The organism is Variovorax atrisoli, from assembly GCF_014195185.1.
Classification (GTDB): domain Bacteria; phylum Pseudomonadota; class Gammaproteobacteria; order Burkholderiales; family Burkholderiaceae_C; genus Variovorax; species Variovorax atrisoli.
This window is the reverse complement of record NZ_JACIBG010000007.1, coordinates 1-55,884: the sequence shown is the minus strand read 5'-3', so window position 1 is coordinate 55,884 and position 55,884 is coordinate 1. Positions and strand designations below refer to the sequence as shown.

Genomic DNA, 55,884 nt, shown 5'->3' with positions numbered 1-55,884 from the left:
GACGAGGTGCCGGCCCCATTCGGCTTCGATGGCCTCGTCCGTTTCGCTGCGTGCGCCTGCGCGGTGGCCCGACTTCAGTCGATCCCCGGCCCCGTACGAAGTTCGTCGACGAGCGCGCGCGGCGTCACGCCGGCAATCGCGCGGAACTCGGCGATGAGGTGCGCCTGGTCGTAGTAACCCGCGGCAGCGGCGATGCCGGCCCAGCCCATGCGGCTGTCATGGCGGGCGTCGCGCAACGCGCGATGGAAGCGCGTGAGCCTGGCGAATGCCTTGGGGCTGATGCCCAGGGCCTCGCGAAACACACGGCGCAGGTGCCGGGCGCTCACGCCAAGGTCTGCGGCGACAACGTCCACGCTCGCGCTCTCCAGCCTCCTGGCGGCTTCGAGCGCGAAACGCGGCTGGACACCGCCTCCCTGCGCGGTGCCGAGGCGCTCGGAGATGGCGCCTTCCAGCGCCGCGGCCGCCTCGGCCATGCTGCGCGCGCCGGCGAGCCGATCGAACAGCTGCGCGCTGTCGTCCCACAGGTCCTCGAGTGCGACAGTGTGCCCGGCGATGGCGGAAGCGGGCGCGCCGAGAACCGCTTCGTGCACGCCCAGACGAAGACGCGCCACCAAGATCCGCTGGCCGCCGCGAACCAGCTTGCGATGCACCTGCTGCCGTGCCCCGAGCACATGTGCATCGAGTCCGTCCCGTGCCATCGATCCGAAGCGAACGACGATCTGGGTTTCCAGGCGGGGCACCAGGGTGCCTCGCGCATCGCGGTCGATCATGTGCAGGGAGAGGGCGGCCACGGAGGACGCAGTCGAAGTTCCCTGCGCCGGGTGACCTTGGTGAATGTGGTGCGCGCGCATGGCCCCATTATTCAACCGCTTGGCGAGCTCATGGGATTTCGCCCCTTCATGTCCGTTTCTTCCAATTCGCGTCGCGGGCGCGCCGCTACGCTGCAGGTCATGAAAATCCTGATCACTGGAGCGACCGGAAAGGTCGGAAGCCGACTCGCCAAGCGACTTGCCCTGCGGGGTGACCACGTGCGAGCCCTTGTGCGCGATCCAGCGCGCGCTGCCCCTTTGCAAGAGGCCGGTGTCGAGATCATCCAGGGCGACCTGCAGGACGCAGACTCGCTGGCCGCTGCAGTGCACGGCATCGAGGCCGTGGTCCACTGTGCCGCCTTCTTCCGCGGTGCGACGCCCGAGCAGGCGCACGCGGTCAATGATCTCGGTACGCAGCACCTGGCGCACGCCGCGCGCGACGCCTCGGTGCGGCGTTTCCTCTTCACCAGCACCGGTCTTGTCTACGGCGCCAACGGTGGACAGCTCGCTCGCGAGGACGACCCCTGCGCGCCGACGGTGGCCTATCCGGTGAGCAAGCTGGCGGCCGAGCGTTTCCTCCTGGAACTCCAGGGCCTGGACGTGCGTGTGCTTCGCCTGCCGTTCGTGTACGGTGACGGCGATCCGCACATCGAGGAGGTGGTTCCGGTGATGCGCGGCTTTCCCGCGGCGCAACGCATGTCGATCGCCCACCACGTCGACGTCGCGCAGGCCGTCACTCTGCTGCTCGATGCCCCGTCGCCTGCGCACCGCATCTACAACGTGGTCGGCGACGAAGCGCCCACGCTTGGCGCGCTCTTCGCATCGGTGGGCGCTCCGCCGCCCGATGGCTCCAACGCCGAGTTCGCACGTGCCTTCGATGCGCTCATGGACGGCCGCCGCATCCGCGAGGAACTGGGCTTCATGCCGAGATTCCCAGGCCTCGAAACGGCGAGCGCGCGCGAATGAGCGGGGGATGACTCCAGCGGGAGTGGCGCTGCAGCTGTCATTGCGAAGGTTGAATGCCGCGCGCCTCGACCACCTCGGCCCAGGTCTGCGGTCTCGGCCCTGTCGCCCTTCATCGTGGAACGTGTGCGCCTATTGCGGCACGAAGGCGAGATTCGAGGCAGGAAGCTCTCCGTCGAGCTCGCGTTCGTAGATTTCCAGCGGCTGCGGCACGCCGAAAAGGTAGCCCTGGCACAGTTCGCAGCCATGGCGCAGCAGGAACTCGCGCTGCGCAGGCGTCTCCACGCCTTCGGCCACGAGTTCCAGTTCCATGCTGCGCGCCATGCCGATGATGGCCTGGATGATCGACTCCACCTTCGGGTCCAGCCCGATGCGGTGCACGAAGAACTTGTCGATCTTCACCTGGCTCAGCGGCAACTGCGTCATGTAGGACAGCGAAGAGAAGCCGGTGCCGAAATCGTCCATGGAGAACTGGATGCCCAGCGCGGCGAGTGCCTCCATCTTGCCGATCGCGTCGGCCACCTTCTCGTGCAGCAGGCTCTCGGTGAGCTCCAGTTCGAGCTTGCCCGGATCGGCACCGGTGCGCGTCAGCACGCGGCTCACCTGATCGACGAAGTCACCCTCGCGGAACTGCCGGGCACTGACGTTGACCGACAGCTTGAGGTGTCGCCGGCGCGGGTCGCCTTGCCACGCCGTGAGCTGCCTGCAGGCCGTCTCCAGCACCCACAGGCCCATCGGGATGATGAGCCCGGTGTCCTCCGCCACATCGATGAACTGGCCCGGCAGCAGCAGCCCGCGCACCGGATGGTGCCAGCGCACCAGCACCTCCGCGCCCACCACGCGGTTTTCGCTGGTCACCTGGCTCTGGTAGTGCAGCACGAACTGCTGTGCCGCGATGGCGGCATGCAGCTCGTTCTCCAGTGCGGCACGCGCGGTGATGCGGGTCTGCATGTCCGACTCGAAGAAGCGCAGCGCGTTGCCGCCGTCCGTCTTGGCGCGGTACATGGCGATGTCGGCCTGCTTGAGGACTTCCTCGATCGAGGCGGTACGGGCATCGAACAGCGAGGCGCCGATGCTGCAGGTGCTGTGATGGTGCTGCGTGCCCAGCGTATAGGGCTGGTTCAGGTGCGCGAGGATGGCTGCGCCGACAGTCTCGGTCTGCGAGACTGCGACCGCGATCTCGTCGTCCAGGTCGTCCAGGATCACCACGAACTCGTCGCCGCCCAGGCGTGCCACGGTGTCGCCGTCGCGCAGGCAGCTCTTGAGCCGTTGCGCCACCTGCTGGAGGAGCACGTCGCCCACGTCGTGGCCGAGCGCGTCGTTCAGCGTCTTGAAGTTGTCCAGATCGAGAAAGAGCAGCGCGCACAGCCCCGGGCGCTGCGCGGCGCTGCCGAGGGTCTGGTGCAGGCGGTCGAGCAGCCGCCGCCGGTTGGGCAGGCCCGTGAGCGTGTCGTAGAAGGCGAGGTGTTCGATCTCGCGCGCGGCGCGCTTGCTCTGCGTGATGTCGCGCAGGATCACGATGAAGCGCGCGCCAGGCGCATCGGTCCTGCTGGCGTCGTCGTCGATCGGTCCATGGACCGTCTCATCGACCGCCTCGTCAACCGCCTTGCGCGACGCCGAGATCTCGAACCAGGTGCGTTCGCCCTTGTCGCGCCGCTCGAACTGGCGCCCCGCCGAGTAGCCGCTGGCGTGGGCCTCGCGCAGCGCCGCCATCACCTGGGAGGCAGCATCGGACGGCAGCAGTTCCTGCAGGGTACGCCCCACGGGGCTTTCGAATCCTGCGACGTGAAATGGCACGCGCGGCGCGTGATGGCCATGACAGCGGCCATCGAGCCCGACCTCGAGCAACAGGTCGGGCAGGGCGTCGAGCGTCGCCTGCAGCTGCGCCTTGCTCTCGATGATGGCGGCGGTGTGGCGACGCTTCTCGGTGATGTCGTGGTAGACGCAGACCAGGCCGCCGTCCGGCGTCCGGCTGCGCGTCGCGCGGATCACCTGGCCGTTCTGCAGCAGCGCCTCCTGTTCGGAGTGCGCCTGTGCGAGCTGCGGCGCATTCAGGGCCGACCAGCCGGCGGGTCCTCGCCCGTGCACCACGTGCTTTGCGGTTTCGTCCATGATGCGCTGAAAGGGCAGCTGTGGCGCGATCATCGATGCCGTCCACGGGAACATCGCGACGAAGCTGTGGTTCCAGTTGAGCACGCGGTGCTCGGCGTCCAGGAGGATGAAGCCCTCGGCCATGGATTCCAGCGCCTGGTCCAGCGTGGCCTTGGAACGCACCAGCTCCATGCGGGAGTGCCATTGACGGCGCAGCTGGACGTGCGCGAAGCGCGCCACGGCCACGCTCATCAGCGCGATGAGCGCACCGGTCCACGCGACCAGGTCGCGTTCGCGGCGCCAGTCCTGCAGCGCCGCGCTCAACGGCAAGCTCGCCACGATCAGCAGATTGCGGTGCAGCGTGGGACGGGCCACCACGATGGCCGGTTCGCCGCTCAGGCGCGCGGCCATGCGCTTCGGCTTGCCGTCGCTGGTCTGCTCGTGCATGGCCGGCTCGATGGGCCGGCCGCCGAGGTCGTCGCGTGGCGGCAGGCTCGCCAAGAGCGGACCGGCGTCATGTTCCAGCGTGACTTCCAGGCCGCGCAGGCCGGCGCCCTGCGTCATGATCGTCGCGAGCAGCGACAGCTGCACCTCCGCCACAGACAGCATGCGCGAGCCGTCCGCCAGCGTCACGGCACGGGCGAGGTACAGCACCTTCTGCGAGGTCACCATGCTCACGGCCGGCACGCTAATCGCCAGCGTGGACACGGGCTTGGCCAGCACGCTGTCCACGAAGCCTGCGGGCAGGGCGAGCGGCAGGCTGTCGCCGCGGCGGTCCGAGGACGCCACCACCGTGCCGCGCGCATCGACGAAGGCGATGTGGCGCACGAGCAGGTTTTGCCGCACCAGGTTCTCGAGCAGCTGGTGCGGTCCAGGGCTGCTCGCTTCGCTCGCGGCGCTGGCGGCTGTCGAGCCGCGCAGAATCTCGTTGGCGCCTGCGAGCAGCATGTCGACGCTCAGCAGCGCGCGATTGAGTGCCGCTTCGGAACCGGCCACGAAGCGGATCGTCTGGTTCTCGTGATCGACGATGGCCTTCTGCCTGGCCTCCCAGACGATGACGGCGGCCACCGTTCCCGCGGTGGCGAGCAAGGACAGCGCCACGCCATAGATGACGGCGGTGATGCGACGGGGAAATCGCGGCGTCACTGTGTCGTTGTCCTGGCCCGGATGCCGACCACCGGCGCGATCGTCTGGTTCCACACCGTGGCGCACACCGGCCCGCAGCGCTGCACCCAGCCGGGCAGCACGCGGTTCGCGAAGATCTCGCGCCGACGGGCCTCGTCCTGCGGGGAGGGCCGCACGGCCGTCATGTGTCCCTGGGCCGGCTTGCTGCAACCTGCCGCACCGGTGTTGCAGGCGATGCCTTCCTCGGTCTCGCGCTCCGACTGGGCCCATACCGCGGCTTCCAGCCGCGGCAGCTCCTTGCGCAGCAGCGCCTGCAGATCGGGCGGCAGTGCCTGGAAGCTCTCGCGGTTGGCGGCGAAGACCGCCACCCCCCAGTTCAAGGGCATGGCATAGAGCGCGCTGGTCACCTGGTGCAGGCCCAGTGTGTATCCGGGCATGGTGCCGGTGATGGCGCACTCGGTGTTGCCCGATTTCATGTTCGCCATGATCTGCGAGAACTCGGTGTAAACGGGCGTGCCGCCCAGCGCCGAGACGAAGTCGGCCTGCATGGAGCTGGAGACGCGGGTGCGCCGGCCCGCGAGGTCGCTGAGCTGCTGCATCGGCTTGTTGCAGAACACCACCTGCGCCGGATAGATGTAGACCGCCAGCAGTTCCACGTCATAGCGCTCGCGCAAGGTCTGCGACAGGTAGGGACGGAATGCGCCCACCACGCGTCGCAGCGTGGCAACTTCCGGGTTCAGTCCGGCCATGTCGGCCGCGCTGAACTCCGGGAACTGCGTGGAAATCTGGCTCAGCAGCGCCGTCCCGAAGGGTACGACGCCCAGCTGCATCAGGTTCAGCATCTCCTGGCCCGGCACGCCCGCGCGGTCGAAGGGCACGATGCTGGCGGTGTAGCGCCCTCCGGACAGCGCCGCGAGGTCGCGCGTCCAGAACTGCTCCTCCTGCCCCGTGAACTGCGTGACCCCGGCGAGTCCTCCGACGATGCGCAGGCGCTGCACTGGCGCCGTCTGCGCATGGCACAGCGATGCGACGAACATCAGAAGTGCGACAAGGTAGGCCAAGGTGAAGCGGTGCTAACAGAGGGCGGGGTCAGCGCCCGGGTATGGGGAGTGGATTTGTTAACTTCATCATGGCACAGGAACGCAGGATGGCGGCATGCCGGCGGTGCCGCGTGTTGCGCGTCGGGGACGCTCGTCGGCCGGGTCTGGACGGCCGTCAAATTGGCACACAGGGTCTTCAAAAGCTGTGTGTGGGTGGGCAGATCCGTTTCCCGCCCGAGCTGGAAGCTTGCTTCTTGCCCTGCAGACGCCTCCGAACTGCGCATCCGTATGGGTCGAGCGTTCACTACCGCAGCCGCGGCGGGCCCAACGCATCGCACATGCCATCTGCGAGGGATTGTTGGATACCTTCGTTCTTTGCAGCCACACCGCCGGTAGAGCGCGACGTACTGAACGCTCGATTCAGATTCCGCTGATCACTGCATCTAGCGCGGCCACGAAATCGCTGGCCTGAGATCGGAGGTTGCCCTGGACAGCCCCCAGATCCTTGACACGAAAGGGTGCGGCCAGATGCGGTAAAGCCACCAGCGTCGCTCCGTTCCAGCCGATGGTCGGACAGAGCGACCGCGGCATGGCCGCCGGCATGTTGGCACGCAGCGCCAATGGCATCACGAGACGAGTCGGGAGCTTATCGAGAATCTCGCTCTGGATGTCCACCATCCAGGGAATCTCGCCGCGCTGGGTCTTGGACGGGTTGGCGTAGACGTCGAACTGGGCCATCCTGCGATCACCAGGGACGGTAGTCCTCGCCGAAAACACCCACGCGCTCGACAAGCCCGTTCTGGGCAGCAATCCACTCTGCATAGGTCTCGTTGAATTCGCGCTTGCGCTGGCCGAGCGTCTTTGTCCGTTCGAGCGCCTCGAGTTCGGCGTAACGGGCAGCCGAGACCATCACGACCGCGACGCGGTCGTTCTTCATGACCTGCACGGGCTCGCGCTCAGCCTGACTTAGGTAGTAGCCAAAGCGGTTCTTGGCATCGGTGGCACTGACTTGCATGACTGGACTCAAGGAAGAGTGATTAGCCATTTTAGCCATTCTTCAGCAAAACGCCCTGGAGTTCTGAGAGAAAGCCCACGCCACGCCATGGTCTGAACGGTGAAAACCCCGAGCAATAGCCCAACGGGTTCTCGGACCAAAAAGACCGGGCCCCGTTGTCACGCTCCACTGATCCCCTTCTGCCGAGTGAGCGGCAGCGAATCACCGCGGTGGAGCCGCGAGTTGGCGAGCCAGCGCGTCGAATGCGGGGAGCGTGGTCGGATCGTTCGACGCGTTGCTCGCCACGGGGTGCGATGCATAGCGCGCAATCACCACGCCCGCGCCGGGATTCACATAGAGCCGCTGGCCGTGCACGCCGCGCGCCATGAACGCGCCATCGGCACCATGCGTGACCCACCACATATTGCGGTAGCTCCAGCCCTGCAGCAGCGTGTAGTCGGCACGAGCAAAGGCCTCGCGGTCGCCGCCGCGGCGGATGTCGTCCACTACCGTGCGAGGCACGATCTGCTGGCCGTTGTGGCGGCCGCCGTTGCGCAGCATCTCCCCGAAGCGAGCGAGGTCACGCAGGCCTGTGTTGAGCCCGCCGCCCGCGAACGGCGTGCCGGTAGAGTCCACCGTCATGTAGGCGTCCTGCTCTGTGCCCAGGCGGCTCCAGATGCGCTCGGACAGCAACGCGGCCACAGAGCGCCCCGTGACCCGCGCGATGATCCAGCCCAGCGCGTCTGAGTTCACGGTCTTGTAGGCGAACGCACCGCCGTGCCGGCCTTCCGGCTGCACGGTCTGCAGGTATTCGTAGTAGCTGCGCGGGCCGGCATAGTCTTGGGGTTTGGGCAGCGGACTGCCCGCTTGGGCATGGGCCCAGACCTCCGCATTGGGATCGGCGTAATCCTCGCTGAACTGCAGGCCCGTGGTCATGTCGAGCACCTGGCGCACGGTCGCGCTGCCGAAGGCCGACGCCGCAAGCTCCGGCACGTAGTCGGCCACGCGCCTGGAGGGGTCGAGCGTGCCCTCGGCCACCAGCATGGCGCCCAGGGTGCCGGTAAACGACTTGGTGATCGACATGGCGCCGTGCTGGCCCTGCTCCGTCAGGGCCCCGAAGTAGCGCTCGTACACCACGCGCCCCCGGTGCAGCACCACGATGCCGTCGGTGTAATTGGCGGCCAGCGATTCGGCCCAGGTCATCGACTCCTTGGCACCCAGCGGCGTGAAGCGCAGATCGTCAATGTCGGCGCGCAGCGCGCGCGGCAGCGGCGCGGGTGCACCCAGGCCGCGCGAGACATTGGCGGTGGGCATGAGTTCGCGGAAATGCGCAACGCTCCAGCGCAAGGCCGGAAAGCGGAAATAGCTGCCGTCGTCGAAGCGCAGACGCCGCTCGGGCGGCGGGGGCGCCCCCACCATCCAGCCGAGCCGGGCGGGGTCGCTCGCAGCCGCGTCGAGCGGCGGATCGGCCGCCATCGCGCAGGCCGAGAAACTCAGGGCCAGGGCGGCGCACACCTGCTTGGAGAAACGGGGCATGGGAAGCATGGCGATCACTCCTTTGCCCACAGTGTGCACGCTGGCGCGCTTCCGCCGCCTACAGCCGCCTCACGCTCGCGCTGCAGATGCAGGCTTGGCTCAATGGCAAGGTCGGCCGATACCCTTCGGGAGCAGGGCCAACTCGGGCCTGACGACGGCCAGCGGAAAGATCGCGTGCTCGATGCGCCGGAGCAATGCAACATGCGCAACTGCCGCGGCGTTGTCTGCCCCCGCCGCATGCCGAGCGGAAGAGGGCATCACGATCGATGATGGTTCAGTAGCTGCGGTTGCCGCCGAAGTCACCGGTGCGCGGCTCCATCGGGCGGGCGAGATTGACGGTCAGTGCCCGGCCATCGATCTCCTTGCCGTGGAGCCCCTTGATGGCGGCCTGCGCTTCCGCAGGCGAGCCCATCTCGACGAAACCGAAGCCCTTGGAGCGGCCGGAATCGCGCTCCGTCATGACCTTCGCCGAGGCGACGTGACCAAATGGCGCGAACTGTTGTTGAAGCGCGTCCTCGCGAGTCGTGTATGAGAGATTGCCGACGTAGAGCTTGTTATCCATGATTGCTTTCTTGAGTGGTCGAAAAACGGGTTGAGTCCGATGCAGGACGCATCGGGAGGCGAGCCTATCGGGCAGGGCGCCGCACGGGGGGAGAGCCGCTCTGGGAGCGGGGTTCGAGATGGCGGAAAGTGATGCGTCCCTTGTTGAGGTCGTAGGGCGACATCTCCAGCGAGACCTTGTCGCCTGCCAGCACCCGGATGCGGTGCTTGCGCATCTTGCCGCCCGAGTAGCAGATCAGGCTGTGTCCGTTGTCCAGGGTGACGCGAAAACGCGAATCGGGCAGTACTTCCTGTACTCGACCCTGCATTTCAATCAGTTCTTCCTTACCCACGAAGCTCCTTCAATGATCGGCCGGATGCTCAGGCCAGTTGGTTGTTCAGCACGAAGTGGCGGCCCTGCACCAATGCGTAGTGCGCCGCACGTGCGGCGCTGTCGAAGCGCGGGATGAGCCGGAAGACCCGGTCATGCATGCCGCGGCGGACGGAGACCGAAGCGGCGTACTGCCCGCTCTCGGTGAGCTTGGTCATGGGGGTGACGAGGTATCTGCCCACCTCGTGGGCCTGTGGAATCTGCATGTGATGAAGCGGGCGGTTGCCTTCGAGGCGCGCGCCGAGCATGCGTGCCAGCACTGGGCTGGTCAGGCACACGAAGTTGATCTGTGGGGGAAACGGTGAGCGGTCCGCAGAATGCGTTGAACGGACCGACGATGGAACTCGCTGAGGAGAATGACGCTCCGCAAGGGCCGACGGGAATGGGTCAGCTTGTCGGGGAGGTGAGGCCTTGGCGGTCAGCGGTTGCCGCGAGGTGTCAATCAAGGACTGAGGCAACGAGCAAGCCGCAGTCGATGCGTCTAGTGTAGGTGGTTTCAGCGCGGTGTGGTTTTTCTTTTCGTGTGCTGCAGGCGGCCTTCGGGTGTTAGGCTGGTTCGCATGCATCTGCATGAAGGACCTCGCATGACTCCAGCGTTTCTCTCCCTTTCTCGGCGGGAAGCGCTTCGCGCCGATCTGCCCCATGTGGCTGACTTGCTGCATCGCCGGCGTGCAGGCGAGATCGACGAGGCGGTGATCGACGATCTGGTCTCATTGGCTTGGCTCGAATGGCTGGGCGGATCGCTCCAGCTGACGACCGTAGGAACGAACATCTGTCGTCAGCAGCAGCCGAAGTAGGAAGGTGCCTGTGCCATGAACCAGACAGACGTGGCGATATCCGAGCCGCGCCATGGAGAGCTTTACTTCCGCGCTGTACGGCGCGCTTCAGCACGAGGACTCGATGAGCACGGGCTCGATGATCTGGCCGGCGATGTGCAGATGATGAGCGCCGGCACGTCGCGCGCCACTGCGAGTTCGATTTCGTTGGTCACCCGCGAACGAACGAATTGCCCGCCGCCTGGGCACCGCGACGGCAAATATCCAAACGGCCTCATTAATCGACAAGACGCGCACCTTCGTTGCAACGAGGATGCGCTCCAAGGACCGATCCCCGCTTTTTCGTCTTTGCCATCTGCCTCGCTGACGGCAGACGGCATTTCGCCAACCCACGGCACTTTCCAAGGAAGACCCATGGCCACATCCAAGTCCACCAAGCCTGCAAAGACCGCAAACACCGCCAAAGCCGTCAAGGCCTTGGCCGACAGAACCAAGGCGCGCCGCGTGGCATCGCTGCACACGCCGAGCGACCTGGGCGCCGACGCCACGCGCGACATTTCCGCCGCACTGAACGTGCTGCTGGCCGACGTGTTCGCGCTGTACTTCAAGACTAAGAACTTCCATTGGCACATGTCGGGTCCGTCATTTCGCGACTATCACCTGCTGCTGGACGAGCAGGCCGACCAGATCTTCGCCACGGTCGACCCCATCGCAGAGCGCGTGCGCAAGGTGGGCGGCACCACGCTGCGTTCCACCGGCCACGCCGTGCGCCTGCAGCGCCTGTCCGACAACGACGCCGACTTCGTGTCCCCCATCGGCATGCTGGCCGAACTGCGCGAGGACAACCAGCGCCTGGCCGGCTTCATGCGCGCCGCGCACGCGGTGTGCGACGAGTACGGCGACGTGGCCACGGCCAGCGTGCTGGAGAACTGGATCGATGAGGCCGAGCGCCGCACGTGGTTCCTGTTCGAGTCGGTGCGCCAGGGCTGAGTCCCCTTGTTTTTGCCCCCGCTGTGGCCACTCTTGCCTTGCGTGATGGCAGTGAGCGTTCCTGCAAGGAACGGGATTCGGTGGTGAATGCCGGTCCGCCGGCGTTCACCAAGGGCAGATGCTTTCCGTGACGCGCGAAGGCGCCTACGGCGACCTGCTGGGCCGGTACTTCGAGTTGCCATCCGCGCCCTCGCTCGTCATGCTGCCGGCGCCCAACGCGCCCGCAGCTGGCGCGGAGTCCTTGATGGCGCCCTTCGTCGTCACGCGCATCACTTGCCTGTCCGACCAGTTGGGCATGAAGCGGGAGATCCCTCCCGAGGATGCCTTCCTAGTCACACTGCACCTTCTCGGCATGCGCCATCACGAAACCTGGGTGCGCGGGCGGCCCTCGGTGGTGCGCGGCTATGAGCCGGGTGCCCTCGGCATCGTCGATCTGCGCGACGAGGTCGCGAGCTACCTGGGCAACCCGCTGGATGCGTTGCAGTTCTACGTGCCGCACGCGCTGGTGCGCACCGTGGCGCGCGCGTCGGGCATGGTGCATGTGAGCAGCCTGGTGTGTGTCCCCGGCGTGGTCGACCCGGTGATGTGCAGCCTGGGTGCGGCCGTGCTGGCCCTGTTCGAGCGGCCGCAACGCGCCGGCTCGCTCGTGCAGCAACACCTGGCACTGACCATCTGCGCCCACCTGGTGCGCCGGTTCGGGAAGAATGACGGAGCCACCGCCGCAGCGCCCCGCCGGCCGTTGCACCTGCGGCACCTGCATTGAATCCAACCGTCCCTGTCGCGAGCTTTCCATGACCACTGCTTCTTCGCCTTCTCCTTCCCTTCCTGCCTCTTCCCTGGTTCAGGACAACCCGGCGAAGCACCGCTTCGAATATGTGTCGCAAGGCCATCACGCGGTCGCCGTCTATTCGCTCGAAGGCAACGTCATCACGTTCATTCACACGCTCGTGCCCGAAGCCCTGCAGGGGCAGGGCATCGCGAAGCAGCTCGTGCTCGCCGGCCTCGCCTCGGCACGCGAGCGCGGGCTGCGCGTGGTTCCACAGTGCCCGGTGTTCAATGGCTACATGCGCGCACACCCCGAAACGCACGACCTGCTGACCGACGAGGGTCGCAAGATGATCGGCCTCTGAGACCCTTGAACAGGCCACCGAACATGACCGCCGACGACCGACAACCCGCCTTGCGCACCGCCACGCTGGACGAGATCGCCGGGCGCGCGCCGCCCGGGGCCGAAACCGTCACGGCCGTGATCCAGCAGACCGTTCGGCGCGACAGGGTGGAAGACTATGAGCGATGGCTGAAGAAGGTGGTGCCCATTGCGTCCCGCTTTCCGGGGCACCGCGGCGTCAATGTGATTCACCCGGCGGCAGGGAGCTTGCAGTACACCATCACCATCCGCTTCGACTCGCTCGCGCATGCCCAGGACTGGTTCGACTCGGACGCTCGCCGCCGGTTGATCGAAGAGGCGCAGCCGCTACTGGAGACGGAAGAGAAGGTCGAGACACGCAGCGGCCTGGAGTTCTGGTTCCACCCGCCCGCGGGGCAGCCGCCGGCCAAACGCTACAAGCAGTTCCTGCTGACGCTGTCGGTGATCTACCCCCTGACCATGCTCGTGCCCGCGGTGCTGCACTGGTTGCTCGCGCCGGTGCCCGTGCTGTCCTTCCATGCGGTGGAGCACCTGATTGCTTCAGCCGCCATCGTGGGGCTGATGGTGTACCTGATCATGCCGAGGTATACGCGCCTGATGGCGCGCTGGCTCTACAAGTGACCCCCGGCACCGGAGCCAGGGATCGCGGTGCTACCGCGCGGCGGCGTCGCCTTCGTGCGTGCTGCCCTGCAGCACCACCGCCAGCGCCGCCAGCACGGGCGGCACGGCAAAGCACCACACGTCCCAACGCGCGTAGATGAGAGCCGCCGCCGCGCAGCCGGCGGCAAACCACGCCACCGCGGCCGACATGCGCCGTATGCGGGCATGCGCTGCGGCCTTGTCTTGAGGTGCCTGGCCGCCGCGCATCAGGTCGGCCAGGTCGACCATGACCTGCGTGGTCGTGCCTGTCATCAGCGTGGTGGGTGGCGCGCTGCCCAGGTGGATGCGGTGCACCGCGTTCTGGAGGGCCATGGCCGAGACCAGCACCAGGCCCGCGAGCATCGCCGCTGCGCTGTCGCCGTCGGCGAAGGGGCCGAAAAGGATGGCCAGCACGCCGCCCGCCAGCAGCAGCACCGCCTTGAGCACCAGCATGGTCCGCATCACCGGCAGGCCCAGGCCGGGCAGGCTGTAGCTCAGCAGGCGGGCAAGCATCACCACCGCGCAGAACACAGGCAGCGCCAGCAGCTTGGTGAGCGCGCCCGAGGTGCCGTGTACCAGTGCCGCGCCGATGGTCACGAAATTGCCCGTCACGTGCGCGGTGAACAGGCCGTGAAGCGCCAGGAAGCCTGCGGTGTCGACGAAGCCGCCGTTGAGGCTCATGAGCTGGGGCAGGGTGGGTTTCATGGCAGGGGCCGGTCGTGGGTGGGGCTCCATGGTGCACCCTGCGCGCGGCGTCGTCTTGTCGGGTTGGGTGCGGCCTTGCAGATTCGGGTGCTGTTGCGTCGCAGCATGGGGGCTTGCAGCCTGCCGTCGTTCAAAACAGACGACTCCTGTTCAAGACACGCGCGTTCCTGCGGCTCACCATGCTGCGAGACTCGATCAGGGACATCGCCATGACGACAAACCCAAGGCCGCCGACCTTGACCACCGCAGGCGGTGCACCCGTGGCAGACAGCCAGCACTCGATCACCGCGGGACCGCGCGGACCGATCCTCCTGCAGGACTACCAGATGGCCGAAAAGCTCGCCTACCTGGCGCGCGAGCGCATTCCGGAGCGGGTGCTGCACGCCAAGGGCGCGGCCGCGTTGGGCAAGCTGCGCATCACGGGCGACATTGCACGCCACACCCGCGCGCACTTCCTGCAGCCGGGCCGGGTCACGCCGGTGCTGGTGCGCTTCTCGGGGCTCACGGGCGAACGCGGCTGCGCGGATGCCGAGCGCGACATGCGCGGCTTCGCCCTCAAGGCCTATACGGAAGAAGGCAACTGGGACCTGGTCGGCAGCCACCTGCCGGTGGCGTGCATTCGCGATCCGCAGAAGTTTCCCGACCTGGTGCGCGCGCTCAAGCGCCATCCGGTGAGCCACCTGCGTTCGCCCACCGCCATCTGGGACTTCTGGTCGCTCTCGCCGGAGAGCATCCACCAGATCGTGATGCTGTTCTCCGATCGCGGCCTGCCCAGCAGCTACCGCCACATGCACGGCTACGGCGCACATGCGTTCGGGCTCATCAACGACGCCAACGAGCGCTGCTGGGTCAAGTTCCATTTCAAGACGCGGCAGGGCATTCGCTGCCTCACCGATGCACAGGCCCGCGCCACCATCGCCGAGGACCGCGAGAGCGCTCAGCGCGACCTGTTCGAGGCCATCGAGCGTGGCGAGCACCCGCGCTGGTCGCTGCATGTGCAGCTCATGAGCCAGCAGCAGGCCGAGGCGCTGTCCTTCGATGCCTTCGACCCCACCAAGGTCTGGCCGCAAGACGAATTCCCGCTTGTCGAACTGGGCGAGCTCACGCTCGACGCCAACCCCGACAACTATTTCGCGCAGGTGGAACAGGCGACCTTCAACCCCGCGCACATGGTGCCGGGCCTTTGCATCTCGCCCGACAGGCTGCTGCAAGGACGCCTGCTGGCGTATGCCGACGCGCAGCGCTACCGCGTCGGCACGCACCACGCGGCGCTGCCGGTGAACCGACCGCGCACGCCGGTGCACACCTACCACGCCGACGGTGCGATGCGGCTGGACGTGCCGCCTCGCACCGACGCCTACTACGAGCCCAACTCCTTCGGCGGACCGCGTCCTGATCGACGGCACGCGGAGCCTGCGCTACCGCTGAGCGGCGACGCGGCGCGCTTCGACGATCGCCAGGGCCTTGGGGACTATGTGCAGGCCACTGCGCTGTACCGCCGGATGGGCAGCGCGGAGCGGGAGCGTCTGGCCGCCAACGTCGCAGCGGCGATGGCAGGCGTGCCCGAGACCATCCAGCGACGGCAGATCGAGCACTTCCGGCTGGTCGACGCTATTTTGGGGCAGGCGATCGCAGCGCAGCTCGGCATCTAGCCGCAGGCCGCGGCGCGCGGCCAGGGTGCGGGCGGTCCTCGCAATGCACGCTCCATGGCGTCACGCAGTCGATCGAGCAGGTGCGGGGTGGTGAGCACGAAGGACTTCAGAACTGGGCGTTTCGTATCGGCACCCGCGTTCGGCCATCCTCATTTTTCAAGCTGCATCTTTTTGCGCCAGCCGCCCGGCGGCATGCCGGTGTGCTGGGAAAAGACGCGCGTGAAGTGACTCTGGTCCGCAAAGCCGCAGGCTGCGGCCACGTCCGCCAGAGGCCGCTCGGCGTCCTCCAGCAATGCGCGCGCGCGTTCCAGCCGCTGTGCGGTCAGCCATTGGTGCGGCGTCTGGCCGGTGGTCTCGCGAAAGGCGCGGATGAAGTAGCTGCGCGACAGGTTGCAGGCGTCGGCGATCTCGGCGATCGAAATGCTGCCGTCCATCTTGCTGCGCAACATCTCCTTGACGCGCGCCTCGTGCGAACGCGAAAGCAGCCGGTTTGGCCGCGGCTCGGTGGCAGGCGCGGCGCGACCGTAGTTGTCGACCAGGTAGCTCGTCATCGCGACGCTGAGCTGATCGATGAACAGCAGGCTGACCTCGGCAGGACGTTCGAGCGCAGGGATCAGCGCGCTTGCGAGATGGGCGAGCACCTCGTCCCTGACGCCTGCGACATCGACCAGGCCGCCAACGCGCGGCCCCGGTCTTTCGTCGATGGCGCGCTGCAGGGCCGGGTGGGAGATCTCGAGCAGCACGAAGTCGAAGCCGCTTTGCATGTCCGCGCGATATCGGTCGCAGAAATCGCGGACATAGATCGAGCCTTTGCCGAAGTCATGGCAGGACGCATGGTGTTCATGAAGGATCCGTCGGCGATGACCGTCGCGCAACGAGATGCCGAGCAGGACGCCGCGCCCGCTGGCGGCCGTCTCGACATGGTGACGCTCATGGGCGTTCACGGTCTTGCGATAGATGCGAACGCCGTCAGCCGAAAGTTCCTGATTTCTCTGCAGATGGTCGATCGTGCACCCGAGCAGGTCTTGTGGCGCGAGCCCTTGCCCTGCGGGGAGCGGTTGACCTCTCCCCTCGTTGAGAGTGATTTCGGCGCGCATGAACTGGGAGGGCGGAAGTTGAAGTGACGGGGTATCCGATTGGCGGCGCTGCGACGAACGATGGATAGAGATTTTGCGCGCCTCCTTGAAGATGGTCCTCACGCAGTCGATCGAACTCGTTCTTCCTTTCGCACATTGCGTGCCAGCCGTCAGTGTAGATGTGGCGTGCCGCGACGGCCGAGCGGTGGCTGGTCGCGAGCGAGGCGAAGCAGCGCGCGATCGGCGCCGAGTGTGCGTTCGGCCCCCTTGCCGGAAAACCCCGCCAGCGGCAAAAAACTTGTTCCTGAAAATCAATAGTCGAGCGGGAGGCCAAGGCGGTCGCGAGGTTGTCGCGCAAGCCGATGCGGCGCCTCGGACGCGGAGGAAAAACAAGCGTTCAATCCGGGCGCCGAATGTGCAATACGCGCGGCGCGCTGCGCCTCATAGTGAGGCTCGATGGATCGCCGCTGTCTTCAAACAGCGGGCTTGCACGATCCGAGCCCGTTGATTTCTTTCAGGAAACCCATGAATATTCCCACCGATCCCATGATCCCCGTCCTGCTGGTTCACTTGGCCTGGGTGTCCGAACAGAAGGTGGAAGCCGATGTCGTTCTCGAGGCAGTCCGTTCAGTCGCTGCCTTTGAAGCGCAAGCCTGAAGCTGCCGAGGTCACACATGAAACAGCTCGATCTTCACACCGTTTTCGACAGCGACAGGCGCAAGCTTCTTCTCGCCGGCGCGGGGACCCTGGCGATCGCCGGTCTCCCGATGGCGGGGAATGCAACTTCCTTCACCAAGCACCGCGCAACAGCGCATTCTCAGAAAGGGCATCACCTCATGAACACGATCACCACCAAGGACGGCGTAGAGATCTTCTACAAAGACTGGGGACCCAAGGACGGCCAGCCCATCATGTTCCATCATGGCTGGCCTCTTTCGAGCGACGACTGGGATGCCCAGATGCTCTTCTTCGTGCAGCGCGGCTACCGCGTGATCGCGCATGACCGTCGCGGCCATGGGCGATCGGCGCAGGTCAGCGAGGGCCACGACATGGACCACTACGCTGCCGATGCCTTCGCCGTCGTCGAGGCGCTGAACCTGACCAAGGTCTTCCACGTCGGACACTCGACCGGCGGCGGCGAGGTTGCGCGCTACGTCGCGAAGTTCGGCCAGCCCAGCGGCCGTGCCGCGAAGGCCGTGCTCGTGAGCGCAGTCCCCCCCTTGATGCTCAAGACAGCGAGCAATCCGGAAGGCCTGCCGGTCGAAGTGTTCGACGGCTTCCGCAAGGGGGTCGCCGACAACCGGGCACAGCTTTTCCTCGACGTCGCGACCGGCCCGTTCTACGGCTTCAACCGCGAGGGCGCGAAGGTCTCCCAGGGGGTGATCCAGAACTGGTGGCGGCAGGGCATGATGGGCAGCGCCAAGGCCCACTATGACGGCATCAAGGCCTTCTCGGAAACCGATCAGACGGCGGACCTCCAGGCGATCACCATTCCGACCCTGGTCATGCATGGCGACGACGATCAGATCGTTCCGATCGCCGACGCCGCGCTGAAGTCGATCAAGCTGCTGAAGAACGGCACGCTCAAGGTGTACAAGGGCTATTCCCACGGCATGCTCACCGTCAACGCAGACGTTCTCAATCCGGATCTGCTGGCGTTCTTCAAGAGCTGAGGCGTCGGACAAGGGGCGCCCTCCCGGTGCGTCTGGGGGTGGCGCCGTTGGCCAGGTGAGGGAGAACTGGCTGAAAGGCACCCGGCCGCTCGTCCGTTCTAGGGTCTAGACCCCATCGAACGGTTTTCTATCCAGCAGGCAGTCGATGAATGCGCCGAGGAGGGCTGGTCGATGCTGCCTGTTCGGATAGTAGAGGAACAGCCCCGGGCGCGAGATCGACCAGTCCGCAAGGACTTGGACGAGCCGTCCCTGGGCCAGCAGCTCGCCCACGCCATCTGTCTCGAAGTGATAGGCAATGCCCAGCCCGTTCAGTGCGGCAGCAATGCCGATGTCGGCATGGTTGGTGACGACGGGGCCATCCACCGCGACTTCGAGTCGTTGCCCCCGCTTCTTGAACTCCCAGCGATAGTGCCTACCGTCCATCTGGAGGCGCCAGTTGATGCATGCATGGTCATGCAGTTCGGCAGGTGACTTGGGCGTTCCTCGACGCGCGAGGTAGTCCGGCGACGCCACGGCGACCATGTTCAGGTCCGGTGTGAGGCGCACGGCCACCATGTCCTTCTCGAGCCGGTTGCCCACCCGGATCCCTGCGTCGAAGCGGCCAACAACGATATCGGCCAGCGCGTCGTCGACCACGATGTCGAGAACCACGTCGGGGTGTGCTTGATGGAAGCGTGAAAGGCGGGGGGCAATGATGGTTCTCGCTGCGATCCCGAGCGTGTTGATGCGCAGCGTGCCGCTCATCTGTCCTGTCGCATCGGCGGCTTCAGCGACTGCAGCAGCCATCTCCCGGAACAGCGGAGCTATGCGCCTGTAGAGCAGCTCGCCGCTTGCCGACGGCGCGACGCTTCGGGTCGTTCGATTCAGAAGGCGAGCGCCGATGCGACCTTCGAGCTGACGGATGGTCTGGCTGAGTGCCGAGGGCGAGAGGCCCAGATGCTCTGCGGCACGCGCGAAGCTCTGGCGTTCCACGACGGCCACGAAGGCCTTCAACTCGGCAAAGTCGGATCCGCGCATTATGTATTCGTTTCTACACAGCTCATCCGGATTCTAGGGTATTCATTAAATTCTCCCCGGCGCGCATCCTCGGGGCTTCAGTGATCTCATGGAGCCAACAAAGTGAACACCTTGACCCTTCCCGAGCCGATCGCCGCGTACTTTGCGGCGGAGCACAAGCCTGAAGCCCTGGCGCATTGCTTCACGTCGCAAGCCGTCATGAAGGACGACGGTCACACCTACACGGGCATCAACGCCATCAAGGCCTTCATGGCCGAGGCCTCGGCCAAGTACGGCGCAACGAGTGTGCCGTTCGCCATCGAGCGGGAGGACGGCTTCCAACTCGTGCGCGCCAACGTCACCGGCAACTTCCCGGGCAGCCCGATCGTCCTGTCCTACCGCTTTCGCCTCGAACGAGGCCTGATCGCATCGCTGGAGGTCACGGCATGAACTTCGACCTTCACCTGAATGGCCTGCGGGCAGTGGTCACCGGCGGCACGCTGGGCCTGGGCGCTGCAGTCGTCAAAACCCTTGCAGAGGCCGGCGCCCGCGTGGCGACGTCCGCGCGCACCGTGCCAGCGCAGCCGCTGAAGGGGGTCACTTACGTGGCTGCCGACCTGTCGACGGCAGAAGGCACGAGTCACTTCGCTCAGGCCATCCTGCAGGATTGGGGCGGCGCCGACATCTTGATCAACGTGCTCGGCGGCTCAAAGACTCCTGGCGGCGGCTTCGCTGCGATCAGTGACGAGCACTGGTTCGCCGAGTTGAACCTGAACCTGATGCCTGCCGTGCGTCTGGATCGTGCGCTGCTTCCAGCGATGCTGGCTCAAGGCTCGGGTGTCATCATCCACGTGAGTTCCATCCAGCGCGTACTGCCTCTGCCCGAGTCGACTACCGCCTACGCCGCGGCCAAGGGAGCCCTCACCACGTACAGCAAGTCGCTGGCAAGGGAGGTGACGCCCAAGGGAGTTCGCGTGCTGAGTGTTGCACCCGGCTGGATCGAGACCGAGGCTTCCGTCGCGTTTGCGCAGCGGATGGCTGCACAGGCCGGGACGGACTACGAGGGCGGCAAGAAGATCGTCATGGATTGGCTGGGCGGAATTCCGGTGGGCCGCCCCGCCACACCTCAGGAGGTAGCCGATCTGATCGCCTTCCTGGCATCCCCGCGGTCCGCTTCGATCGCTGGGGCTGAATATCGGATCGACGGCGGCACTGTTCCCACGCTGTAGGCAGGGCAAATGGCAAGATGAGGGCATGCAGCCTGCCGAGCCCGCAAAGAGAATCGGCAAAGGTCCCGGCAACCCCAACCCGCTTCCCGAGGCGTGCTCGCGTCCCGACATCGAGTTCGCCCCCGACGGCCATTACTTCACGACCGACAAGGTGGCGGAACTGGCCGGCCTCAGCGCCGAGGTCAACCGGGAGATCACGCTGTTCAGCCAGGCGCCCGATGACCTGGCGCTCTCGTACTCGGCCACCGCGGTGGCGATATGGGGCGTGGTGTGGCTTCCCTACCGGCAGCGGATCGTCGAAACGCTTCACTCGCTGCACGGCGGGCACCAGAAGGCGGTCGAGGCGAGGCGCGAGCGCCTTGCCGCGATGATCCGGAAATTCGACCTGCGTCCCGAGAACCGGAAGGAGTTCTGGAAGGTCGGCTTCCTGATCCATGCGCTGGGCGACAGCTACGCCCACGTGCACGGCGAAGGGGAGACGCTCAAGGCCTACAACGTGATCTGGGGGCATGCCTGGGACAGCCTCTTCGGCGACAACCCGGACGACATATCGGGCAACGTGCACGCGTTCAGAAACTACCTCGCCTATGCCCAGGCGCTCTTCGACGCGCTGGACAGATCCGATCAGCCCTCCTCGGAGAACCGGACCCTTTTCAAGGCATGGCTGGCGGGCGTCGAAGCGGGGAAGGTCTCGCCCTTTCCGGGGGTCAATGTGAAATTCGGCACCTTGCCGTGCGATGCGCGCGAGGAAGCCAAGCGGGTCCTGTCCATTCCGCTGGTCAATGCGTATCTCGCAGAGGTGGCGAAGGAACTCGAGCTGCCCGTCGAGACCGCCCGCGGTGCCGCGCCTGACGCGCCCTGAAGTCGCCTCCGGCAGCGTGGACGCCGCTTCTTCAAGCGCAGCGGCGCCGACGACGTCGGTGCAAGAAATCCGGGCTTGCTGCAAACTGTTCGAAGCGCGGTCTTTGTTCGGCCTCGGCTGCTGGTGCCGGAAATGCTCGTCGACATCTCTGCCACCTTGAACGGACCGCCCCCGAGAGGAGCGCATCGATGCTGAAAAAGTACCTATGGGCTGTGCTCGGCCTTGCGGCACTCGTCCTCGTTGTCCTGTTAGCGCTGGCGCTGTGGCCGACGTCCACGAGGACCATCGCCGCCGGCGCGGACAGCGGTTCGCCGGGCCTGGTGGCCAAGGGCAAGTACCTCGCACAGGCAGGCGACTGCATCGCCTGCCACACCGCGCCAGGCGGCGCGCCCTTCGCGGGCGGGCTGCCGCTGGCTTCGCCGATCGGCGCGATCTACAGCACCAACATCACGCCCGATCGCGACAGCGGCATCGGCAGGTACTCGCTGGACGACTTCGATCGCGCGGTGCGCCATGGCATCCGGGCCGATGGCGACTCGCTGTATCCGGCGATGCCCTTTCCCTCCTATGCGCGCATGACGGACGACGACGTGCGCGCGCTGTATGCCTTCTTCATGCATGGCGTGGCGCCGGCACCTGGGACACCGCATCCGCGCGGCCTGGTCTGGCCCTTGTCGATCCGCTGGCCGCTGGCGCTGTGGCGCAAGGCCTTTGCGCCAAAGCCCGATGCCATCGCCTTCGATGCCCACCGCTATGCGGACATGTCGGTGGCGCGCGGCGCGTACCTCGTGCAGGGCCTGGGCCATTGCGGCAGCTGCCATACGCCGCGGTCGCTGACGATGCAGGAGAAGGCGCTGGACGAGTCGGGGCCGGCCTACCTGGCGGGCGGTCCCGTCATCGACGGATGGGTCGCGGTGAACCTGCGCGGCAATCCTGCGGACGGCCTGGGCGCCTGGTCGGCGGCCGACATCGTCGCCACCCTGCGCGCAGCACGCAACGCGTCCCACGCGGTGGTCGGCGGTCCGATGAACGACGCCATCGTGCACAGCACGCAGCACCTGAGCGACGAGGACCTGAACGCCGTGGCCGCCTATCTGAAGACGCTGGGGCCGAGCGCCGATTCGGTGTCGACATTCAAGGCGGATCCCGCCACCGCCTCGGCCCTGGGGCAGGGCGTCAACTCGACACGCGGCGCCGAGCTCTACGCGGACAACTGCGCAGGCTGCCATCGCAGCGACGGCAAGGGCTACGCGCAGGTCTTTCCCGGCATCGCCGGCAACTCGACCGTGTTGAGCGCCGATCCGAGCTCGGTCATCCGGCTGATTCTGCAAGGCAGCAAGTTGCCCGCCACGGGCACGGCGCCTTCCGAGCTGGCCATGCCCGGCTTCGGCTGGCGCCTGTCGGACGATGAGGTCGCGCAGCTCGCGAGCTTCGTGCGCCAGAGCTGGGGCAACCAGGCGCCGGCGGTGGACGCGGCGCGCGTGGGCCCCATTCGCAAGGCTGTCGAGAAGGAAATGGCCGCGCAGTCGCCTGCCGCCCGATAGGCCTTGGACGCCACACACAGGAGCATCCCCGTGACCGCACCGAACTCACCCGATTCTTCCCCCGCTTCCCCCGATTCCTCTTCCAGGCGCAGGCTATTCAAGGGCCTGGGCGCAGCGACCTTCGCCGCCGTGGCGCTGCCCGCCTGCGACAGCCGGCCGGCGGCGGCAACGCCCGGCAGCGCGGGTGCGGCCCCGGAAACGCAGCCCTATACGCCACGCTTTTTCACGGCGGACGAATGGGCCTTCGTCCGCGCCGCCAGCGGGCGGCTGATTCCGAGCGACGCGCTGGGGCCTGGGGCGATCGAGGCAGGCGTGCCGGAGTTCATCGACCGGCAGATGGACACGCCCTGGGCCGCGGGGGCGCTGTGGTACATGCAGGGCCCGTTCCAGGCCGACGCGCCGGCCACGCTGGGCTACCAGTCGCAGCTCACGCCGCAGCAGATCTATCGGCTGGGCCTCGCCGCCGCCGATGGCCATGTGCGAAAGGCGCACGGCAAGCCTTTTGCCCAGCTCGCGGCGGATGCGCAGGACGCGGTCTTGCATGCCATCGAAGCAGGGCAGGCGCAGTTCGACACCGTGCCGGCCGGGCTTTTCTTTTCGCTGCTGCTGCAGAACGTGCGCGAAGGCTTCTTTGCCGATCCCGTGCATGGCGGCAACCGCGGCCTGGCCGGATGGAAGCTGATCGGCTTTCCCGGCGTGCGCGCCGACTTCATGGACTGGGTCGAGCGTGACGTTCCGTACCCCTTGCCGCCGGTGGACCTGAGCGGGAGGCGAGGCTGAGATGGCGGCGCGCACGATGAAGAAGGCCGACGTGGTGATCGTCGGCTTCGGCTGGACCGGGGCGATCATGGCCAAGGAGCTGACCGAGGCCGGCCTGAACGTGGTCGCGCTCGAGCGCGGACCGATGCGTGACACCGCCACCGACGGCATCTATCCCAAGGTGCTGGACGAGCTGGCCTACAGCATCCGCCGCAAGCTCTTCCAGGACGTCTCGCGCGAAACAGTCACCGTGCGACACGGTGTGAACGACACGGCGCTGCCCTATCGCCAGCTGGGCGCCTTCCTGCCGGGCACCGGCGTGGGCGGGGCGGGGCTGCACTGGTCGGGCGTGCACTTCCGGGTGGACCCCGTCGAGCTGCGGCTGCGCAGCCACTACGAGGAACGCTATGGCCGCAAGTTCATTCCCGAGGGCATGACCATCCAGGACTTCGGCGTCAGCTACGAGGAGCTGGAGCCGCATTTCGACTTCGCGGAGAAGGTCTTCGGCACTTCGGGCGCGGCATGGACGGTGGCGGGCAAGCGGGTGGGCGAGGGCGGCAACCCGTTCGCACCGGACCGCTCGAGCGACTTCCCGCTGCCGCCGCAGAAGCGCACGGTGTCGGCGCAGCGCTTCGGCGAGGCGGCGCGAAAGCTCGGCCACCATCCCTACGACCTGCCCTCGGCCAACGCCTCCGGACCCTACACGAACCCCTACGGCTGCCAGATGGGGCCGTGCAACTTCTGCGGCTACTGCAGCGGCTACGTCTGCTACAACTATTCGAAGGCCTCGCCCAACGTCAACGTGCTGCCGGCACTGCGGCTGGCGCCGAACTTCGAACTGCGCACCAACGCCCACGTGCTCAGGGTGAACCTCTCGGGCGACCGCCGCAGCGCGACCGGCGTGACCTATCTCGACGCGCAGGGCAGCGAGGTCGAGCAGCCGGCCGACATCGTCGTCATCGCGGCCTTCCAGTTCCACAACGTGCGGCTGATGCTGCTGTCCGGCATTGGCACGCCATACGACCCGGCCACCGGCCAGGGCACGGTGGGGCGCAACTTCGCCTACCAGAACATGGCGACCATCAAGGCCTACTTCGACAAGGACGTGCACGCCAATCCCTTCATCGGCGCGGGCGGCAACGGCGTCGCGATCGACGACTTCAACGCCGACAACTTCGATCACGGCCCGGCCGGCTTCGTCGGCGGCTCGCCGATGTGGGTCAACCAGGCCGGCGCCAAGCCCATCAGCGGCATCTCGCTGCCCGACGGCGCGCCGGCCTGGGGCAGCGGCTGGAAGAAGGCCGTGGCCGACAACTACAACCACACCATCTCGATGGACGCGCACGGCGCGCACATGAGCTATCGCGACAACTACCTGAGCCTGGACCCGACCTACAAGGACGCGTGGGGCCTGCCGCTGCTGCGCATGACCTTCGACTGGAAGGACAACGACATCCGCATGACGCGCTTCATGGCGCAGAAGATGCAGCGCATCGCCGAGGCCATGGGCCCGAAGTCCCTGCGTGTTCTCGTCAAGAACTTCGGCGAGCACTTCGACGTCGTGGGCTACCAGACGACCCACCTCAACGGCGGCGCGATCATGGGCGTCGACCCGGGCACCAGCGCGGTCAACCGCTACCTGCAGAGCTGGGACGTGCACAACGTCTTCGTGCCGGGCGCCTCGGCCTTCCCGCAAGGCCTGGGCTACAACCCGACCGGGCTGGTGGCGGCGCTGACCTACTGGTCGGCGAAAGCGATTCGCGAGCGCTATCTCAAGGCCCCCGGGCCGATGGCCTGAGAGGCGCGAGCGCACACCGACGACCGCGAGCTGCGACGCGGGGCAAATGCCTGCGCTGCATGACCATCGCGTCCAGGTGGTTGGAGCAAAAAAGCCCGGCCTGAACAGCGCGGGCTTGAGCGGCGGGTCTCGAAGGGTGTCCCGACAACGGACTGCGGCCGGCGTTTGCCTCGGAGCTGTCAGCAGACCCGGCGGCTCGACATGCCGCTGATCAACCGTGGAGAGACGGGCCCGGGCCTCGCGGTTCTTCCTACAACGGTGAGGGCGGCCCGCCGACGGGTGGCGGCGCGGCGCCTGTCTACCTTGTCCCGAAGTTCTTCCCGTCTCCATCGATCATCCATGTACGACCACTCCAGCGACACCGACCTGCGGCACTTGCAGCTCCGGCTCGGCGGCGATCTGGCGCTGCGGCATCTCGTGGAGGCGGGACTGGACGTCCTGCCCATGCCGGGCGGCGGCCGCACCCTGGCGCGGTGGCGCGTGCTGGCGGAAGTGGCGGCCCATGATCTTTCGCTGGTCAAGCTTTTCGAGGGGCACACGGACGCGCTCGCGATCCAGGCCGAACTGGGTGGCGCCTCTATCGCCCCTGCAGGCGCGCGCTGGGCGACATGGTGCGCCGAGCCGCCGGATGCCCGCGTGATGGCCGAAGACGAGGAGGGTGGCGGCGAAGACATCCGGCTGAGCGGCACCAAGGCGTGGTGCTCGGGCGCCGCCGTCGTCACGCACGCGGTCGTGAGTTGCTGGAACCGGGACGGCAAGCCTTGCCTTGCCTTGGTTGAGATGGACCAGCCCGGTGTTCTGGTGACGGGCGAGGGATGGCACGCCGTCGGCATGGCTGCCTCGGCCAGCGTGAATGTCCGGTTCGACCGCGCACGGGCCCGCTGGCTCGGACAGCCCGGCGACTACACGCAGCGCCCCGGGTTCTGGCAAGGCGGTGCGGGCATCGCCGCGTGCTGGTTCGGCGGCGCATGGGGCATCGCGCGAAAGGTCCGTGGCCTCATGGGCAGGGCCCCCGATGCCCATCGGCTGGCACACCTCGGCGCCATCGACGCGGCATTGACGCCTGCGGCCGCGCTGCTGCGGGAGACGGCCGCGTGGATCGACCGCCATCCGCGCGACGATGCGAGGCACGTGGCTTTGCGCGCTCGCCTGGCCGTGGAGCAGGCAGCCAACGAGGTCATGAGCCATGCGGGGAGGGCGCTGGGTGCGGGGCCGCTGTGTCGCGACCCCACCTTCGCACGGGCCATGGCCGACCTGCCCGTGTTCCTGCGGCAAAGCCATGCGGAGCGCGATCTTGCCGCACTCGGTTCGCTCGCTGCGCCAGACGACGGGGAGGGGCCGGATTCGTGGAAGCTCTAGCCCGTCCGCGCATTAGAGGAGAAGGCACCACCGAAGCCGAGTGGAACGGCTGGCCGGGCCTGGCGCAGCTGCCCAGTATCGACGCGCGCACGCTGGTGCCGCGCGGTGCGCGCGCCGTCGTGGTGGCCCCGCACCCCGACGACGAGGTGCTCTCGGTCGGTGGCCTGCTCGCGCAATTGAACGATGAGGGCGATGGCGGCGATGGCGACGCGCGGGTCGCGGTGATTGCCGTGACCGACGGCACGGCCAGTCATCCCGGATCGACCGAGTGGCCCGTCGAGCGGCTCGCCATGCAGCGTCCACGCGAAAGCCGGCTGGCGCTGCGGCGTCTGGGCCTGTCGATCGAGCCCGTGCGGCTGGGCTTGCCCGACGGTGGCCTGGCCGCCTTGCGCGGCACGTTGGCGGCGCGCCTCGTCTCGTTGCTTCGGCCGCGCGACGTGGTGTTCACGACCTGGCGGGGCGATGGCCATCCGGACCATGAAGCGACAGGGCAGGCCTGCGCGCTGGCCGCCGCGAGCGCGGGCGCGCGGCTGGTGGAAGTGCCCGTGTGGGGATGGCACTGGGCGCGTCCTGGCGATGCGCGCATGCCATGGCAACACGCCGTTCGCCTCGACCTGGATGAAGACGCGGTGCGCCGCAAGCACGCCGCGGTGCAGGCGTTTGCCAGCCAGATGCGGAGTGATGCCTCGACGGGTGCCGGACCTGTGCTGAGGGCCACTACCATTGCTCGCGCGCAGCGCGCCTACGAGGTGATGTTCCTGTGAGCGGCGTGTTGCGGCCTTACTTCGACGGCATGTATGCGGCCAGCGAGGATCCCTACGCGGTGCGACAGCGCTGGTACGAGATCCGCAAGCGCGCGCTGCTGCTGGCGGCCTTGCCGCAGCCCCGGTATCGGCGTGCCTACGAGCCCGGCTGCGGCACCGGCGAGCTGACGCAGGCGCTTTCGCAGCGCTGCGATCACCTGCTCGCGAGCGATTTCTCGCCGCAGGCGGTGGAGATCGCATGCAGGAGCACCCGTGCACTGACCAACGTGCAGGTGGTGCAGCACATCCTTCCGGCGCAATGGCCGCGCGACGCGGGCCGCTTCGACCTGATCGTCCTGAGCGAGGTGGGGTACTTCCTCGATCGGGAGGAGATGCGGCGCGTGGCCGAGTGCTGCCAAGCCTCGCTGGAAGCCGATGGCACGCTGGTGGCCTGTGACTGGCGCCCGGATTTCGACGAACGGCGCCTTTCCACGGACGAAGTCCACGCGGCACTGGCTGCGCTCGGTCTGCCGCGCCTGGTGTTCCACGAGGAGGACGACTTCGTGCTGCAGGTCTGGGGACGCGACGGTCGCTCGGTGGCCGAGCGCGAGGGCATCCGATGACCGGCGTCGTTGGCGTTCGAACCGGATTCGTGACGAGAACAAGCTCATGGACGACATGCTCGATCTGATTCAGTGGCCGGCCTTTCTGGCATCCCTTGCTGCGGCCTGGCTGGTCGCATCCGAGACGCGGCGGCGCCGGAACTGGGGGTTCTGGGTGTTCCTGCTGAGCAACGCGCTGTGGACGGCGTGGGGCTGGCACAGCTCCGCCTTTGCGCTGATTGCGCTGCAGGTCTGCCTGGCCGCGCTCAACATCAGGGGGCTGCTCAAGACGGAGCCTTCGAAGTAGGCGCTCTCCGATCTTTCACGCGGCGGCTCGTTGACCTGCGCGCGAGCACTCTGCAAGTGACGCGACAACGGCGAGTCCGGATCTGCCGCGCGCGTCGCCGGATGGTCGATGCCGGAACCGACGACTCGCCCGTCGCGCTACTGCTACTGTTTGCTGCGCTGCCTGTCCACCTGCTCTTCGGCTTCGAGCCAGTCGTCGGTTGCACTTCCAGGGGCGTCGCCTCGTCGCAGGTAGGCCTCGTAGGCCGCCTTGCGGACGGCTTCTTCGCGGCCGGTGTCCGTTGCATCGGTCTGCTCGGACGGGTCGTCCTGTCCAGGAGCGCCTTGCGTCTTGTGCGCCTCCTTGCCCATGTGGCTGCCTTCGGTGGGGCTGTCCTGGCCGATGGCTCTGTTCTGATCGATGTTGACGGGCGACATCGGCCTGGATTTCGGGTCTTGCTTCATGAGGGCTCCTTGAAAGGGTGTTCTACGGGGTCGCGGGGACGCGCATCGAGACACCCAGGGGCTGCGAGACCGCCTCCAGGTGCTGGACGACGGCGTGGATCAGCGCATCCGCGAAGCCGCCGGCAGCCCTCGCCTCCCTGCGTGCGCTCGTGACCACGCGCGGCTTCGCGCTGCGCGCGACGTGAGCGCCCGATGCGATGAGCGCATCCACCAACGCGACGTCTTCGCTGCACGCCAGGTGCCTGAAGCCACCCGCTCGCCGGTAGGCGGCCGCGGACACGCCCATGTTGGCCCCGTGTACGTGCGGATGGTCTTCGTCGTCCGTGTAGGTCCGCCGGAAGTGCTCGGCCAGGAGCGGTGCGTTCTCGCCGTGGGGCGTCCAGTCGGCCACGCCCACGGTGCCGCACACCGCATCGCAGCGCAGGGAGAGTTGGTCGACGAGCCACGAGGCTGACACCATCGTGTCGGCATCGGTGAAGGCGAGCCAGCGGGCCCCGCGCTCCAGGAGCGCCTGGGCCCCCACCGCGCGGGCCATGCCGACGTTGCGCGCCCGGATGCTCACGGTGCTGGCTCCGAACGCGTGGGCATGGATGCCCGTGGCATCGCTGCATTCATCGAGGACCACGACGATCTCGACGGCTTCGCCGTTCAGCCCAGGATGCCGGGCCGCATCGCCCAGGGCGCGCAGGCAGGCACGGATGCAGGCTTCTTCGTTGTGCGCAGGGACGGCGATTCCGATCATTCGTGTTTCTCTTTCCGGTTGCATGCGCTGGGCGGGATGGATGCTTCCGAGACTGAATGGGCAGCAACCCGGGCCGCGTCAGCACGCACGCGGTGCATTTGTAGGCTGGGGTGCAGGTGGCCCATCGCACCGCAACGGCGTCGGCGTTCGTTCGCACCGAGAGGCAGGTGCGCTTGCTGGAGGCCCCGTCGCCCTGGGGCCGAACAGCATCGCGGCCCGTTTATCAGCGGCCTGCGCGCGGTGCGTTCCTACAGCGCCGTGCCTGCAGGGCTCCTAGCGTCGCGCTCCCACTTCACGAGAGCGACATGGCCAAGAAAACCCCCACCTCCCTTTCTCCAGCTTCTTCTCCCGCGGCCAGGTCGGCCGCAAGCCCTGCCGAGATCGATGCGGCCCGCGCCGCCGCGCGCAATACCGACAGCGGCCCTGCCAGCCCCCCTCCCGAAGCGGCAGGCCGAGACGATGCACCCACGCAGAAGGCCATCGACACGCAGGCGCTGGCCGCTGGAATGCCTTCCAACCCCAACAAGTCGCTCGAGCACGGCGAAGCCAGCGCCCAGGCCACACCGGCTGGTGCCACCGTCACGCCGCCCTCGCGTCTGCCGGGTGCGAGCACCCTGTCGGAACACAACGATTCCGACAAGACGGGCACCGTGGCGCCCGAGGGCGTCAATGCGACGATCGGCACGCTCGACCGCGTGCGCGTCGATTCGAGTGGGCAGGTGCTCACGACGAACCAGGGCGTGGCCATTGCGGACAACCAGAATTCGCTCAAGGCCGGCGCCCGCGGTCCGGTGCTGCTCGAAGACTTCATCCTGCGCGAGAAGATCACCCACTTCGATCACGAGCGCATCCCGGAACGCATCGTGCACGCGCGCGGCTCGGGGGCGCACGGCTTCTTCGAGTGCTACGAGCCGCTCTCAGAGTTCACCAAGGCGGCGCCCTTCAAGGAGGCCGGCAAGGTGACGCCGGTGTTCGTTCGCTTCTCGACCGTGGCGGGCGAGCGCGGCTCGAAGGACACTGCTCGCGATGTGCGCGGCTTCGCCGTCAAGTTCTACACGGACGAAGGCAACTGGGACCTGGTGGGCAACAACATGCCCGTGTTCTTCATCCAGGATGCGATGAAGTTTCCGGACCTGGTGCATGCGGTGAAGCCTGAGCCGCACCACCAGATGCCGCAGGCGGCCAGCGCGCACGACACGTTCTGGGACTTCGTATCGCTCATGCCCGAATCCACTCACATGCTGATGTGGCAGATGTCGGATCGCGCCATTCCGCGGAGCTATCGCATGATGCAGGGCTTCGGCGTGCACACTTTCCGGCTCGTCAACGAGGAGGGTGAGGCCTTTCTCGTGAAGTTCCACTGGCAACCGAAGCTGGGCACGCATTCGCTCGTGTGGGAAGAGGCGGTGAAGATCTCCGGCGCCGATCCCGACTTCCACCGCCGCGACCTGTGGGAAGCCATCGATGCCGGCGAGTATCCCGAGTGGGAGCTGGGGCTGCAGATCTTCACCGAGGAGCAGGCCGAGAAGTTCAGCTTCGACATCCTCGACGCCACCAAGATCGTTCCGGAAGAGCTGGTGCCGGTGCGCATCGTCGGGCGCATGGTGCTCAACCGCAATCCCGACAACTTCTTCGCGGAGACGGAGCAGGTGGCCTTCTGCGCGGCCCACGTCGTGCCGGGCATCGACTTCACGAACGATCCGCTGCTGGCAGGCCGCATTCACTCCTACGTCGACACCCAGATCAGCCGCCTGGGCGGACCCAACTTCCACGAGCTGCCGATCAATGCGCCGATCGCGCAGGTGCACAACAACCAGCGCGACGGCATGCATCGACAGGCGATCCATCGCGGGCGCGTCGCCTACGAGCCCAACTCGCTGGCCGGCGGGTGTCCGTTCCAGGCAGGCGCGGCGCAAGGATTCACGAGCATCGCGCGCCGCCTCGATGCCAAGGAAAGCGCGGACAAGGTGCGCATCAAGCCCGAGAAGTTCGCCGACCACTACACCCAGGCCCGCCTCTTCTTCGAAAGCCAGACGCCCGTCGAACAGGCGCACATCGGCAACGCCTTCCGCTTCGAGCTCTCCGAGGTCACGGTGCCGGCCGTTCGTGAGCGTGTCGTGGCCAGCCTGCTGAACGCGGCGCCCGAGCTCGCGCAGCGCCTTGCGCAGGACCTGGGCATGGAACTGCCGGCGCCGCTGCCCAAGGTCCTGGAGACGCCTGCGACGCCCGAGGTCGATCAGTCGCCCGCGCTGTCGCTGATGGCGAGGCCGGGTGACGGCGGCATTCGCACGCGCAAGGTGGCGGTCCTGGTCGCCAACGGCGTCGAGGGTGCATCGCTGGGCAAGGTGGTCTCGTCGCTCGTGGCGGCCGGCGCGGTGCCACGGCTCGTCGGAGCGCGGCTCGGAACCTGCATCGGTGCGGCAGGAGAACGGTTCGCCGTCGATGCGACGCTGGAGAACTCCCCCGGCTTCCTGTTCGACGCCCTGGTGCTGCCCGACGGTGCAGCCGCTGTGGAGGCGCTGGACGCCGACGCCCACACGCTCGAGTTCCTGCGCGACCAGTACTGGCACTGCAAGACCATCCTGGCGCTGGGCGCCTCCGACGCGCTGGTGGCGCAAGCGCAGATCCCGATGACCTTGCCCGATGGTGCCGAAGATCCCGGTCTCATCCTGGCCGATGCCGTCGACGCCGAGGAGGCTATCGAGGCGTTCATTGCGGCCATGGGGCAGCACAGGCATTTCGGACGCGAGAACGACCCGCCGGCTGCTTGAGGGGCTCCGGCTCCGGACGACGCTGCGGCATTGGGCTCGACCGCAGGCTCTTGCGCCTGAGACGAATCAGGTGCGACGCATCGACCTTCGCCTGTCCGTAGCGCCGGCGGATGCAACGGGGTGACGATCCCCGCGGCACCTCGCCGGCGCACGATCGGGCATTTGCCGCCAAGAAGCCCTCGCGGTGTTTTGTGTCGTCCGGGGGCATCCCGCGCCGCGGCTAGACTTTCGCGAGGTGCAGGCGGCCGGCGCGCCTGGCGCATGGCCATCGTGCGCGCCTCGAGTGCGGCTTGCCCTCGGATGTCAAAGCCAACTGAAAGGGAACCCGTGGACCTGCGGGATTTGAGGTACTTCGAAGTCATTGCCGAGCTCGAGCACATGGGGCGTGCGGCCGAGCGACTGCACAAGACCCAACCGGCCCTGACGAGCTGCGTGCGTCGGCTGGAAGAGGCGTATGGCGCGACGCTGTTCGAAAAGACCGGACGCGGCATCCGGTTGACCACGGCGGGACGAGCGCTGCTGAGGTGGGCCCAGCGCACCCGATTCGACGTCGAAAGTGCTCGCCGCGAGATCGGCGACATCGGCCAGGGGCTCTCCGGCCAGGTCAAGCTCGGCATCGTGCCCACCGCGGCGCAGTTCCTGTTGCCTCCTGCTGCGCGGGACCTGCTGAAGGAGGCGCCTGGCGTGACCGTGCGAACGACGGTGGCGCTGGGCGACGTCCTTGCCCCGCTTCTGCGCAGCGGCGACATCGACCTCCTCGTCGGCACGGAAGGCCCGAGCGAACCGGGCTTCACCACGCGCCTGTTGGCCGAGGACCAGATCGTCGTGGCCGCGATCGCGAACCACGAGTTGTTCTCGAAGACCAAGGTCACGCTGCGCGACCTCGCGAACTACAAGTGGGTATTGCAGCCGCAGGGGGCGCCTATCCGTGACTGGCTCGACCAGACCTTCGACCGGCATCACCTGCCGCGTCCGGTCGTCCAGGTGGAAAGCACCATGCTCCTGATGCTGCCCGCGTTGATCGGCGAGACGGGCCTGCTGAGCTTCATCTCTCGCCTGCATCTGCAGGAGGGCAGTTCGGGGGCGAGGTTGCGCGAGGTGAAGCTGCGCGGCACCACGATGCGGCGTCGAATGGTGGTGACGTTCCGGGAAAGCGGCTACGTCTCGCCGGCTGCCCAGCGGCTGATTGCACTGCTGGCCAGGCACGCCCGGCTGCCTGCGGCCGAATAGGCAAAGTCAGATTTATCGATTCCAAGAAAAGTTCGATTGGACCGAATGAAGGGGGCGGCGAATACTCCAGTTCCATAGAGGTGCGCCTGACGCACACAACACTGGAGACATCAAGTGAACTCGTTGCACAACGTCCGCGCTCTGCGCGCACTCGCCCTCACCGCCGGCATGCTGGCCCTTGCGTTCGCTTCTGGCGCCATCGCGGCAGAGACGTATCCTGCCCGTCCCATCAAGCTCATCGTGCCGTTTCCTCCTGGCGGAGGTCCCGACCTGATTGCACGGGAAGTCGCAACGACGGTCACAACGCAGCAGGGCTGGACCATCATCATCGACAACAAGCCCGGCTCGGGCGGGAACATCGGCATGGACGCAGCCGCCAAGGCGGCGCCCGACGGCTACACGCTCGTGATGGGGCAGACGTCGAACATGGCCATCAATCCATCGCTGTATGCCAAGCTGCCCTACAACCCGCAGAAGGACCTGACCCCGGTGGGGTTGGTCGCGAGTGCCCCCTTGGTCATCGCGGTGGCCAGCAACTCGCCTTACAAGACGCTCGCGGACCTCATGAATGCCGCCAAGGCGAACCCGGATGGCATCAACTACGCGAGCTCCGGAAGCGGCACGGTCGCTCACCTGGCGACGGAACAACTCCAGCGCATCGCCAACGTCAAGCTGACGCACGTCCCCTACAAGGGCGCGGCGCAGGGCGTCACCGACCTGATCGGCGGCCAGATCCAGATGTACATCTCGTCGGTGGTCACGCTGAGCGGTCACATCAGGAACGGCAAGATGCGTGCCCTCGCCGTGACCTCTGCCAAGCGTTCGGCCGACCTGCCGAACGTCCCGACGGTCGCGGAGGCTGGGTACAAGGGCTTCGAGGCTGTGACCTGGTTCGGTATCGCCGCGCCTGCCGGCGTGTCCAAGGACGCTGTCGGCAAGCTCAACGCCGCCTTCAACAAGGCACTCGAGACTCCCGACGTCAGGAAGAAGCTCACCGAGCAAGGTGCCGACGTACTGGGCGGTCCCTCCGAGCAGTTTGCCGCCCTGGTGCGCGACGAGACGGTCCGCTGGGCCAAGGTCGTCAAGGAATCCGGCGCGAAGGTCGACTGACCTTCCTCTCTCTTCTTTCCCTTCTTCTCTTGTCTCCCGAGACGGCTCTGCGTGTGCAGGGTCGGGGCCAATCTCACCCTTCTTTTTTTGGAATCCGAACCATGAGCAACGTACCCGACATCATCCGTGACTTCGACCGCGTGCCCGCGAACGTCGTGAAGGAGGCATCGACCTTTCAGCCCGCCATCCTGGCGGACGTCGCCGGACGGCGCGGCGCGATGCATGGACGCATCAAGGCCTTGCGTCCGAACATGAAAGTCGCTGGCACTGCCTTCACGGTGGAGGTTCGTCCCGGCGACAACCTCATGATTCATGCAGCCATGGCCATGGCAAAGCCGGGTGACGTGCTCGTCATCGACGGCAAGGGAGACCGGACGGCGGCGCTGATGGGAACCATCATGATGACCGCCTGCAAGAAGCTCGGCATTGCCGGCGTGGTCATCGATGGCGCCGCCCGCGACAGCCTGGAAATCGAGGAAATGGACTTCCCCGTCTTCTCCGTGGGAACCAACCCCAACGGTCCGACCAAGATGGTGCCCGGCCGTATCGGCCACCCCGTGTCGGTCGGCGGCGTCATCGTGAACCCCGGAGACTTCGTCATCGGCGACGCCGACGGGGTGGTGGTCGTGGAGCGCGAGAAGATCGAAGGGCTGTTGCCCAGCGCTGCCAAGAAAGTCAAGGACGAGGCGGCTCGCATCGAGGCCATCAAGGGCGGCGACACGAACGCCAAGTGGTTGGTGTCCGCACTGCGCGCCGCGGGTGTGCTCAAGGAAGGGGAAGTGCTGTGAGCACCATCGTCATCACGGCCGAAGCGATTGCGCCCAGCGCCGTCGCACTGCTGCAAGGCCATGAGCTCGTCTACACCGGCAAGACGCCCACGCCGGAAGACATCGTCGCCCTGTGCAAGCAGCACAACCCGGCGGCGATGATCGTGCGATACGGCAAGGTCGGCGCGGCTGCGATGGATGCGGCTCCCGCTCTGCGCGTCATCTCCAAGCATGGGTCGGGCACCGACAACATCGACAAGGCAGCGGCCAAGGAACGCGGTATCGAGGTGGTCGCCGCCGTGGGGGCCAACGCCAACGCAGTCGCCGAACATGCATTCGCCTTGCTTCTGGCCTGTGCCAAGTCGATTCCAGCCGTCGATGCCCGGATGCACGCCGGTCACTGGGAGAAAGCCTCTCACTCCAGCCTCGAACTCTCCGGTCGTACGGTGGGCATCGTGGGTCTGGGAGCCATCGGCCGTCGTTTCGCTCGGATGGCCGAGGGCTTTGGAAAGAAGGTCGTCGCGTTCGACCCGTTCGCCAAGGATGTGCCCGACCACGTGACGCTGGTCGACCTGGAGGAGTTGTTCGCTCGGTCCGACGTCATCTCGCTGCACTGCCCCCTGACGGAGGACAACCAGGGGCTGCTCAACGCGAACACGCTCGCCCGTTGCAAGCCTGGAGTCATCATCGTGAACACGGCACGCGGCGCTCTGATCGACGAGGCGGCACTGCTGGATTCCGTGCGCTCCGGACACGTCCGCGCAGCGGGCCTGGACAGCTTCGCCGTGGAGCCCATGGCGCCCGGCCATCCATTCCAGTCCCAACGCGGCTTCGTGTTGAGCCCCCACGTCGGTTCGGTGACTTCGGACGCGTACATCAACATGGGCGAATCGGCTGCCAGGAATGCGCTTGCCGTGCTCGCCAGGCAGGCTGAAGCGGCCTGAGGAGCGTTCCATGCAGCGATGGAAGCACGCTCCCGAAGGCAGCACCTGGGGCGAATTCGGAGCCGACGACCAGCGAGGCCGGATGAACCTGGTCGACCGTTCGAAGGTTCTTCAGGGCGTGGCCGAAGTGAAGCTCGGGAAGACCTTCTGTCTGTCGCTGCCTCTGGACGTGCCCGGCGGAATGACGATGAATCCCCGGCGGATGCCGGCGCAGACCTTCTCGACCCTGCGCGATGGCAAGAGCGCCGGTGCACAGGGTTTCTGCTGGTCGTACCTCGACGAGGACACGACGCTGACCGATGTGGTCTGCGACGAAGTGCTGGTCATGAATACGCAGTATTCGACCCAATGGGACAGCCTCGCGCACATGGGCAGTCGCTTCGATGCGGACGGCGACGGCCAGCCCGAAGCCGTCTTCTACAACGGCTTCCGCGCCGGCGTGGAAATTCGCTCCTCCAAGGAGGACGAGGAGGCGCCTGTCGACTGGATGCGCTTTCCGGCGCCTCGCGCAGAGGCATTGGGCATCGAGAACCTAGCCGAACACGGCGTTCAAGGGCGCGGCGTCATGGTCGACCTGGAACGCCACGTCGGGCGTCGCCGCGAAGCCGTCGGCTACGAGCGACTCATGCGCATCCTCGAGCAGGACCGCGTCGAGATCGAGGCTGGGGACATGGTGTGCATCCACACCGGATTCGCCGACACGCTGCTTGCGATGAATCGCCAACCGGATCTCAAGAAGCTTCACGAGACGGGCAGCGGACTGGATGGCAACGACGCCAGGCTGCTGAACTGGATCGTCGATGTGCGTCTTGCATGCCTCCTGGCCGACAACCCCGCGGTGGAACTGGTGGTGCCCCGCCTGACGCAGCCCACGCCCATTCGGGGTCCACGGCTGCCGCTGCATGAGCACTGCCTGTTCAAGAACGGCATTCATCTTGGGGAGTTGTGGCATCTCACACCGTTGGCGAAATGGCTTCGAGAGCATGGACGCTCTCGCTTCCTGCTGACAGCACCTCCCTTGCGCCTTCCGGGCGCCGTAGGGTCCCCTGCGACCCCTATCGCGACCGTGTAACCCGCACGCTTGTGCCGACGGTATCGCGGACCAGGGGCCGCGTGGGAAGTCGCTGCCTCTGACCAATACCCTTTTTACTGGAGACAAAAATGAAGCAATGGATGAAGCCCGCTCTGACCGCAGCCGCAATTGCGCTTGGCTTGGTCGGCGCAGCGCATGCGCAATGGCCCGACAAGCCCATCAAGCTGGTCGTGCCCTACCCGGCAGGCGGCGCAGCAGACAACACGGCGCGTATCCTGGCGCAGTACCTCGGCGAGCGGCTCAAGCAGCAAATCATCGTCGACAACCGCCCAGGGGCGAGCGGGACGATCGGCGCCTCGTATGTGGCAAAGGCACCTGCCGATGGCTACACGCTGCTCCTGGACGCAACGTCGTACACGGTGAATCCGAGCCTCTTCCCCAAGCTCAACTATGACCCCGCGAAGGAACTCGCCCCGGTCTCGCTCATCATGCAGGTTCCACTGCTCATGGTCGTGCCCGCCAACTCCCCGTATGCCTCGGTTGCGGATGTAGTGAAAGCGGCGAAGGCCACTCCTGGAAAGCTCACTTATGCGTCCGCCGGCAGCGGCGGCGCCCAGCACCTGGCGGCGGAGTTGTTCTCCCAGAACGAGAAGATCTCGATGACGCACATTCCGTACAAGGGTGGGGCGCCGGCACTGACGGACCTGATCGGCGGACAGGTCGACCTGATGTTCAGCGCGACCACGGCGAGCGGAGCGTTCGTGAAGGGCGGCAAGCTCAAGCCGCTGGCCATCACGTCGTCCAAGCGGCAGGAAGGCTGGCCCCAGGTTCCGACTGTCGGGGAGAGCGGCCTCAAGGGTTTCGAAGTGAACGAATGGAACGGCCTGTTCGCGCCGGCGGGCACGCCTCGTCCCATCCTCGATCGCCTCGAAACCGAGACTCGCGCCGTCATTGCAGACAAGGCGGTGGCGAGTCGCTTCGCCGAGATGGGGGTTCAAGGCGTGGGCTCAAGTTCCAAGGACTTTGCGGCATTCGTGAAGTCGGAGACCACCAAGTGGGCTGGCGTCATCAAGGCCGGCAACATCAAGGTCGATTGATTCGCAGCCCACAGAGTGGAGAGATACATGTCGAAAGCACCCTCACTGGCGCCGATTCTGGGGCTTGCCCTTGTTGCCGCCCTGGCCGTCAACGTCTCGGCTCACGCCGCTGACACCTATCCGAACAAGGCGGTCAAGGTCGTCGTTCCATATCCTCCCGGTGGCGCGGTGGACCAGGTCACACGCCGCGTCGCGCAGAAGCTCACCGAGCAAACCGGACAGAGCTTTTTCATCGACAACAAGGCGGGAGGAACCGGCACCATCGGCATCGGTCAAGTCGTGCGGTCGGCACCGGATGGCTACACCCTGGTGGCGAACGATCTGACCTATTCCATCCTGCCGTACGTATTCAAGAAGCTGCCGTGGGACCATGACCACGACCTGGTTCCCATCGCAGCATTCAACTTCGCCCCGGTGGCTGTGGTCGTGGCAAGCGATTCGAAGTTCAAGACGCTGGCAGACCTCGTCGCGTATGCGAAGGCCAACCCCGGCAAACTGAACTACGGCACGGGTGGCTCCGGAACCATGCCGCACTTCGGAACCGAGGCGTTGAAGCGTGCGGCGGGCTTCGAGGCGACGCACGTCCCTTTCAAGGGTAACGGTGAAGCCACGATGGCGCTGCTCGGAAACCAGATCGACTTCCAGTTGGCATCGACGGCGGGTGTCATCAGCCAGGTCAAAGGAGGCAAGGTCCGCCTTCTGGCGATCAGCGGCGCCAAACGCCTGAATGCACTGCCCGACGTGCCGACTTTCGCCGAGGCCGGATTCAAAGGCTACAGCGTCGTGAACTTCACGGGCCTGTGGACCCCGAAGGGCACGCCTGCGCCAGTCGTCGCCAAGCTTCAGAAAGAGATCGTGGCGGCAATGGCGAGCAAGGACGTCCAGGAATTCGCCGAGAGCATCGGCTCGGTTCCGAACGTTCTGAGCGGCGATGAGTTCACCAAACTGCTGCGAGAGAACTCGCGGCTTTGGGGACAAGTCGCCGAATCGGCCCAGATCGAGAAGCAGTGATGACGGCGGGGGAGGCGTGTTCTTCCTGAGGCTGATCAGGTCGAGAATGCCCCCCGCGGATGCCGAGATGAGCAGTTGCTGGAGGGCTGCTTTCGATGTGAGCTGAACTTCCGCCTAGGGCGGCGGATTCAACCGGTCGATGCAACAGATTCGCTGAACATCTCAGCGGGTGTCTGGAAGCCAAGCGTCTTACGTGGCCTCTGATTCAATTGTCGCGCGATCGCGTTGAGTTGAGTCTGTGAGTAGCCCGAGATATCGCTGCCCTTCGGCATGTACTGCCTGAGCAACCCATTTGTGTTCTCGTTGCTTCCGCGTTGCCAGGGGCTCTGTGGGTCACAGAAGTAGACCTGGATGTCGGTGGCCATCGTGAATTGCTTGTGCCCGTGCATCTCCGTACCTCTGTCCCAGGTCAGTGATTTGTAGAGCTCCTGCGGCAGCTTACGAGCATTCTTGATGAGCGCGTTCACGACCGTCTGCGTGTCTTTTCCTTCCAGCTTCACCAACATCACGTATCGCGTTTGGCGCTCAACCAGCGTCGCGATTTGGCTGTTGGCGCTGCCGAAGACCAAGTCTCCTTCCCAGTGACCAGGCACTGCCCGATCCTCGACAGAGGCGGGGCGCTCGCTGATCGAAACGGCATCGATGATCTGCCCATGGATCGCCGTCTTCTGCGTGTAGTGACGAGAGCGACGTATGCCGCGAGTACGTCTCAGGTGCTCCAGCAGCTCCTTCTTCAAGGCGCCGCGCGCCTGGATGAACAGGCTGCGGTAGATGGTCTCGTGTGACACGTGGAAGGTCTCGTCGCACGGATAAGTATGCTTGAGCCACCCAGCGATTTATTCTGGCGACCACAGCAGGCGCAGCTTGTCGGTCACAACGCGCGCCAAGGCGCGGTTCTCAGCCAGTTTGCAGCGTTTGGGACGATGTGCCCGATCCCAAGCTGCGCCGTCGGCTTGATTCGCCCGGTAGCCAACTCGCCCGCCATTGCGCTCGATCTCGCGACTGACCGTGGAGGGAGATCGTCCGATTCGCGTCGCGATCGCACGGATCGAGTGACCAATCACCAGGGCGCGAGAGATTTCCTCTCGCTCCGCAAGTGTCAGTGCCAGCCTCGAGCGATGTCGTTCGGGTGGGCGGATCCCGCCCGTCTGAGCCAGGATGCCTCGTACGGACCCGTGCGATCGATCAAACAGATGAGCGATCTGATGAAGAGTCCAGCCAGCTTTCCAGCGCTCCCACATCAATGCCTTCTGGCTGTCTGTGTAGTAGGTTCGTGTCCGGTACTTCATCTGCAACACTCCTTCTGCCTGCGCAGCTTTTAGTGTGTTGCATCGACCGGTTGAATCCGCCGCCCGAAGCCGAAGTTCGATTCAATCCAAAGCGGTCTCTCGCCTGGTCGATCGAGTGGCGGTGCGAGGCAGATTGCTGGCTCTAAAGAGCCTTAAGGCTGCCGCGTCGCACGGCGCCATAATTCCTCGAACTCTGCGAGGGACAGTTCGGTGAGGGCCGCATCCCTTTTCAGATTTTCTGTATCGGCCTCTGGAAATTCGGGACGGGTCGTGAAGTCATACTGCTCGTTGTTATGAGCGCTAGGGGTTGCCCACCACAGCTCATGCTCAAAGCTGTTAATCATCCGAGTGATCATGCCGTCATGGACTTCGCAGTAGAAGAGTCCAGGAATCCCTTCATGACTCTCGTTGTACGTTCGATAGTACTTTCGGATCGACTGCATCAGTTCGAGTATCTTGAATGAACGACCGATGATGGCCGAATGTAGCTGGACAGGTCGCCTGCGCAACGGGCCCTAAGCCGAAGTTCACTCTTCTCCGAAGCAGACCTTGTGTCTTATGTGGAGATCTTGGCCAGGAGGTCCGGGCGTACCTCCTCCGGCGTGAAAGCCCTCAGAATTACTTCTTTGGGCTCGACCGCACCTTCGGCTCGTGCCAAATCTATCCTGGCAATCTGCTCTGGAGATAGAAAGTGGCCCTTCAGGGCGACGGCAATGCTCGTTATCTGAGTACGTCGAGCAAGGAACGCATGCATCTGCGCGACGGTAAGTCCGATCTCGTGGCCTGCGGCGAGCTCTGCTGCAACGTGGACCGTAATGCCCGAGCCGGCGTCCACATTAACAGCCGTCTTGAACTCGGCAAAGTATTCGTCAAGGTTCATAGTGTTTCCGCTCATGGCCGAATCCTGCTGTCGCCTACGCATGCCCCATGTCATCGAGGCGACGAAGCTCTTGGGCCTCGTCCTCGGACGCATGGAAGATGTTCTGCAGGGTCTGCGGCGTGATGGGCCTGCCACCCTCGGTGACAAGAGGTTGATGCCCGCCCTCCTCGATGGCTGATAGGAGCGCCCGCACTTTCGCAAACACGTCTTCGGCTCGGTTCCCGAAAAGTTCTTGGTCGAACACCGGCTCGCCTTCCGACAGACGTTGACGCACTTCGAGCACGCCTAGGTTGGTAATTCGGCGAACATCGCCCACGAGCGAGACGGATGGGTCACAAGGCGCTATCGAAATGGTCACGCGGCTCATCGTCGTCGTTGAGGGGGTGATGGTCAATGACAGGTTTTGGCCGCGGGCCGACGCTACTGCTGAACCCGCGCTCGCGCCAAATCGTACTCGGGCGGGGAAGATGCGCTGTGCGTAAGGCGTCCCCCGCTCTGATAGTGCTCCATCGCCTTGGGGCCAACCCAGTACGCATTGACCCGCTCGAACAGTTTCCCGATCGCATAGCTGCAAGCAGATTGAAGCTTTTTGGCCTGCGGTGTGTCAGATGCGGATGCGACCCGGCCCGAGATGAGCGTCCCCTTCGCATCGAAGCCGCCATGGCTCAAGGTGATACTGGCCGGATTGAGCAGTTGGTCTATCGCGAAGCGGATTGGACCGCCCGAAATGGGGACTGGTCGCACGTGAACCGCCACACCGGCTGGCGTAACCAGGTAGGTTGGGCAATCTATTGACGAGCTTGCCGCCGGGAGGTGCAGACTAGGGATCGCCCGACCGGCGAGCACCGAGCTCACATCGGGCGTGTCAAAGATGCCGGCGAGAGTGTAGGAGACCGCAGCCCTGCTTTCGAGCAGGTCGAACACTGGAAGCAGGTCCTCGGGAAGCGCGAAGAAGTGTCGCTGTGTCATGTCCGTCGGTCAGTTCGTTCCGGGGGATTGGAAGGTGGGCGTGAATGGCCGGTGTTGGCCGCCTGGAGTCGCGCACAGACCCGCACGGCGACTGGCTTGAGAGAGTGCGCCATTTCGCGTGGCACGCCGTCTAGAGAAAGTCGCGCCAAGGCGACGCATCTAGGACGGCTTTTGCTTGTGCCACGCCACCCTCTCTGTAGGCATTGGCAACTGCGATGGTGGAAGCTTGCAATTGAAGCAATTCGTCTGCCGTTGGTCCACGTCTCAAGGCAGTAGGCTGCTCCGGAATCCTCTCGATGATTTCGCGCAGTTCTCGAATGACTTTCTGATGCTCCAAATGCCCTTCACAAGCTGAACCGCGCACCTCACTCAGAGCCAAATCGACGATCCATCCGTTGTGGGGCACGCGGTCGCGAGCCCGTCGTAGATGGCTTGCATAGGCGGCGTGAGGCCGGAGCGCAGCAAGAAAGGATGCTTCAACGACGCCCTGCCACGAATAATGAGTAGACAGATCGGCAACAAGTTCTTCGTCTAGTTCGCTGGCCGCCTTTGCGCATGCATATAGCGTATCGAGCGGCTCATACCTTACCAACGGAAATTGCCAGAGAAGCGAAGCCAACTCCCGCCCATCATCTCGCAGTCTTGTCCAGAATCGAAGTGCCGCTTGCGGCTTCATGAAGCGGAAGTATGGAACCTCATGAAGGAGTCGGAGCACATCGGATTCAACGTAGAACACATCGCACCTACAAAATTCTTTCGGGTTGAATGCTGCGTCCAAAGCCGGAGAAACTTCGGCAGACGAAAGACGGCTAGTGCTTGTACATCGGCTTGCTTTCAATGTCCCGTTCTGGCCGACTGTAGCCGGTCGCGACAGCATCGTGAACGGGCCCAAACCGGCTGTGCGGATTTCTCCAAACCTGACCCTCAAATTGGCGCGATGCAAGCGGACTTTGGCCGCGACCGGTGAAGACGGCGGGCCTACGGTTGGTCCCCAGCCGTCGGGTCTCCCAGCCACCATCGCATGGTCCGCGCGGCAGCAATCTCGCCGTCACTCAGGCCTTCAGTCGCTTGCACAGATGCGAGCGCATCGATTGCCGCCTGCTTCCCAAGCACTCGGGCGAAATACTGGGGAAGTTGCTCGACGCTGAGGTCGTAGCTTGGCAGAGACGCTCGCATGCATTCGACCAAGTCAAATTCCTTGGTCGGCTCTGCTGTATCGAGCAATCTGCCAGCCAGCTCTTGCCGCTGAGACCGAAATTCTTTGGGCGCACCCTCGACGAAGACCGCGAACAGGCCTGCAAAAACCTCAGCGGGTGCACACCGGCTCAGCCGCGACCTGAGAAAAGCGAGTTGCTGGGGGTTGTCCGCTCCGAAGCGGTCTGCCGACTGGAGCACGGCAACAAGAACCTCATCACGTTTTATTGGCCGCCCTTCAACTTCTGGTTATGGCCGCATTCTGCCGTCAGGCAGATGTTCGCCGTATCTCGCTAAATCGCATTCGCCGAAGGTCGCCCTGCGATTCAAGTTGACCGGATTCGACAAGCAGCCTGACCCGCTTCGCGAAGAAGGCGTCGGGAACCCCGCTTGGGAGGTCCCGCGTCGACAGCATCGCCATCCCGACCACGCGTGCGACCTTCCTCCAATCGTCGGAGACTTGCGAAAGAAGTGCCGTATCGATAAGCGTAAGTTCAGCTTGAGACAGCTTTGCAACCCGTGCGCCCTCTGCGGGCGAAAGCTCAGTGTTGTAAATTTCTTCGTTCACGGAGCTACCTGCAATGTCGTAGAAGCCCTCGGAGTCAAATCGGCAGCACCATTTGACGTGAGACCAAGTGCCCGTTGAGTTGGCCTCAACGACTCCGCGAGCAAACAGCACTTCGTGCGTGCCGTCGTCATAGAGGTTATCTTCTTGAACCTCAATAGGGAGACCTTCAACGAGCAGGACGGACGAGCCGTTGATGTCCTTCCGGAAATCAGTCTGCGACAGCATGATGAGATCGCGCTCAAGCAATTCGTTGAAATCGACTGAAAAACGAGATGTCATATCGAATGTCTGGTTCTGACCGCATTCTGCCCGCCGCCTCACTCCTCCGTCTGTTGCGCTTCGGCCTGGCGGCTCCAGGGGGCATCAGGCCTCTCCCGCCAAGCCATCCAACCTGGCTGAAGGTCTGCGAGCTGGAGCAGGGTCGAGTCCCGCGCAACCATGCTTTTCAAAGAGACCAGCATCGCTTCTGCCTTGTTGAATGCATCGCCGGTGAGGAATTGCCACGCTCCATCGTCCGCATCTCGCGATGCCATCAGGACCGGCTTCACACCGTCAACGATGGACCGGACCGTGAAGCAGGCCACGTTGGGCGGACTATCGAATGGCCAAGTCTGCGGCTCAGTGCTCATGCTGGGTCCTGTGGGTGTACGTATGGTTCTGGCCGACTGTAGCCCGTCATACCGCCTTCTCGACCGAGCCCGCTCGTGTTCACTGGCAGTAGCTTCTTGGCCATTCGTGTTTCTCGGTGCTGCTTGTGCCATCCTTTCAATGCATTCTTGGTCGGGCAACCCATCTGCCTGACGGTACGCCTTGCTGCTGCCCCAGCCTGATGCGGAGCTCAACGGCTCGAATGCGAGCTTCGCAGGAATACATGAACTACCCCCTCGAAGTCCAAGTTCTCGTCCGCATCCCCCCAAGCGGCATTGGCAGGAGTCTTGCTCCAATCGCCAGATGATCAACGCTCCCCTCAACGCCGCCGCAGCACTCGCGGCACAGCCGCTGACCTCCCAGGCCTTCGCGCCTTACGGCACCGTGATCGCGGCGCCCGCCGGCAAGGGCCGCCCCATCAACGGCGGCAATGCGACGCGCTTCGACCTGCTCGACGACATGCGGCTCGACGCCGAAGGGGGCCGGCCGATGTTGGCGCTGTTTCGCGCGAAGGCGCGGCGCTTCCCTCATGAAGTGGCGGAGATGGAACGCCACACGCTGGGCAGCCAGACTTTCGTGCCGCTGGGCGACAGGCGCTTCGTGATCGTGGTCGCCCGTGCGGGCGAGGCACCGACGTCAGCAGACCAACTGGCGGCCTTCGTCACCGACGGGCGCCAGGGCGTGGTGCTCGCGCCCGGTACCTGGCATCACGCGCTGATGGCGGTGGACGCGGGCGACTTCGTGGTGATCGAGCGCGCGGGAAGCGCTGTCGACTGCGAAGTCTGCCGTCTTCGACAGCCGGGAAGCGTCCGACTCTGAGTCCCTGTCCTCAGCTGGCGATGCGCTGCGCCAGCGCGACCAGCGACCGGTCCGACCCCGCCGGTCCGAGCAGCGAGATGCCCAGCGGCGCGCCCTCGCGCGAGGCCAGCGGCATCGACAGCTGCGGAAAACCCGCCAGCCCCGCGATGCACAGCATGCGGATCGCGCGGTTGCGATAGTCCTCCAGCGCCGCCTCGCTGTCGCTGCGCAGCGGCGCGATGTCAGGCATGGTCGGCATCAGCAGCACGCCGTCGTTGCCCAGCAGCGAAGCAAGTTGTGCGCGGAACGCGGTCCGGAAGACGTGCGCCGCGTTCACCTGCGCATCGGTCACCTCCCGCGACCAGGCGAAGCGTTCGGCCACGCCCGGGCCCAGCGGCGGGGCGTAGCGTTCGATCAGCGGACCGTCGGTGAGCCAGGCCTCGCGCGATTGCAGGTAGCGGAAGTTCCAGTACATCGCGTCGAAGGACTCCAACACTACCTCGATGCCCTTGGCGGGTCCGAGCACGCCTTGCACGCGGTCGGCCGCACCCTTCAGCGCATCGACCGCCGCCGGCGCGGGCTGCGCCCAGACGTCGTCGGGCCGCAGCAGCCGCACGCGTTCTGGCAGCGGCGCTGCATCGGAGCCCAGCAGCACGTCGGCCACGCGCGCAAAGGTGCCGATGTCGCGCGCGAACCAGCCGCAGGTGTCGAAGCTGGGCGCGAGATCGAGCGCGCCTTCGAGGCTCACGCGGCCATGCGTGGGGCGCAGGCCGTACAGGCCGCAGTGGTTGGCCGGCGCGCGTACCGAGCCGCCGGTGTCGGTGCCCAGTGCGAAGTCGCACAGGTTCGACGATACGGCCGAGGCCGAGCCCGACGAGCTGCCGCCGGTGATGCGGTCTCTGGCGGCGCCGTTGATGGGCGCGCCGAAGTGCGCGTTGTTGCCGTTCATCGAGAACGCGAGCTCGTCGGTCACGGTCTTGCCGACGAAGCGCGCCCCCGCATCGAGCAGCTTCTGTACGGTCGGCGCGGTGCGCGTCTTGATGCCCGACATCGCCAGCACGATCGGGTTGCCACCGCCCGTGGGGTAGCCTGCCACGTCGAACAGGTCCTTCGCTGCGAAGCTCAGGTCGGCCAGCGGGCCGGTCGTGGCGCGCGGCACCGGCGCGTCGGGGTACGGAACGAAGGCGCGGGCGGGGTCGTGCAGGGGCATGGCGGTGGGCGACGGATCTTCGGAGGTTGTCAGACGACGAGCACCGGCGCGATGGCTGCGGCCGCATCGGTGTGGATGCAGCGCGCGCGGTGGTCCGGCGCCAGCTCGACGACCGGCGGCTGCGCCGCACGGCAGGTATCGCCCGCGAGCGCGCAGCGTTCGGCAAAAGCGCAGCCGGGCGGCAGCGCCGACAGGTCGGGCGGTGCGCCACCGATGGTCTCGAGCCGCGTGCCGCGTGCCAGCGCGCCGTGCGCGCGGCTCTTGAGCAGCGCGATGGTGTACGGATGGCGCGGCGAGCGGATCAGCTCGCGCGCCGAGCCTTCCTCGACGATTCGCCCCGCATACATCACGGCAATGCGGTCGGCCACCTCCACCGCGGCGCCGATGTCGTGCGTGACGAAGATCACCGAGAGCCCCAGGTCGCGCTGCAGCTCGCGCAGCAGCAGCAGGATCTGGATCTGCACCGTGGCGTCGAGCGCGGTGGTGGGCTCGTCGGCCAGCAGCAACTGGGGCTTGCATGCGAGCGCGAGCGCGATCATGGCGCGCTGTCGCATGCCGCCCGACATCTCGTGCGGATAGGCCTGCAGGCGACGCTCGGGGCTCGGAATGCGCACGCGCTCGAACAGCGCCAGCGCACGCTGCCGGGCCTCGGCCTGCGTGACGGACTCATGCCGGCGGATCGATTCGACGATCTGCGCGCCCACCGAGTACACCGGGTCGAGCGCCAGCAGCGGCTCCTGGAAGATCATCGAGGCGACCTTGCCGCGGAAGTCGGACAGCTCGCGCTGCGTCATCGTGAGCACGTCGCGGCCCGCCACCTGCACCGTGCCGCCCATGCGGGTGCGGCGCTCTGGGTGCAGGCGCAGCAGGGTGCGCATGGTGACGCTCTTGCCCGAGCCCGACTCGCCGATCAGCGCGACGACCTCGCCGCGCTTCACCTCGAGGCTCACGCTGCTGACGGCATGCACCGGCTTGCGGCCGCCGCCGAAGGTGACGCTGAGGTCGCGCAGACGGACCATGGGCTCGTCGTCGTTCATGGGCGTCGTCATGCAGCTTTCCTCCTCGCCTCGGTCGCCATCGGATGTCCGCTGCCGGGCTCGTGGATCAGGCAGCTCACCGCATGCTGCGAACCGGTGGCGATGCGCTCGGGCACCACCTTGCCGCACACCGGCGCGGCCAGCGCGCAGCGCGGATGAAAGCGGCAGCCCGGAGGCGGGTTGATCGGGTTCGGCGGATCGCCCGCGAGCGCCGCCTCCTCGGTGCGGTGGTCGGGGTCCATCGAGGGCATGGATGACAGCAGCGCCCGCGTGTAGGGGTGCGCGGGCTGGTCGTACAGCGCGTCGGCCGGGCCGATCTCCGCCACCTGGCCGAGGTACATCACCATGACGCGGTCGCTCACGTAGCGCACCACGTTGAGGTCGTGGCTGATGAAGACGTAGGTCAGGCCGAACTCGGCCTTCAGGTCGAGCAGCAGGTTGATGACCTGCGCCTCCACCGACTTGTCGAGCGCGGAGACGGCCTCGTCGAGGATCACCATGCGCGGCTGCAGCGCCAGCGCCCGGGCGATGTTCACGCGCTGCCGCTGGCCACCCGAGAGCTCGTGCGGATAGCGTTCGGCAAAGCGCTGGGGCGACAGGCCCACGCGTCCGAGCAGATCGCGCGCCCGCGCCACGGATTCGCGGCGCGGCACGCCGTGCACCTGCGGGCCGAAGGCGATGGAGTCCTCGATGGTCAGGCGCGGGTTCAGCGAGGCATAGCTGTCCTGGAACACCATCTGCACCTGGCGGCGGAATTCCTTCAGCGGCAGGTCGCGGCCCCCGACCTCTCGGCCGTCGAACACCACTTCGCCGCGCGTGGGCTCGATCAGCTGCATCAGCAGGCGCGCTGTGGTCGACTTGCCGCAGCCCGACTCGCCGACCACGCCCAGCGTCTCGCCCTTGAGCACCTCGAAGTCCACACCATCGACCGCGCGCACCACGCCGCCGCCACGGCCGAGCGGGTCTTTCTTCAGCGGGAAATGCTTGACCAGGCCCGTGATCGTCAGCAGCGGCTGGGCCGGCCCGCCGATGTCCTCCAGTGCGTCCATTGGCATGCCTCAGCCCTTGTTGTCCATGGCGGTGCGCAGCCCGTCGGACAGGATGTTGAAGGAGATCGATGTGACGAAGATCATCACCCCCGGCAGCGCCGCGACCCACGGCTGCACGTAGATCGCGGTGCGCAGCGTGTTGAGCATCAGCCCCCACTCGGGCTCCGGCGGCTTCACGCCCAGGCCCAGGAACGACAGGCCCGAGGCCAGGATCATCGACACCGCGATCAGGCTGGTGGCGTACACGAAGATCGGCCCGAGCACGTTGCCCAGCACGTGCACGCGCACGATGGTGAAGGGCCCCGCACCCGAGGCGCGCGCCGCCTCCACGTAGTCGCGGTTGCGCACCTGGGTGGTCACGCTCTCGGCCACGCGCGCGATCTGCGGGATGAAGACGATGGTCAGCGAGATCAGCGAATTGACCACGCCCGCGCCCAGCGCGCCCGACAGCGCGATGGCCAGCAGCACCGACGGGAAGGCGTAGAACACGTCGATGGTGCGCATGATGAGCGTGTTGGTCAGCCCGCCCGCGTAGCCCGCGACGATGCCGATGACCGTGCCCAGCACGAAGGCGCACAGCACCGGCGTGATGCCGATGAAGAGCGACAGCCGCGCGCCCACGATGAGGCGCGAGAGCATGTCGCGGCCCAGTTCGTCGCTGCCCAGCGGCAGGCCCTCGGTGCCGATGGGCTTGAGCCGCTTGAGCATCGACGACTGGTAGGGATCGGCGGGCGCGAGCCACGGCCCGAAGATGGCGAGCGCGATCAGCAGCAGCACGACCACGGCCGCGCCGACGGCCACGGGGTCGCGGCGGAAGCGCAGCCAGACCGAGGCCCAGTAGCCGCGCGAGCGCTGGGCCGGCAGCGGCTCGACGGCCGCGGCGACGGAGGAGGGGGCGAGCACGGAGGACATGGTCGTTCTCGATGGTCGTTACTTCAGGCCCGGGCGATGCGCGGGTCGAGCAAGGTCTGCAGCACGTCGACCAGCAGGTTGAGCACGACGAAGAACAGCGCCAGCACCAGGATCGTGCCCTGCAGCAGCGGCAGGTCGCGCTGGAAGATGGCCGAGTTCAGCAGGAAGCCCGTGCCCGGCCAGGAGAACACCGTCTCGATGAGGATCGAGCCGCCGAGCAGGTAGCCCAGTTGCAGCCCCATCACGGCCAGCGCCGTGGGCGCCGCGTTCTTCACCATGTGGCGAAACACGCCGAAGTGCGTGAGCCCCTTGGCGCGCAGGCCCACGATGAACTCCTGCTCCAGGATCTCGGCCACCAGCGCGCGCACCGTGCGCGCGATGATGCCCATCGGAATCACCGACATCGTGATCGCGGGCAGCAGCAGGAACTGCAGGTGCGCCCAGTCCCACGCCCAGTCGTCCGAGCCGCTGGGGCCCGCGCCGGTGGCCGGCAGCCACATGAGCTGCGACGAGAACACGATGACCATCACCATGCCCAGCCAGTAGTGCGGCACGCTCACGCCGAGCACCGAGAACATCGAGGCCAGCCGGTCGGGCCAGGAGCCGCGGAAGTAGCCCGCGACGAAGCCGAACAGGCTGCCCAGCACGAAGCCGATGAAGGTGGCTACCACTGCGAGCCGCAGCGTGTTGCCCACTGCGGTGAACACTTCCGAGGCGACTGCGCGGTTGCTCGCGATCGACACGCCCAGGTCGCCGTGCAGCGCGCGCCACAGCCACATCGCAAACTGCTCGGGCAGCGAACGGTTGAAGCCGTACAGCTCGCGCAGCTGCGCCTGCAGCTCGGCGGAGGCGTCAGGCGGCAGTATCGACACCAGCGGATCGCCGGGCGCGATGTGCACGAGCAGGAAGCACACGAGAGCCACGCCGATCATGATCGGCACGGCGTAGAGCACGCGGCGCAGGAGGTAGGCGAGCATGGGTTGGGCGGCTGGCTGATGGCTGGCTGGAACAGGCGCTCAACTTGTGAGCCGTTCCCCTTTCGGCGAACACCGCGGAACCGGCTTCGCCGGACCGCTGGTATTGCCCCCGGCGAGGGGGTTGGCGGCCACACGAAGTAGCCAAGCCTGGGCGTGGGCTCTGTTCATTCCATCGTCATGGTCGCGATGTCGATGAACCAGCTCTTGGGCTGCACCACGTTCTTCACCTTGGCGGAGATGGCGCGCGGGCCCACGTCGTGCGCGATCCACACGAAGGGCGCGTCGTCCACGATGTAGGTGTGCAGCTTCGCGAGCGCAGCGTCGCGCGCCTTGTCGTCGAAGCTGGTGCGTGCGTCGGCCACCAGCTTGTCGACCTCGGCGTTGCCGTAGTAGCCCCAGTTGTTGGACACCGGCGGGACGGTCTTGGTGCTCACGAAGCGCACTATCGCGAAGAACGGGTCCATGGCCGCGAAGCTGATGTTGACCGCGTTGGCACCGTTGGCCGACGGGTCCTTGGCGCCCTTGCGCCAGTTGGTGAACAGCGTGTTCCATTCGATCACGTCGAACTGCACGTCGAAGTAGCACTGCTTGAGCGACTGCTGCGCGAACTCGTTCATCGGCAGCGGCTGCATCTGCCCCGAGCCCGACGCCGAGATCTGCACCTTCACCTTGATCGGCTTGGCGGCCGAGTAGCCGGCCTGCGTCATCAGCGCCTGTGCGGCCTTCACGTCGTAGCGGATGTCGAAGGTGGGCTTGCCGAACCAGGGGTGGCCCGGCGGCACGGTGCCCTTGGGCTCGGCCATCATGCCGCCCAGCAGCTGCTTCATGCCGGCGCGGTCGATGCACAGGTTGGCGGCCTGGCGCACGCGCTTGTCGAGCCAGGGCGAGCCTTCGGCGAACGAGAGCTGCCAGGGCCACACGTGAGGCTGGGCGTTCGAATAGATCTTGAAGCCGCGCTGCGTGATCTGCGCCATCGCGTCGGGGGCGGGCGCCTCGATCCAGTCGACCTGGCCGCCCAGCAGCGCGGCGGTGCGCGCATTGGCCTCGGGCATCGGCAGCAGCACGACCTTGTCGATCTTCGGCACGCGCTTGGCGTCCCAGTAGCCCTTGTTGGCGGCCAGCTCGAGCCGCTCGCGCGCCACGAAGCGCGTGACCTTGAACGGGCCCGAGCCCGACGGGTCGGCGGCGAAGGCGGTCCAGGCGGCCTTGGCCTTGTCGGCGGGCGTGGCGCCCGCTGCGGCATCGAACTTCTTCTGCCAGTGCGCGGGCGAGGCCATGAACAGGTTCGTGAGGTTGATCGGCAGGAAGGCATCGGGCTCGCTGGTGGTGAGCTCGACCGTCGTGTCGTCGATCTTGCGCGCCGACTTGAGCGTGGGCATGCGCGAGGCCGTCACGCCGACCTGGCTGGGATCGAACTGCACGGCGTCCTTGTCGAGCACCTTCTGCACGTTCCACACCACGGCGTCGGCGTTGAAGGGCGAGCCGTCGTGGAACTTCACGCCGGGGCGCAATTTGAAGACCCACTTGGACTTGTCCTTGGCGTCGACCGCCCACGAGGCGGCGAGCCCGGGAATCAGCACGCTGGGCGCGTCGGCCTTGGACAGGTCCCACTGCGTGAGCGAGTCGTAGATCGGAATGCCGGTGAAGCGGTTGCCCTCGAAGCCCTGGTCGGGCTGACCCAGCGTGCGCGGAATATCGGCCGCCGTCATGGCGATGCGCAGCGTCTTCTCCTGCGCCATCGCTTGGGGCGCGGCGAGCACCAGGGTGGCGAGCGCCGCACAGGCGGCCAGGGGTTTCAGCAACAGGGCAGGGGCAGCACGCTTCACATGGAACTCCGTTGGGGTGGATGGAGAAAGGGACGAAAAAACTGTCAAGCACGACATGTGCCAGTGGATGAGCCCCTTGCGAGGCAAGGGCCATGTCGCTGCGCTGTCCCGTTCAGGTCGGGCCGCCGGTTCAGCCGGCGCAGTTGCTGGAGCGCCGGCACATGGCCGATGACGATGAGGATGTTTGGCGCACGTTCAACACGATCCGGGAGCACATGTTGCGCGGCAAGGGCTGCGGCGAGGCTGCGGCCCTTTCCCTCTTTTTTCTTTTCTTGACTTCGCCTTTTCGAGCGCGCCTCTACCCGGGTGCTTGCAGGAGCAACTGCGTCCGTCTTTGCGTCAAGCCAAAGACCCGTTCCCACTTCGGGAACTGCCGTACCAATCCATATACATCTTGTTTCATACGTAATATGAATTTGAATAGAAATGAGCGGCAGCCAAGCGCTCTTCATTGGGGAGTCATTGGTTTTACAACAAGGATCATCGGATGAATTTGTGTTACAGGACGGTGTGGAATTCGGCGCTGGGCGCCTGCGTGGCAGCGGCTGAGAACGTGCGCGCCACGGGCGGGGGAAGGGCGCAGGGGGCCCGCCGTACCGCCACTGCCAGTGCGGCCGTGGCACTGGCCGCGTTGGCCGCCGGTGGAGCCGTACAGGCTGCGACCTTCACTGCCGCCAGCGAGGCGGAACTGATCACAGCGATCAACGATGCCAATGCCAGCCCGGACCTGAGCTCCACCATCACCGTCTCCAAGGCCATCACGGTCACGACGTCACTGCCTCAGGTCTCGTCGAAAGTGACAGTCAATGCCGGCACGTTTATTACGGCCATCGGATCGGCTGCGGGAGCCACGCTGGACCTCCAGACGGGTGCGACCTATCAAGCCACCGCCGCCATCCAGGTGGGCTCCGCCGCCAACACGACCGGGACCGTGGTTGCCCAGGGCAGCGGTACCACGCTGTCCGTTGCCAACCTGAACACCGGCGCGGGCTCGGCCACCATCAATGTAGGGATGGGCGCACAGGTGTCCGCAGGCAACCTGAACACGGGCACGGGCCAGACCGCGATCAACGTGACGGGCGGCGGAAAGATCACGCTCGGCACCAATGCCAACCTGGGTGGCGGCAACGGCTTGCCGAACGGAGGCATCACGGACGTCGTGGTGAGCGGCACCGGCTCTGCCCTGCAGTTCACGGGGGCCAGCGGCTACTACCACCATGCCGGCACGCTGGAGGTCTCCGCCGGCGGCTTCGTCGGGGCCAACACGGTCCAGGTGGGTTTCAGGGCGGGCGACGTGTTCACCGCGACCGTGACGGGCCCGGGGTCCGTTTTCGGCAGCGTCAACAACAACCTGAGCTTCGGCGGGGCAGGGACTGCCACGGTCACGGTGGCCGACGGGGCCAGGCTGACGTCGGGCGCCAGCGGAACCAACACGCTCTCCTTGGCCAATTCGGCGACGGGTGTGGCGACATTGAACATTGGCTCCCCCGTGGGAAGCGCGCCTGTCGCGCCCGGGGTCGTGACGGCAAAAGACATCACCTCCAGCAACGGCAAATCGACGATCAACTTCAATCACAACGCGGGCAACTACGAGTTCGCGGTGCCAGTCGGCGGAAATGTCGTCGTCAACCAGACCGGCAGCGGCACGACCGCGCTGACGGGAGCCAACAGCTACAGCGGCGGCACCACCATCACTGCAGGCACGCTGCAGCTGGGCAACGGGGGCACCACCGGCTCGATCACAGGCAATGTCGTCAACAACGCCACGCTGGCCATCAACCATTCCAATGCCTTCGGCTTCGCCGGCAACATCAGCGGCGGCGGCTTGGTTCGGCAACTGGGCACGGGGACCACGACGCTGACCGGAACCAACACCTACACGGGCGGTACCGTCGTGCAGGCTGGCCGGCTGCTGGCCGGCAGCGCGGGTGCCTTCGTGCAGAACACCGCCTACACGGTCAATGGCGGCACGCTGGACCTGGGCAGCTGGGACCTCAGCACGTCCAGCCTTTCCGGCACCGGTGGCACCGTGGCGCTGAACGCCCAGACCCTCACCGCCGATCAGGCCGGTGACAGCACCTACGCCGGGGCCATCACCGGCACAGGCGGCGTCGTCAAGGCTGGCGCGGGTGTGCTCACGCTCTCCGGCGCCAACAGCTACGGCGGCACCACTTCCGTGACGCAAGGCACCCTGCGCGCCGGTGCCGTGAACACCTTCAGCTCGAAGAGCGCAACCGTCGTCGCCAGCGGCGCGACGCTCGACCTCGCGGGCCACAGCCAGACCCTGGCATCCGTGAACAACAGCGGCACGGTGAGCCTCGCCGGCGCTACGCCCAGCACCACGCTGACCGTCACCGGCCCCTGGGTCGGCAACGGCGGCACGCTGCGCCTGGGCACGGCTCTCGGCGACAGCAGCAGCGCGAGCGACAGGCTCGTGCTCGACGGCGCCGTCGCATCCGCCAGCGGCAGGACGACGGTGCAGGTCACCAACCTCGGCGGCCTGGGCGCGCTGACCACCGGCAACGGCATCGAGGTCGTCAGTGCGATCAACGGCGCCACCACCACGGCGCAGACGACGAAGGATGCCTTCTCGCTGGCCGGCGGCCGCGTCGATGCCGGCGCCTACGAGTACCGGCTGTACGCGGCCGATGCCAACGGCGCGGGTGAGAACTGGTACCTGCGCTCCAGCACCAATGCGGTAGCGCCGGGCACTCCGGCCACCCCCGGCATCCCGGCACCGGCCCCTGTGATCACATACCGGCCGGAAGCCTCGCTCTACGCCGCGCTCCCTGGCCAGCTGCGCCAGGGCAACCTCGCGATGCTCGGCGACCTGCGCAAGCGCGTAGGCGACGATGACGTGAAGGGCACCCCGAGCACCTCGACCAACCCTGCCGGCTCCGATCGCCGCGCCTGGGCCCGCGTGCTCTCCACCGACATCGACATCCAGCAGGGCGGCACGGTATCGCCATCCAGCAAGGGCCGCCTCACCGGCTTCCAGGCCGGCACCGACCTGCTGGCCACGCCGAACTGGCG

At 66.2% G+C, this 55,884-nt stretch carries 57 protein-coding genes and 1 pseudogene; 29 read left to right on the top strand and 29 right to left on the bottom strand.

The features are described 5' to 3' along the window. Positions 1–74 precede the first annotated feature (74 nt). Positions 75–1,028 carry an AraC family transcriptional regulator gene (locus FHY06_RS23305; protein WP_311733720.1) on the bottom strand — a complete coding sequence of 318 codons (954 nt, stop codon included), beginning with the start codon at positions 1,026–1,028 and terminating at the stop codon, positions 75–77. On the opposite strand from FHY06_RS23305, the gene FHY06_RS23300 reads away from it, so the two are divergent. Continuing rightward, entirely contained in the window at positions 951–1,775 is an 825-nt protein-coding gene (locus FHY06_RS23300; RefSeq protein WP_184606434.1) for an NAD-dependent epimerase/dehydratase family protein, read from the top strand. The genes FHY06_RS23305 and FHY06_RS23300 overlap by 78 nt on opposite strands. Before the next feature lie 129 nt (positions 1,776–1,904). On the opposite strand, the gene FHY06_RS23295 is transcribed toward FHY06_RS23300, so the two are convergent. The 8 genes from FHY06_RS23295 to FHY06_RS23260 form a co-directional block, all read right to left on the bottom strand. Continuing rightward, positions 1,905–5,009 (bottom strand): bifunctional diguanylate cyclase/phosphodiesterase, encoded by a 3,105-nt coding sequence (locus FHY06_RS23295; RefSeq protein ID WP_184606433.1) that lies wholly within the window; start codon positions 5,007–5,009, stop codon positions 1,905–1,907. Continuing rightward, positions 5,006–6,025, bottom strand: a complete 1,020-nt coding sequence (locus tag FHY06_RS23290; RefSeq protein WP_184606699.1) for a TRAP transporter substrate-binding protein — start codon at positions 6,023–6,025, stop codon at positions 5,006–5,008. Before FHY06_RS23290 ends, FHY06_RS23295 begins: the two co-directional genes overlap by 4 nt. A gap of 423 nt (positions 6,026–6,448) precedes the next feature. Continuing rightward, the gene (locus FHY06_RS23285) at positions 6,449–6,766 is read right to left on the bottom strand and encodes a CcdB family protein (protein WP_019657234.1); all 318 of its coding nucleotides are present in this window, start codon (positions 6,764–6,766) and stop codon (positions 6,449–6,451) included. Positions 6,767–6,773: 7 nt separating this feature from the next. Beyond that, positions 6,774–7,043, bottom strand: a complete 270-nt coding sequence (locus tag FHY06_RS23280) for a type II toxin-antitoxin system prevent-host-death family antitoxin (protein ID WP_019657235.1) — start codon at positions 7,041–7,043, stop codon at positions 6,774–6,776. A gap of 201 nt (positions 7,044–7,244) precedes the next feature. After that, complete coding sequence (locus FHY06_RS23275) at positions 7,245–8,498, bottom strand: serine hydrolase domain-containing protein (RefSeq protein ID WP_260310662.1); 1,254 nt, start codon at positions 8,496–8,498, stop codon at positions 7,245–7,247. A 334-nt stretch (positions 8,499–8,832) separates the two neighbouring features. Continuing rightward, on the bottom strand, positions 8,833–9,120 hold the full coding sequence (locus FHY06_RS23270; protein WP_184606431.1) for an RNA recognition motif domain-containing protein: 288 nt from the start codon (positions 9,118–9,120) through the stop codon (positions 8,833–8,835). 64 nt (positions 9,121–9,184) lie between these two features. Beyond that, positions 9,185–9,451: a translation initiation factor IF-1 gene (gene infA, locus FHY06_RS23265; protein WP_019657238.1), complete on the bottom strand. Its 267-nt coding sequence runs from the start codon at positions 9,449–9,451 to the stop codon at positions 9,185–9,187. Positions 9,452–9,479: 28 nt separating this feature from the next. Further along, positions 9,480–9,695, bottom strand: coding sequence for a hypothetical protein (locus tag FHY06_RS23260; protein WP_184606698.1), 216 nt, complete (start codon positions 9,693–9,695; stop codon positions 9,480–9,482). Positions 9,696–10,073: 378 nt separating this feature from the next. Here FHY06_RS23260 and FHY06_RS23255 point away from each other — a divergent pair, with 378 nt between their 5' ends. The 5 genes from FHY06_RS23255 (at position 10,074) to FHY06_RS23235 (ending at position 13,023) form a co-directional block, all read left to right on the top strand. Continuing rightward, complete coding sequence (locus FHY06_RS23255) at positions 10,074–10,286, top strand: hypothetical protein (protein WP_019657240.1); 213 nt, start codon at positions 10,074–10,076, stop codon at positions 10,284–10,286. A gap of 393 nt (positions 10,287–10,679) precedes the next feature. Next, positions 10,680–11,255: a Dps family protein gene (locus tag FHY06_RS23250; protein ID WP_260310613.1), complete on the top strand. Its 576-nt coding sequence runs from the start codon at positions 10,680–10,682 to the stop codon at positions 11,253–11,255. A gap of 118 nt (positions 11,256–11,373) precedes the next feature. Then, positions 11,374–12,018 (top strand): AraC family transcriptional regulator, encoded by a 645-nt coding sequence (locus FHY06_RS23245; RefSeq protein WP_184606430.1) that lies wholly within the window; start codon positions 11,374–11,376, stop codon positions 12,016–12,018. Positions 12,019–12,046: 28 nt separating this feature from the next. After that, a complete protein-coding gene (locus tag FHY06_RS23240; RefSeq protein WP_126185601.1) occupies positions 12,047–12,385 on the top strand; it encodes a GNAT family N-acetyltransferase in 339 nt (112 codons plus the stop codon). A gap of 23 nt (positions 12,386–12,408) precedes the next feature. Next, entirely contained in the window at positions 12,409–13,023 is a 615-nt protein-coding gene (locus FHY06_RS23235; protein WP_184606429.1) for an antibiotic biosynthesis monooxygenase, read from the top strand. A gap of 30 nt (positions 13,024–13,053) precedes the next feature. Here the strand turns inward: FHY06_RS23235 and FHY06_RS23230 are convergent, their stop codons facing one another. After that, the gene (locus FHY06_RS23230) at positions 13,054–13,746 is read right to left on the bottom strand and encodes a YoaK family protein (RefSeq protein ID WP_184606428.1); all 693 of its coding nucleotides are present in this window, start codon (positions 13,744–13,746) and stop codon (positions 13,054–13,056) included. A gap of 209 nt (positions 13,747–13,955) precedes the next feature. Between FHY06_RS23230 and FHY06_RS23225 the strand changes: the two genes are divergently transcribed. Further along, positions 13,956–15,398, top strand: coding sequence for a catalase (locus tag FHY06_RS23225; protein WP_260310612.1), 1,443 nt, complete (start codon positions 13,956–13,958; stop codon positions 15,396–15,398). A 149-nt stretch (positions 15,399–15,547) separates the two neighbouring features. Here FHY06_RS23225 and FHY06_RS23220 read toward each other — a convergent pair whose 3' ends face one another. Next, positions 15,548–16,597: an AraC family transcriptional regulator gene (locus FHY06_RS23220; protein WP_311733719.1), complete on the bottom strand. Its 1,050-nt coding sequence runs from the start codon at positions 16,595–16,597 to the stop codon at positions 15,548–15,550. A 402-nt stretch (positions 16,598–16,999) separates the two neighbouring features. Between FHY06_RS23220 and FHY06_RS34920 the strand changes: the two genes are divergently transcribed. Both FHY06_RS34920 and FHY06_RS23215 read left to right on the top strand, forming a co-directional pair. Beyond that, positions 17,000–17,131 (top strand): hypothetical protein, encoded by a 132-nt coding sequence (locus FHY06_RS34920; protein ID WP_260310611.1) that lies wholly within the window; start codon positions 17,000–17,002, stop codon positions 17,129–17,131. Positions 17,132–17,310: 179 nt separating this feature from the next. Then, positions 17,311–18,147, top strand: a complete 837-nt coding sequence (locus FHY06_RS23215) for an alpha/beta fold hydrolase (RefSeq protein ID WP_019657251.1) — start codon at positions 17,311–17,313, stop codon at positions 18,145–18,147. 105 nt (positions 18,148–18,252) lie between these two features. On the opposite strand, the gene FHY06_RS23210 is transcribed toward FHY06_RS23215, so the two are convergent. Further along, positions 18,253–19,164, bottom strand: coding sequence for a LysR family transcriptional regulator (locus FHY06_RS23210; protein ID WP_126185595.1), 912 nt, complete (start codon positions 19,162–19,164; stop codon positions 18,253–18,255). A gap of 102 nt (positions 19,165–19,266) precedes the next feature. On the opposite strand from FHY06_RS23210, the gene FHY06_RS23205 reads away from it, so the two are divergent. The 10 genes from FHY06_RS23205 (at position 19,267) to FHY06_RS23160 (ending at position 28,346) form a co-directional block, all read left to right on the top strand. Then, a complete protein-coding gene (locus tag FHY06_RS23205; protein ID WP_184606426.1) occupies positions 19,267–19,593 on the top strand; it encodes a nuclear transport factor 2 family protein in 327 nt (108 codons plus the stop codon). Continuing rightward, a complete protein-coding gene (locus FHY06_RS23200) occupies positions 19,590–20,372 on the top strand; it encodes an SDR family oxidoreductase (protein WP_184606425.1) in 783 nt (260 codons plus the stop codon). Before FHY06_RS23205 ends, FHY06_RS23200 begins: the two co-directional genes overlap by 4 nt. Before the next feature lie 25 nt (positions 20,373–20,397). Then, positions 20,398–21,234 (top strand): hypothetical protein, encoded by an 837-nt coding sequence (locus FHY06_RS23195; protein ID WP_184606424.1) that lies wholly within the window; start codon positions 20,398–20,400, stop codon positions 21,232–21,234. Between the two features lie 188 nt (positions 21,235–21,422). Then, positions 21,423–22,778 carry a cytochrome c gene (locus FHY06_RS23190; RefSeq protein ID WP_184606423.1) on the top strand — a complete coding sequence of 452 codons (1,356 nt, stop codon included), beginning with the start codon at positions 21,423–21,425 and terminating at the stop codon, positions 22,776–22,778. A 30-nt stretch (positions 22,779–22,808) separates the two neighbouring features. After that, positions 22,809–23,558 (top strand): gluconate 2-dehydrogenase subunit 3 family protein, encoded by a 750-nt coding sequence (locus tag FHY06_RS23185; protein WP_184606422.1) that lies wholly within the window; start codon positions 22,809–22,811, stop codon positions 23,556–23,558. 1 nt (position 23,559) lies between these two features. Continuing rightward, a complete protein-coding gene (locus tag FHY06_RS23180; protein WP_207918299.1) occupies positions 23,560–25,335 on the top strand; it encodes a GMC family oxidoreductase in 1,776 nt (591 codons plus the stop codon). Between the two features lie 339 nt (positions 25,336–25,674). Beyond that, positions 25,675–26,694, top strand: coding sequence for an acyl-CoA dehydrogenase family protein (locus FHY06_RS23175; protein ID WP_184606421.1), 1,020 nt, complete (start codon positions 25,675–25,677; stop codon positions 26,692–26,694). After that, on the top strand, positions 26,682–27,458 hold the full coding sequence (locus tag FHY06_RS23170; protein ID WP_184606420.1) for a PIG-L deacetylase family protein: 777 nt from the start codon (positions 26,682–26,684) through the stop codon (positions 27,456–27,458). The genes FHY06_RS23175 and FHY06_RS23170 overlap by 13 nt, the downstream gene beginning before the upstream one ends. Further along, a complete protein-coding gene (locus FHY06_RS23165; protein ID WP_311733717.1) occupies positions 27,455–28,060 on the top strand; it encodes a class I SAM-dependent DNA methyltransferase in 606 nt (201 codons plus the stop codon). The genes FHY06_RS23170 and FHY06_RS23165 overlap by 4 nt, the downstream gene beginning before the upstream one ends. A 46-nt stretch (positions 28,061–28,106) precedes the next feature. Continuing rightward, positions 28,107–28,346 (top strand): hypothetical protein, encoded by a 240-nt coding sequence (locus FHY06_RS23160; RefSeq protein WP_184606419.1) that lies wholly within the window; start codon positions 28,107–28,109, stop codon positions 28,344–28,346. 143 nt (positions 28,347–28,489) lie between these two features. Here the strand turns inward: FHY06_RS23160 and FHY06_RS23155 are convergent, their stop codons facing one another. Then, positions 28,490–28,789, bottom strand: coding sequence for a DUF2934 domain-containing protein (locus tag FHY06_RS23155; protein ID WP_221404365.1), 300 nt, complete (start codon positions 28,787–28,789; stop codon positions 28,490–28,492). A gap of 22 nt (positions 28,790–28,811) precedes the next feature. Beyond that, complete coding sequence (locus tag FHY06_RS23150) at positions 28,812–29,531, bottom strand: glycosyltransferase family 2 protein (protein ID WP_019657269.1); 720 nt, start codon at positions 29,529–29,531, stop codon at positions 28,812–28,814. 305 nt (positions 29,532–29,836) lie between these two features. Between FHY06_RS23150 and FHY06_RS23145 the strand changes: the two genes are divergently transcribed. The 8 genes from FHY06_RS23145 to FHY06_RS23110 all read left to right on the top strand — a co-directional run bounded on the left by FHY06_RS23145 (position 29,837) and on the right by FHY06_RS23110 (position 39,494). Beyond that, the gene (locus tag FHY06_RS23145) at positions 29,837–32,302 is read left to right on the top strand and encodes a catalase (protein ID WP_184606418.1); all 2,466 of its coding nucleotides are present in this window, start codon (positions 29,837–29,839) and stop codon (positions 32,300–32,302) included. A 327-nt stretch (positions 32,303–32,629) separates the two neighbouring features. Continuing rightward, positions 32,630–33,532: a LysR family transcriptional regulator gene (locus tag FHY06_RS23140; protein WP_126185584.1), complete on the top strand. Its 903-nt coding sequence runs from the start codon at positions 32,630–32,632 to the stop codon at positions 33,530–33,532. Positions 33,533–33,700: 168 nt separating this feature from the next. Continuing rightward, positions 33,701–34,642 (top strand): Bug family tripartite tricarboxylate transporter substrate binding protein, encoded by a 942-nt coding sequence (locus FHY06_RS23135; protein ID WP_260310657.1) that lies wholly within the window; start codon positions 33,701–33,703, stop codon positions 34,640–34,642. A 101-nt stretch (positions 34,643–34,743) separates the two neighbouring features. Further along, entirely contained in the window at positions 34,744–35,430 is a 687-nt protein-coding gene (locus FHY06_RS23130) for an RraA family protein (RefSeq protein ID WP_184606417.1), read from the top strand. Next, entirely contained in the window at positions 35,427–36,353 is a 927-nt protein-coding gene (locus FHY06_RS23125) for a hydroxyacid dehydrogenase (RefSeq protein ID WP_184606416.1), read from the top strand. Before FHY06_RS23130 ends, FHY06_RS23125 begins: the two co-directional genes overlap by 4 nt. A gap of 10 nt (positions 36,354–36,363) precedes the next feature. Beyond that, on the top strand, positions 36,364–37,425 hold the full coding sequence (locus tag FHY06_RS23120; RefSeq protein ID WP_184606415.1) for a cyclase family protein: 1,062 nt from the start codon (positions 36,364–36,366) through the stop codon (positions 37,423–37,425). Positions 37,426–37,514: 89 nt separating this feature from the next. Then, complete coding sequence (locus tag FHY06_RS23115; RefSeq protein WP_260310609.1) at positions 37,515–38,483, top strand: Bug family tripartite tricarboxylate transporter substrate binding protein; 969 nt, start codon at positions 37,515–37,517, stop codon at positions 38,481–38,483. Between the two features lie 27 nt (positions 38,484–38,510). Beyond that, positions 38,511–39,494, top strand: a complete 984-nt coding sequence (locus tag FHY06_RS23110; RefSeq protein ID WP_184606414.1) for a Bug family tripartite tricarboxylate transporter substrate binding protein — start codon at positions 38,511–38,513, stop codon at positions 39,492–39,494. A gap of 128 nt (positions 39,495–39,622) precedes the next feature. Here the strand turns inward: FHY06_RS23110 and FHY06_RS23105 are convergent. The 8 genes and pseudogenes from FHY06_RS23105 to FHY06_RS23070 form a co-directional block, all read right to left on the bottom strand. Further along, positions 39,623–40,783, bottom strand: a pseudogene (locus FHY06_RS23105) (IS30 family transposase). A 152-nt stretch (positions 40,784–40,935) separates the two neighbouring features. Next, positions 40,936–41,226 (bottom strand): hypothetical protein, encoded by a 291-nt coding sequence (locus FHY06_RS23100; RefSeq protein ID WP_126472021.1) that lies wholly within the window; start codon positions 41,224–41,226, stop codon positions 40,936–40,938. 113 nt (positions 41,227–41,339) lie between these two features. Next, positions 41,340–41,663, bottom strand: coding sequence for a hypothetical protein (locus tag FHY06_RS23095; protein ID WP_221404364.1), 324 nt, complete (start codon positions 41,661–41,663; stop codon positions 41,340–41,342). Between the two features lie 34 nt (positions 41,664–41,697). Next, positions 41,698–42,030: a hypothetical protein gene (locus FHY06_RS23090; RefSeq protein WP_184606412.1), complete on the bottom strand. Its 333-nt coding sequence runs from the start codon at positions 42,028–42,030 to the stop codon at positions 41,698–41,700. Between the two features lie 53 nt (positions 42,031–42,083). Beyond that, on the bottom strand, positions 42,084–42,632 hold the full coding sequence (locus FHY06_RS23085) for a hypothetical protein (protein ID WP_184606411.1): 549 nt from the start codon (positions 42,630–42,632) through the stop codon (positions 42,084–42,086). A 130-nt stretch (positions 42,633–42,762) separates the two neighbouring features. Then, positions 42,763–43,410, bottom strand: coding sequence for a hypothetical protein (locus FHY06_RS23080; RefSeq protein WP_184606410.1), 648 nt, complete (start codon positions 43,408–43,410; stop codon positions 42,763–42,765). 684 nt (positions 43,411–44,094) lie between these two features. Then, positions 44,095–44,673, bottom strand: a complete 579-nt coding sequence (locus FHY06_RS23075; RefSeq protein ID WP_184606409.1) for a DUF3658 domain-containing protein — start codon at positions 44,671–44,673, stop codon at positions 44,095–44,097. Between the two features lie 38 nt (positions 44,674–44,711). After that, on the bottom strand, positions 44,712–45,023 hold the full coding sequence (locus FHY06_RS23070) for a hypothetical protein (RefSeq protein WP_132756436.1): 312 nt from the start codon (positions 45,021–45,023) through the stop codon (positions 44,712–44,714). A 322-nt stretch (positions 45,024–45,345) separates the two neighbouring features. Between FHY06_RS23070 and FHY06_RS23065 the strand changes: the two genes are divergently transcribed. Beyond that, a complete protein-coding gene (locus tag FHY06_RS23065) occupies positions 45,346–45,861 on the top strand; it encodes an ureidoglycolate lyase (RefSeq protein WP_184606408.1) in 516 nt (171 codons plus the stop codon). A 10-nt stretch (positions 45,862–45,871) separates the two neighbouring features. Here FHY06_RS23065 and FHY06_RS23060 read toward each other — a convergent pair whose 3' ends face one another. From FHY06_RS23060 to FHY06_RS34745, 7 genes are all read right to left on the bottom strand, one after another. Next, positions 45,872–47,050: an amidase gene (locus FHY06_RS23060; RefSeq protein ID WP_184606407.1), complete on the bottom strand. Its 1,179-nt coding sequence runs from the start codon at positions 47,048–47,050 to the stop codon at positions 45,872–45,874. 29 nt (positions 47,051–47,079) lie between these two features. Beyond that, positions 47,080–48,099: an ABC transporter ATP-binding protein gene (locus FHY06_RS23055; protein WP_260310607.1), complete on the bottom strand. Its 1,020-nt coding sequence runs from the start codon at positions 48,097–48,099 to the stop codon at positions 47,080–47,082. Continuing rightward, on the bottom strand, positions 48,096–49,136 hold the full coding sequence (locus tag FHY06_RS23050) for an ABC transporter ATP-binding protein (protein ID WP_184606690.1): 1,041 nt from the start codon (positions 49,134–49,136) through the stop codon (positions 48,096–48,098). Before FHY06_RS23050 ends, FHY06_RS23055 begins: the two co-directional genes overlap by 4 nt. Before the next feature lie 9 nt (positions 49,137–49,145). Further along, positions 49,146–50,048 (bottom strand): ABC transporter permease, encoded by a 903-nt coding sequence (locus FHY06_RS23045; protein WP_145759826.1) that lies wholly within the window; start codon positions 50,046–50,048, stop codon positions 49,146–49,148. Positions 50,049–50,071: 23 nt separating this feature from the next. Continuing rightward, positions 50,072–51,025, bottom strand: coding sequence for an ABC transporter permease (locus tag FHY06_RS23040; protein WP_019657294.1), 954 nt, complete (start codon positions 51,023–51,025; stop codon positions 50,072–50,074). Between the two features lie 164 nt (positions 51,026–51,189). Further along, a complete protein-coding gene (locus tag FHY06_RS23035; RefSeq protein WP_184606406.1) occupies positions 51,190–52,851 on the bottom strand; it encodes an ABC transporter substrate-binding protein in 1,662 nt (553 codons plus the stop codon). A gap of 44 nt (positions 52,852–52,895) precedes the next feature. Then, complete coding sequence (locus tag FHY06_RS34745) at positions 52,896–53,303, bottom strand: hypothetical protein (RefSeq protein WP_221404392.1); 408 nt, start codon at positions 53,301–53,303, stop codon at positions 52,896–52,898. A 35-nt stretch (positions 53,304–53,338) separates the two neighbouring features. On the opposite strand from FHY06_RS34745, the gene FHY06_RS23030 reads away from it, so the two are divergent. Next, the coding region (locus FHY06_RS23030; protein ID WP_184606405.1) for an autotransporter-associated beta strand repeat-containing protein at positions 53,339–55,884 on the top strand (2,546 nt) is incomplete at its 3' end.

Bases quoted from the DNA above. Each gene is read 5' to 3' on its own strand.
- FHY06_RS23230 (WP_184606428.1), bottom strand. From the start codon at position 13,746: ATGAAACCCACCCTGCCCCAGCTCATGAGCCTCAACGGCGGCTTCGTC.
- FHY06_RS23210 (WP_126185595.1), bottom strand. From the start codon at position 19,164: ATGCGCGGATCCGACTTTGCCGAGTTGAAGGCCTTCGTGGCCGTCGTG.
- FHY06_RS23245 (WP_184606430.1), top strand. From the start codon at position 11,374: ATGCTTTCCGTGACGCGCGAAGGCGCCTACGGCGACCTGCTGGGCCGG.
- FHY06_RS23110 (WP_184606414.1), top strand. From the start codon at position 38,511: ATGTCGAAAGCACCCTCACTGGCGCCGATTCTGGGGCTTGCCCTTGTT.
- FHY06_RS23160 (WP_184606419.1), top strand. From the start codon at position 28,107: ATGGACGACATGCTCGATCTGATTCAGTGGCCGGCCTTTCTGGCATCC.
- FHY06_RS34745 (WP_221404392.1), bottom strand. From the start codon at position 53,303: ATGAAGAGCGCTTGGCTGCCGCTCATTTCTATTCAAATTCATATTACG.
- FHY06_RS23285 (WP_019657234.1), bottom strand. From the start codon at position 6,766: ATGGCCCAGTTCGACGTCTACGCCAACCCGTCCAAGACCCAGCGCGGC.
- FHY06_RS23145 (WP_184606418.1), top strand. From the start codon at position 29,837: ATGGCCAAGAAAACCCCCACCTCCCTTTCTCCAGCTTCTTCTCCCGCG.
- FHY06_RS23135 (WP_260310657.1), top strand. From the start codon at position 33,701: ATGCTGGCCCTTGCGTTCGCTTCTGGCGCCATCGCGGCAGAGACGTAT.
- FHY06_RS23275 (WP_260310662.1), bottom strand. From the start codon at position 8,498: ATGGCGGCCGATCCGCCGCTCGACGCGGCTGCGAGCGACCCCGCCCGG.
- FHY06_RS23075 (WP_184606409.1), bottom strand. From the start codon at position 44,673: ATGACATCTCGTTTTTCAGTCGATTTCAACGAATTGCTTGAGCGCGAT.
- FHY06_RS23290 (WP_184606699.1), bottom strand. From the start codon at position 6,025: ATGTTCGTCGCATCGCTGTGCCATGCGCAGACGGCGCCAGTGCAGCGC.
- FHY06_RS23155 (WP_221404365.1), bottom strand. From the start codon at position 28,789: ATGAAGCAAGACCCGAAATCCAGGCCGATGTCGCCCGTCAACATCGAT.
- FHY06_RS23040 (WP_019657294.1), bottom strand. From the start codon at position 51,025: ATGCTCGCCTACCTCCTGCGCCGCGTGCTCTACGCCGTGCCGATCATG.
- FHY06_RS23195 (WP_184606424.1), top strand. From the start codon at position 20,398: ATGCAGCCTGCCGAGCCCGCAAAGAGAATCGGCAAAGGTCCCGGCAAC.
- FHY06_RS23235 (WP_184606429.1), top strand. From the start codon at position 12,409: ATGACCGCCGACGACCGACAACCCGCCTTGCGCACCGCCACGCTGGAC.
- FHY06_RS23250 (WP_260310613.1), top strand. From the start codon at position 10,680: ATGGCCACATCCAAGTCCACCAAGCCTGCAAAGACCGCAAACACCGCC.
- FHY06_RS23190 (WP_184606423.1), top strand. From the start codon at position 21,423: ATGCTGAAAAAGTACCTATGGGCTGTGCTCGGCCTTGCGGCACTCGTC.
- FHY06_RS23050 (WP_184606690.1), bottom strand. From the start codon at position 49,136: ATGGACGCACTGGAGGACATCGGCGGGCCGGCCCAGCCGCTGCTGACG.
- FHY06_RS23100 (WP_126472021.1), bottom strand. From the start codon at position 41,226: ATGCAGTCGATCCGAAAGTACTATCGAACGTACAACGAGAGTCATGAA.
- FHY06_RS23060 (WP_184606407.1), bottom strand. From the start codon at position 47,050: ATGCCCCTGCACGACCCCGCCCGCGCCTTCGTTCCGTACCCCGACGCG.
- FHY06_RS23055 (WP_260310607.1), bottom strand. From the start codon at position 48,099: ATGACGACGCCCATGAACGACGACGAGCCCATGGTCCGTCTGCGCGAC.
- FHY06_RS23090 (WP_184606412.1), bottom strand. From the start codon at position 42,030: ATGAGCCGCGTGACCATTTCGATAGCGCCTTGTGACCCATCCGTCTCG.
- FHY06_RS23280 (WP_019657235.1), bottom strand. From the start codon at position 7,043: ATGCAAGTCAGTGCCACCGATGCCAAGAACCGCTTTGGCTACTACCTA.
- FHY06_RS23130 (WP_184606417.1), top strand. From the start codon at position 34,744: ATGAGCAACGTACCCGACATCATCCGTGACTTCGACCGCGTGCCCGCG.
- FHY06_RS23115 (WP_260310609.1), top strand. From the start codon at position 37,515: ATGAAGCAATGGATGAAGCCCGCTCTGACCGCAGCCGCAATTGCGCTT.
- FHY06_RS23225 (WP_260310612.1), top strand. From the start codon at position 13,956: ATGACGACAAACCCAAGGCCGCCGACCTTGACCACCGCAGGCGGTGCA.
- FHY06_RS23200 (WP_184606425.1), top strand. From the start codon at position 19,590: ATGAACTTCGACCTTCACCTGAATGGCCTGCGGGCAGTGGTCACCGGC.
- FHY06_RS23150 (WP_019657269.1), bottom strand. From the start codon at position 29,531: ATGATCGGAATCGCCGTCCCTGCGCACAACGAAGAAGCCTGCATCCGT.
- FHY06_RS23300 (WP_184606434.1), top strand. From the start codon at position 951: ATGAAAATCCTGATCACTGGAGCGACCGGAAAGGTCGGAAGCCGACTC.
- FHY06_RS23175 (WP_184606421.1), top strand. From the start codon at position 25,675: ATGTACGACCACTCCAGCGACACCGACCTGCGGCACTTGCAGCTCCGG.
- FHY06_RS23260 (WP_184606698.1), bottom strand. From the start codon at position 9,695: ATGCAGATTCCACAGGCCCACGAGGTGGGCAGATACCTCGTCACCCCC.
- FHY06_RS23180 (WP_207918299.1), top strand. From the start codon at position 23,560: ATGGCGGCGCGCACGATGAAGAAGGCCGACGTGGTGATCGTCGGCTTC.
- FHY06_RS23270 (WP_184606431.1), bottom strand. From the start codon at position 9,120: ATGGATAACAAGCTCTACGTCGGCAATCTCTCATACACGACTCGCGAG.
- FHY06_RS23240 (WP_126185601.1), top strand. From the start codon at position 12,047: ATGACCACTGCTTCTTCGCCTTCTCCTTCCCTTCCTGCCTCTTCCCTG.
- FHY06_RS23215 (WP_019657251.1), top strand. From the start codon at position 17,311: ATGAACACGATCACCACCAAGGACGGCGTAGAGATCTTCTACAAAGAC.
- FHY06_RS23120 (WP_184606415.1), top strand. From the start codon at position 36,364: ATGCAGCGATGGAAGCACGCTCCCGAAGGCAGCACCTGGGGCGAATTC.
- FHY06_RS23255 (WP_019657240.1), top strand. From the start codon at position 10,074: ATGACTCCAGCGTTTCTCTCCCTTTCTCGGCGGGAAGCGCTTCGCGCC.
- FHY06_RS23085 (WP_184606411.1), bottom strand. From the start codon at position 42,632: ATGACACAGCGACACTTCTTCGCGCTTCCCGAGGACCTGCTTCCAGTG.
- FHY06_RS23065 (WP_184606408.1), top strand. From the start codon at position 45,346: ATGATCAACGCTCCCCTCAACGCCGCCGCAGCACTCGCGGCACAGCCG.
- FHY06_RS23095 (WP_221404364.1), bottom strand. From the start codon at position 41,663: ATGAACCTTGACGAATACTTTGCCGAGTTCAAGACGGCTGTTAATGTG.
- FHY06_RS34920 (WP_260310611.1), top strand. From the start codon at position 17,000: ATGAATATTCCCACCGATCCCATGATCCCCGTCCTGCTGGTTCACTTG.
- FHY06_RS23070 (WP_132756436.1), bottom strand. From the start codon at position 45,023: ATGAGCACTGAGCCGCAGACTTGGCCATTCGATAGTCCGCCCAACGTG.
- FHY06_RS23045 (WP_145759826.1), bottom strand. From the start codon at position 50,048: ATGTCCTCCGTGCTCGCCCCCTCCTCCGTCGCCGCGGCCGTCGAGCCG.